We start from the raw sequence: 55,761 nt of genomic DNA on the forward strand, positions 1-55,761 counted from the left end.
TTGTGGTGTTGTTTATCTACAGAAAAATCAAAAGCTAAGAAAACATACTGACAATAAAGGCCACTGATATGTGGCCTTCTTCTCAGATTACCACCAACCCAGTTCTGTTCCCAGAACGACGATGACAGCCACGCCGATCATAATAAGCGTTGTTTTTTTCATCGTTATGCTCCTGGTGAGGCGTAGCCGCCAATAAAGAACCAGGACAGGAAAACGACAGCGGAAATGAAAATAATAACGGGGAAAATAATACCGAGTCGCATACGCTTATCTGCCAGAATAATTTAAAGATGATTAAGCATAACAGGGCTTAATGTACGACAAAAGCGGTTTTATCCTGGCGTTTCTTATCCTGATACATCGCACTGTCTGCAAGATGAAGCGCACAGTTGACGTCTGTCTCCAGCGGGTCTATTTCCACAATGCCCAGGCTGGCTCCCGGATAATACAGACAGATCTCACCCAGGTCATAGTCACCGCAAATTAGCTGCTGTAAGTGGTTTTTCACGCTTTGCAAGCGAACATACGGCGGCATTTCGTTTTCCATTGACAGGCTGGCGACTAAAAATTCGTCACCGCCCAGACGACCAAGAATATCATTCTCACTGCATCCACGGCGTAAACGCTGGCCAATTTGGATCAAAAACTGGTCACCGACTTCGTGGCCAAAACGATCGTTGATCAGTTTGAAATCATCTAAATCAATATAGGCGACAATAATTTTGTGCCTCAGGTGGCGTGCCAGCGAGAAGAGGGTTTCGATGTTTTCAAAGATTGCCCGACGGTTAGGTAGCCCGGTCAGAACGTCAGTGTAGGAGTGGGCGATCAGCGCAGCATTCGCTTCACGTAATTGAGCAACCAGCGATTCTTTCTGAATAGACTGCGCTATCAGACCCGCGAACAGATGCAGTACCTGCTCACCTCGTTCGCTTAGCGGTTGTTGCTGACGACTGGTGGCGCAGAGGGTGCCATAGAACGTGCCATCTGGCAGGTGGACTGGAGTACTCAGAAAGGTTGTGATCTCCAGTGCGCGTGCGGCGGTACATTCTGGCCAACGCGCGGGAACGTTATCGCTATACAGACAGTTTGCGTCTATTGCGCGCTTGCAGAGTGTCTCATCCCACGGCACCGACAGCCCTTCGGGGAGCTGCATTTGCTTACTATTACGCGCATACAGAATATGCTGCAGGCGCGCATCTAAATCGACCTTAGTAAGATAGGTCGACTCCATCTCAGTGACTACCTCCAGCATCTCCAGAAGTTGCCGAACCAGACTCTCAACAGACTGCTCTGTGGCTAATGATTGTGAGACTCGGGCAAGGATCATGTCTGACATGAGAGGCAAATACTCCAGAATGCTGATAAGTCCTGTATTGCCCGCATAATAGAACATCGGAGGGAAAGATGAAACACGCTATCCGGGTCAAAATGTAGACATGGGATTGAAACTCGTCAGTAAAACATGGAGATAGGTGGGGAGTCGGGGTACTCTTCCTGCGTAACGTTTTTAACAGGAGTGAATATGAAACTTGCCTCTATTGTTGTGCCCGGCATTTTGGTGCTGGCGGGGTGTTCCACATCACCTGAAGCACCAGTCCCACCGAAAATTGGCATGGCGAACCCGGCATCCGTATATTGTGAGCAAAAGGGCGGTGTGCTGGTTGCGGTGCAGACACCGCAAGGCGTAAGGTCGGATTGCAAACTACCCGGCGGCGAAGTTATTGATGAATGGGCGCTTTGGCGCAGAGATCATCCGGCAACGGGCAAATAACCAGCTGTCACAATTGACGTAACCACTCAGCCAGAACCAGCGCATGGTTTTGCTGCGTATCCTTCGCTGCATACAGCAGCGTTAACGGCTGTTGCCGGGCAATGTCCGCGAGTCGCTTGCCTTCCTGCTGTTGCTGGGCAAGTTCTGCGCGGTATTGCTCGGCGAAATGGGCAAAATCGATGATATCTGCGTGGAATGCCTTACGTAAATCAGATGAGGGCGTCAGCGCTTTATCCCATTCATTGAAAACAAGATCGGTTTTTTTCACCCCGCGCGGCCACAGCCTGTCGACCAGAACACGATAGCCATCACTTTTTTCTGCCGGGTCATACACGCGTTTACACTGAATATTCATCTCTTAATCCGCTCCGCTAAGCCACTGAACTCGTCTTCATTACGGTTAAATAAGATCGTAAAACGTGACTATTATAGCATTTTGGCCACATAGACTCTCAATTTAAGGGATTGTGGTAACAACAAAAAATCGGTAGGCTGAGGCTCCTTATGTTGTCCCTCATTGTCTGGACATAAGGAAAGTTAATGGAAATTTCCCCAGTTAAAGATACGCTTCGCATTGCGCTGGTGGGCGATTACAGCCCCGATATTGTGGCGCACCAGGCTATTCCCCTTGCCATCGATGATGCTGCTGCCGTTCTGGAATTAGTGGCTGATTATGACTGGCTCACCACATCTGATATTAGTAGTGGCGAAGATTTAGTCGGCTATGATGCCATCTGGGTGGTCCCTGGCAGTCCTTACCAGCACCCGGAAGGCGCGCTGACGGCAATACGTTACGCACGCGAAAACAGCATTCCATTTTTGGGCACTTGTGGCGGTTTTCAGCATGCTATTCTCGAGTATGCTCGCAATGTGCTGGGCTGGCGTGGTGCTGCGCATGCGGAAACAGAGACCACGGGTCGTATGGTGATTGCACCGCTGACCTGCTCGTTGGTCGAAAAGACGGATGATATTGAACTGCGCGCGAATACGCTGATCGCCAGAGCCTACGGACAGGATGTCATTACAGAGGGGTATCACTGTAACTATGGCGTGTCGGAAGCTTTTGCCGCTGAGCTTGAAAGCGGCGATCTGCGAGTAACGGGTTGGGATGACGCTGGTGATGTTCGCGCTATTGAACTGGTGACACATCCGTTTTATGTCGGGACGCTTTTTCAGCACGAACGAGGGGCACTGGCAGGAAAGCCTGTACCGCTCGTCCAGGCACTGCTGCGCGCGGCCAGAGGATAACAACTGGGCAGGTTGCTTATTCGCCTGCCCGGTGTATTACCTGCTGGCGATCTCTTTCTCGCGTCCTGAACAGACGCCAAACACGGCCATGATGAGGGCTAGCAGCGCGACGCCAACCAGAGGGATCTGCCAGCTATCGTTAAGATCGTGAATTTTCCCCATCATCGGCGGCCCACATGCGGCCAGTAAATATCCGACAGATTGCGCCATGCCTGATAGCGCGGCAGCCTGGTGTGCTGAGCTTGCACGTAGCCCGATGAAGGTGAGGCCGAGGATCATCGTGGCACCGGAGCCAAAGCCAAACAGCACGGTCCACAGTGCCGCCTGCTCGGGCATAACTGCAAACCCTGCAGCGCCAACAGCGCACATTAACGAGACCAGTGCGGCGATAGTACGCTGATCTTTAAACCGATACAGAACGAGGGGGATCAGTAGCCCGGGCGCTGCGGTCGCCAGTTGCAGTAAACCATGCAGCGACCCCGCCTGTGCCTCACTGTAGCCGTGACTGATCATAATGGCGGGTAACCAGCCGATAATGACATAATAGATGAGTGAGTTGATGCCCAAAAACAGCGTGACCTGCCAGGCGAGACTGGAGCGCCAGATTGCGCGGGAGTGCAACGCTCGCGAATTACTGAGGCTGGCATTGGCCGTCTGGCGCCACTGAGGTAACCAGATCAATAACGCCAGCAGTGGAAAGATCATTAACATCATTAGCGCGCCGCGCCAGCCAAAGCCATTTAACGCCAGCGGCACGACCATTGCCGAACCCAGCGCTGCTGCAGCGCCCATCGTTAACGAATACGCCCCGGTGAGCTTTGCCACATGCTGTGAAAAATCACGCTTAATGAGTCCCGGCAAAAGGACATTTCCCAGCGCGATGCCACAGCCAATGACTGCTGTCCCACCAAACAAGGCTCCGGATGAGGGGAGTGAACGTATAGCAATACCCACACAGATCAGCAGCATGGCGGCTAACAGGCTGCGCTCAATGCCCCAACGGCGAGCGACGGTTGCCGCCAAAGGCGACACCAGCGCAAAAGCAAGCAGTGGTAATGTGGTCAGGAGTCCCGTCTGGGCGGTGGTCAGACCGTAGTCAGTGCGAATCGCGTCCAGCAGCGGGGCTGCGCCGGTAAACGTAACGCGTAGTGTGGTCGCGATCATCAGGATACCCGCAATTAACAGCGCACTGTTTTTACCACGGGAAGAAGGGGAGTTAGTCATTTTTTTCTCATATCGTCAGGCGAGGCGTTACCTTAGCGTTTTTACTCTGTGGATGAATCAAGCTAAAATGACAGTTTATCGCTAAAATCGGACATTCTTATGTTTGGGCTGAGGCTGGACGGGTATCAACCCGATCTTTACCACGATGCCGCCGTGGCTTTTTGTATTCAGGCTCAGGAAGATGAGCTTTTCAGCCCACTGCATCAACACCGCAAAGGTCAGTTAATCCTGGCGTTGCATGGTGCAATTACCTGTGAAGTGGAGAACGCCATGTGGATGGTGCCGCCGCAATATGCGGTGTGGATACCTGGTGAAATTCCGCACAGTAACCACGTTACCGTTGGCGCGCAGTTGTGCTTTTTATTCATTGAACCTCACGTAGTGGTGATGCCGGATCGGTGTTGTACGCTGAAAATAGCGCCATTATGCCGGGAACTTATTCTTGCGTTGGCGAGCAAAACGGATGCCCAGCTCTGTGAACCAGCCACCCAGAGGTTAACGCAGGTATTGTTTGACGAACTCCCACAGCAGCCACAGGAGCAAATGCAGTTACCGGTATCCGATCACCCGAAAATTCGCAAGATGGTGGCGACGATGGCGCGGGAACCTGCACAATGGCAAACACTGGGGCAGTGGGCCAACGTGTTTGCGATGAGTGAGCGTAACCTTGCCCGCCTGGTCGTCAAAGAGACGGGGCTAAGTTTTCGCCGCTGGCGCCATCAGCTACAGCTGATCCTGGCGCTGCAGGCACTGATCGACGGGCACAATGTACAACAGGTCGCTCAAATGCTCGGTTACGATTCTACGACCGCGTTTATCACCATGTTCAAAAAAGGTCTGGGTCAAACACCAGGTCGCTATCTGGCGGGGTTGACTACTGCTTCCCAACAATCAGCGACACCAGACCTGCCGCAATAAGCGGACCCACCGGCACGCCGCGAAAGAGGGCAACGCCCAATACTGTGCCCACCAGTAAACCAGCGACGAGTTGAGGTTGGCTGCCCATCAGCGTGACGCCGCGCCCGCCAAGCCAGGAGACAACAACGCCGACGACGATAGCGACCAGCGACTTCCAGTTTACAAAGGAGTGAATAAGCGTAGAGGGGGGCAGCGTGCCGCTGGCGATGGGAGCCATGACGCCGATCGTCAGAATAATAATCCCAACGGTAAGCCCCTGCTTTTCAATCCACGGGAAGAATGTATTCAGCGGAGTAACACGGACGATTATCAGCACCAGAATTGAAACGGCGACAGTGGTGTTGTGGCTGACAAAGCCCAGAGCTGCCAGTCCAAGCAGGATCAGCAGTGTGACATCAAACATCGTAGTTTCCTTGCCAAAAGAAAAAATAAGCCTGCTTACTGTACGCGTAAACGCGTGACGGAACAGGCTTTTTTTAATGATTATGATCTTTTTTGGGCGAACGCATAATATCGCGTTTTGATACTGATATTACCGGCCTGCTATTGTGCGCGATGGAATGGGACTAATTCAGGTTGCGCAATGCGCAAATAATCTTGAGTGTCCATGATCACGGACTTTTCCAGCAGTCCGGCATTGAACGCAATTTCATTAAAGCGCTCAAACAACAGCGGATCGGCAACCAGCCTGAGTTTTGGATGGAAACTAAACGGTGGGATAGCACCAAATACGCAGCCGGTCAGTTCATCCACTTCAGCCGGGCTGGCAAGTGATGCGCGTAAACCGCCGATATGTCCTGCAAGCTGGTTCAGGTCAGCCTGTTGGTCAGCCGGGAGAATGGCCAACACATGCTGATTAACGCCGTTGCCTTTGACCTTACAGACCAGGGCTTTTGCTCCCTGGCCGAGCGCGGTACCACGAATTGCAGAAACAGCCTCACATTTGCCAACGGCTTCATGGCTTACCACGCGGTACGTTGCGCCTTGCTCTGACAACAACGAAATTAAACGCTGATGCGTTGCGTTACCTTTGTTCACTTCCGTCATGACTTACTTTACTCCTGGTACAACAATGAAAATCCTGCAGAAAAATAATCACGCACCGGCGCGTTTTTTCTGTTTGTTCAGATAGAGCTGTGCATCAGATGCTTTGTAAGCATCATCAATAGTGTCGTTCGGCTGCATATTATAAACCCCGGCGGAGAAGCTGATGGATATATCATGCGCAATAATTTGTAAGTTATAGCGAATTCTCTCCAGCAGGCGGGGCGTTAAATCACTGGGATGGTCGATGAGGATGATACAAAACTCATCGCCGCCGAGGCGGATTGCGTAATCGCTTTTGCGAATGGAGCTTTGAATGGCTTTGGCCAGATGGGTGATAATCCGGTCGCCTTCTTTATGCCCTAACGTATCATTGATGACTTTCAACTTATCGCAGTCGATGGCGATAAAGGTGACGAGAGTGCCCGTATTGACCAACTGATGCAAACGTTTTTCGAGCGTCGGGGTTAAAACTTTCCGATTGTAGAGTCCGGTCATGGCGTCACTGATATTTTCGCGCGTGACGTTGTGATACAAGCGAAAATGCGTTCTGACCAAATTCAACAGCAGAATTGTTGCCAGCAGATAGAAAGCGAAGATTTTCCAGGACGAGACAATAAAATACATTAAATCAAGCGATAAAGTGATGCGTATACCGCCTGGAATGTCCTTCTCGTAGTGAACATAGTGAAACAGGTTAGTCTCACTTTGGTGAACGAGAATCTCTTTACCGGAGCTGGTATCTGAGAGCGTAACGTTAAGATAGCGCCATACCAGAGGCCGGTCGCTGGTATAAAAGATATTCTTTAAATTCTCTTTGTTGATATCCACCATTACTACACCTTTTAACTTACCGGTATAGTAGACCGGTGTTAAAAAGCTCATCACCTTTTTCCCGGTCAGGTTATCCTGATAAATACTGGAGATCACCGTGCGCCCCGTGAAAATAGCGTCAATATCATTCTGGTCAATGCCGAGGGTACCTTTTTGCAAAAACGTCCAGTTATGTATCGCAAATTGGCGCGAGTCGATCCGGTCATAGAAATAGACGTAGTTATTTTTGAGGTCGACGTAATATCGTAATTTATACTCCAGCGTACCTAATCCCTGACCGTAGTCTTTCTGCTCACGATTAGCGCTTACCGCCTTATCAAAAGAGGGCAGCAGGAATATGTCTTCAAGTTGTTCGCTACATTTCGTTGAGGTGGTTTGCAGCGTCCCGTGCAATGGCGGGTAGTTATGCTCTGTGAGATTGAGTCCATGAGTGCCGTTAACGCTGTCGAAAGCGTTGCAAAGCGCTTTTTGTTGTTCGACAGACGCGGGTTCCTGAGGGGATGAAAATGTGCGCATCAGATGGGCGGCAATACTTTGATTAGTATACTTATCATAAAGAAACGATGAGTCGGCTTTCTCATTGATATAGCGCATGTACGCATTCATCGCTTTATCGCTGGCAATGAGCTCATAAACCAAAAAAGAAGACGTCAAAACAATTACGCTAACGGAGATAAAGAGCCTGAGCGCTTTATGATGCAATTTCATAATGATTTACAGCCCTGTAAGTCTGATACTTCAGTCTATCACACGGTATACCTCCTCTCTAACGCTACGGGGAAGGACATTTTGTAATAAAAAACATTCGTACTCTTCACCTTTAACGCTTAATGTTGTATTTATAATGCAACTTATAGAAAAGGAGACAGGCAGATGAGCACGACTGAAAAAGCGGGCCATACGTTCTTAGCCAGCCTGGGCAAAACCCGTCTGCGTCCGGGGGGCGTTGAAGCAACAGAGTGGTTGTTCAGCCAGTCACAGCTGACGCCCGACAGCCAGGTGCTGGAAGTGGCCTGTAATATGGCCACCACGGCAATAGAGATAGCGCAACGCTTTGGTTGTACGGTCTACGCTATCGATATGGATAAAACCGCGCTGTCAAATGCCAGAAATAATGTGGCAGCAAATGGACTGGAAAATCACATTCATGTGATGGCGGCGAATGCCAGTACCCTACCTTTTGCGGATAACAGCTTCGATGTGGTGATTAACGAGGCCATGCTGACAATGTATGCCGATAAAGCGAAGGCGAAATTAATTGCCGAATATTATCGCGTGTTGAAACCCGGCGGTCGTCTGTTAACCCACGACATTATGTTCACCACACAAAAACTGGATGCGAGCGAGCAGGGCAAGCTTGTGGAGGTGGTGAAATCAAACGTGAGTCCGATGACCAGACAAGGCTGGCGTGAGTTATTTCTCAACTGCGGTTTTGAACAGGTCATGCAGCATAATGGCGCTATGTCGCTGATGTCGCCACGAGGATTAATTCGTGATGAGGGGGTTACAGGGGCGATTAAAATTATGTTTAACGGTTTACGCACTTACGAAAATCGCCGTCGATTCCTGAAAATGTTTCGCTTCTTCCGTTCGCAACGCCATCAGCTAAACTACATTGCCTGCTGCTCTGTTAAGGGAAAATAAAAACAGGATGGGGCACTATTTATAAAATCAGTCAGCACATCTACGCGCTGACTGATTTGTTTAGGTTAATTATTACTGGTCGTACTTTGCTTATGAAACAGTTCGCGAAATACCGGGTAAATATCATCCTGGTCGCGGATATGCTGCATCGCAAAATTATCAAAGGTAGATTGCAGATGCTCATACTCACGCCACAGGGTCTGGTGTGCGCGCCGGGTGATTTCAATATAGCTATAATATCGCACCACCGGCAGCAGCTTTTTCGCCAGGATTTCATGACACAGTGGTGAATCATCTGCCCAGTTATCGCCATCCGATGCCTGAGCGGCATAGATATTCCACTGGGCAGGGTTGTAGCGATCTTTTACCACTTCATCCATTAACTTCAGGGCGCTGGAAACTATGGTTCCCCCCGTTTCCTGAGAGTAGAAGAACTCGTGTTCATCAACCTCTTTTGCCTGAGTATGATGGCGAATATAGACAACCTCCACGTTCTTGTAAGTGCGGCTTAAGAACAGATACAGCAGGATATAAAAACGTTTTGCCATATCTTTAGTCGACTGATCCATTGAACCGGAGACGTCCATCAGACAGAACATCACCGCCTGGCTGGAAGGATCGGGTCGTTTTTCATAATTCTTGTAGCGCAAATCAAAAGTATCTATAAACGGTACGCGTTCGATTTTTGCCCGTAATTCAGCAATTTCTTTGCGTAATCGCTCTTCTTCCAGCAACTGCGCAGGTTCACTTTTGGCGATGGTTTCCAGATCGGCCTCAAGCGCATGCAGTTCACGACGTTTACCCGCCGTCATTGCTGTGCGACGCGCCAGTGAGTTTTGCAAGGAGCGCACCACGCTGATGTTGGCTGGCACACCGTTGGAGGTAAATCCTGCACGGTGCGTTTTAAACTCCGTTAGCTGACGCTGCTGATTCTGCTTCAGGTTAGGCAGCGCTAAATCTTCGAACAGCAGATCAAGATATTCATCTTTAGATATCTGAAAGACGAACTCATCCTGACCCTCTCCATCCTGACTGGCCTGGCCTTGTCCGCTTCCTGAACCGCCGCCGCCCCCCTGCGGACGTTCGATACGGTCATTCTGGACAAAATGATCGTTACCCGGATGGACGCGATGACGCAGGCCACCGCGCCCCTGATGAAACATCGGTTCGCTAATATCATCGGTCGGAATAGAGACAGATTCGCCGCTATCTACATCGGTCACCGAACGCTTGTTAATGGCCTCGGAGATCGACTGTTTAATTTGCGATTTATAACGGCGCAAGAAGCGTTGGCGGTTTACCGTGCTCTTGTTCTTGCCGTTAAGACGCCGGTCAATAAACCAGGTCATATGCCCCCCGTACTGCCAACTGTTCGCCATGTCTGTAAGTGCCGGATGGCGCTGGCGCTATCCGGTCTACGGAACATTATTTTGCAAGCCCGGTAAGCGCATGCGCCACCGGGCACTTATGTTAAGACGATTTACGTACGCGCAAATACCATTCGCACAGTAAACGCACCTGTTTACGCGTATAGCCTTTTTCCATCATACGGTCGACAAAATCGTCGTGCTTTTTCTGCTCGTCAGTCGAGGTTTTAGCGTTAAACGAAATGACCGGCAGCAACTCTTCGGTATTCGAGAACATTTTCTTCTCAATAACCGTGCGCAGTTTTTCGTAACTGGTCCAGTTTGGATTACGACCGCTGTTGTTTGCTCTGGCGCGCAGAACAAAGTTGACGATCTCATTACGGAAATCTTTCGGGTTACTGATACCCGCCGGTTTCTCAATTTTCTCCAGTTCTGAGTTCAGCGACTCACGGTCAAACAGCTGACCGGTATCCGGGTCGCGATACTCCTGATCCTGAATCCAGAAATCCGCATAGGTGACATAACGGTCGAAAATGTTCTGTCCGTATTCAGAGTAGGACTCGAGGTAAGCCGTCTGGATCTCTTTGCCAATAAACTCGGCGTATTTCGGGATCAAATAGCCTTTCAGGAACTCGAGATAACGTTCGGCCTGCTCCTGCGGGAATTGCTCGCGTTCGATTTGCTGCTCAAGCACATAGAACAGATGCACGGGGTTGGCCGCGACTTCGGCATGGTCAAAGTTGAACACGCGGGAGAGGATCTTGAACGCGAAACGTGTGGACAGACCGTTCATCCCCTCATCAACTCCGGCGTAATCCCGGTACTCCTGATACGATTTTGCTTTAGGATCGGTATCTTTCAAGCTTTCGCCGTCATAAACGCGCATCTTCGAATATATACTCGAGTTTTCAGGTTCTTTCAGGCGTGAAAGAATAGTGAAGCGAGAGAGCGTTTCCAGTGTGCCCGGTGCGCAAGGCGCATGGGTCAACTCACTGTGGTTAAGCAGTTTTTCGTAGATCTTGATCTCTTCAGATATACGTAAGCAATACGGAACCTTCACGATGTATACACGGTCGAGGAAGGCTTCGTTATTTTTGTTGTTGCGGAACGTCACCCATTCAGATTCGTTCGAGTGGGCGAGAATAATTCCGTTAAACGGCAGGGCAGAGATACCTTCTGTCCCGTTGTAGTTTCCTTCCTGGGTTGCAGTCAGCAGAGGATGCAGCACTTTAATCGGTGCTTTAAACATCTCTACAAATTCCATAATCCCCTGGTTGGAGCGGCACAGCGCACCTGAGTAGCCATAGGCGTCAGGATCGTTCTGTGCATGGTGTTCGAGTTTACGAATATCTACTTTCCCGACCAGAGCGGAAATGTCCTGGTTGTTTTCATCACCAGGCTCCGTTTTAGCGATGGCGATTTGCTCCAGAATAGACGGCCAGACTTTGACGACGCGGAATTTAGTAATGTCCCCGCCGAAATCATGCAAACGCTTCGCAGCCCACGGCGACATGATTGTGCCGAGATAGCGACGCGGAACCCCATACTCTTTTTCCAGGATCTGTGCATCTTCCTGCGGATTAAACAGGCATAACGGATGATCGTTAACCGGGCTACGTTCACCATTGGCGCTGAGGACATAAATGGGCACTCTTTGCATCAGCGATTTCAGTCGCTCTGCAAGCGATGATTTTCCCCCTCCCACCGGCCCCAGCAGATAGAGGATCTGCTTCTTCTCTTCCAGCCCCTGAGCCGCATGTTTCAGATAAGAAACAATCTGTTCAATCGCGTCTTCCATGCCGTAAAACTCTTCAAAAGCGGGATAACGTGCAATCACCCGATTCGAAAAGAGTCGAGAAAGTCGAGGTTCGTGGGCAGTGTCAACCATGACAGGCTCACCAATAGCCATTAATAGCCGCTCTGCCGCGTTGGCATAAGCACTGCGATCTTGCCGACAAGTGGTAAGAAACTCCTGCAGCGTGAACTCTTCGTCCTTGGCAGCTTCATAACGCTGGCGATAGTGATCGAATATATTCATGGTATGCCGTCCTTTCGTTTTTTAGCACATGTTAAGAGCCGTTCATATGAATAGTAGAGGCCCCTGAAGAGGTAAACTGAACGACGTCGCTGCTGAAGAAATAAGCAACTCTCATGCCATTTCGATGGTCAGGAGATCAACGTATTCGGTGATACACCTTCTAAATTTAAGCGTAGATGGCATTTGCAAAATTTGCCTGTACGCGCAAATGAATTTCAATGGCATATCAATAACTCATCAGCAAAAAAAGCACATGTTATGTAAAGAAATGGGGCTGAATTCATGTGCTGTTCACCGCACTGCAAACAAAATGCCATCACTCATTGAGAAATTAGGGGGTTACATTGGGCAGGTAATACGTAAAATAGTTGGGCTGAAGCGTATTGGCGGTTACACTTTCGTCGCTAAACATTTGAATAAGGAATTATGGATTGTGACCAAACTCAAACTTCTGGCACTTGGCGTGCTTATTGCCACGTCCGCGAGCGTCGCGCAAGCAGAAAGCAACCTGACGCTGGGCGCAGGCGTTGGTGTGGTTGAACACCCTTACAAAAACTACGATAGTGACGTTTACCCGGTCCCTGTTGTGACCTATGAAAGCGACAACTTCTGGTTCCGTGGTCTGGGCGGCGGTTACTACCTGTGGAATGACAATGCAGATAAATTATCTGTGATGGCGTACTGGTCGCCACTGTACTTCAAGCCTGGCGACAGCGACGATAGCCGTCTGCGCAATCTCGATAAGCGTAAGAGCACCATGATGGCCGGGCTTTCTTACGTGCATAACACACAATATGGTTTCCTGCGTACCAGCCTCGCGGGAGACGCACTGGATAACAGTAATGGTATCGTATGGGATCTGGCATGGCTGTACCGTTATACCAACGGGGGCCTGACGCTGACACCGGGGATTGGTGTTGAGTGGAACAGTGAAAACCAGAACCAGTACTACTATGGTGTATCGCACCACGAATCGTCCCGCAGTGGTTTACGCAGCTACGATCCTGAAAGCAGCTGGAACCCGTACCTTGAACTCAGCGCCAACTATAATTTCTTAGGCGACTGGAGCGTGTACGGTACTGCGCGTTACACCCGTTTGTCTGATGAAGTGACAGACAGCCCGATGGTAGACAAATCCTGGACGGCTCTGATCTCAACGGGTATCACCTATAAGTTCTGATGCATTTCCAATGCTGAACATGAGCCCGTGTTATGGACTGAACCCATTATGCGGGCTTTTTTGCCTGACGGGAATGAATGTTGATCTTAAGCATGAGAATTCACGATTTTTGCTGATTCTGCCTTATGCGATGCTGCAACGAATAATTAACGTGTTTTACCTGGTGTAGTTACCAAAAAGGAACGGATGATTTAATTAATCAGATATCGATTTGCTTACAGAATAAGAAATACAGGTATCCCATCACCAATCATCGTTAGCGGCTAACAAAAGTCACTACGGCAATATACTGAAAATGCACTGTTTTGTTATGACTCCTGGACCTCAATCAACCTTGCAAGGCGTATTGCAAATATCTGACAACTATTTTCATCGTCTAATTTAACCATGAAAGTCATCTTTCATGTGAAAAGTAAAAAACAAAACGGTTAATTTTTATTTTGCATTCTTTAGGTAATTATCTGAAAAAATTTAAATTGACATTAAATATTCTATTGCAGATATTACTCAAACTTAAAAAGTAGTGAGAGTAATTCTTCCTTGCAGAAATATCATCTGCGATGAAGGTTTTTGAGTATAAACCTGGTATAGATAATGAAAAAGTTAATCATGATAGTTGTGATGGGCGGGGTTCTGGCGGGTTGTTCTATCGAGGCTTCTCGCATGAATGACTGTGAGAACAAGGGCGTAAGTCGGGACGCATGCTACGTTGCTGAGCAGAATCGTCAGGCTACAATCAATGCTGCAGCGGAAAAACAGGCTATGGAAAATGCACAGAGCCTGTACAGCACAAATGACGCTAATTCCAGCCATCATCATAGTCATAATAAATATTAAGGTTTTCCTCATGAAAAAATTAATTATTATCGCTGCGCTGGTGGCATCAACTATTGCACCTGCTCATGCTATTAGCGAGGCTTACCGCCGTCAGTTACAGCATGATCATAAAACCATGGTTAGTGAAGTGAATGCTCCGGTTAACGGCAGTACGGTAAAACCCATACATGTGAAGAAACTGGGGGTCGATTTTAAACGTGGTGCCGATGGCATTGCCTACATAAATGGTAGCCCGGCAGCAAATGATGAAAATAATGCAGAGGCGCAAACCTATAGTGCAGGCTTGATTTCGGTTATTGTATATAAGAACGGAAAAATAAATGCCATGAAAGAAGGTAAATATTTAGGCCGTTTAAAATAATCTCTGCACAGCTAAAACGTTATCTGTCTAAGTCCGGGAATAAATACTGTGCCCGGGCTTTTTATTGCATCTGATTAACGACGAACCCTCCAAACGAGGATGGTGCAATTTGTGCACCATCACAGGACACATCACCCGTGTTTTGCTTTACTGTGGTGCATGTACTCAGGGGGGAACTATGACAGTAAAACAGGTGATGTTTACGGAGCAGGTTTCGCTTCCTGCTATAGGGCAGGGAACATGGGGCATGGGGGAGAATCCCTGCCGTCGTCGTGATGAAGTCTCGGCGTTGCAGGTTGGCCTGGATCTGGGACTGCGTCTGATTGATACGGCTGAAATGTATGCTGATGGTGCAGCAGAAGAGATTGTTGGCGAAGCATTAGCGGGACAGCGCGATGGTGCATTTTTGGTTTCAAAAGTTTATCCGTGGAATGCCGGAGGCCAGAAAGCGATTGCTGCCTGTGAAGGCAGTCTGCGCCGGCTGAAAACCGACTATCTGGATCTCTATTTGCTGCACTGGACGGGGGACTTTACTTATGAAGAAACCGTCAGCGCCATGGAAAAACTCATCGCTCAGGGGAAAATTCGTCGGTGGGGTGTTTCGAATCTCGATTATGACGAGATGCAGGCGCTATGGCAGGTTGCAGGTGGACAACAATGCGCCACTAACCAGGTGCTATATCATTTAGCGTCGCGCGGCATTGAATATGACTTGCTGCCATGGTGTCAGCAACAGCAGATGCCGGTTATGGCCTATAGCCCGTTGGCACAGGCAGGACGGCTGCGCCGTGGTCTGCTCACTCATTCGGTGATTAGCGATATTGCACGTGCACACGATGCCAGTACCGCCCAGATCTTGCTGGCGTGGGTTATTCGTCAACCGGGCGTGATCGCGATTCCAAAAGCGGCAAGCGTAGCGCATGTCGAACAAAATGCCGCCGCGCTGAATATCACGCTCTCGGTTGATGAACTGAAGTTGTTAAATGAGGCATATCCGGCGCCAAAAGGTAAAACGGCGCTGGATATGGCCTGATTTGCCTGATGGCGCTGCGCTTATCAGGCCTACGGCTACGAGCGGTTTGTAGGCCGGATAAGGCGTTAGCCGCATCCGGCATGATGCGCAGAGTTGTCTTAGCGTTTAGCCACACGAATAGTCTGCGCGAGGCGAGATGGTTTTTCTTCGGTGGTTTTCTGCGGAGCGGTCGCGTAAGCCGTTTCTACACAAACAAACGTTTTGTAACCGTCATCCGGCATGTCGCCCATACTGACGGACAGCGCCGGGCCCGGGTTCCAGCCGACAACGTTCAGATGGTGGTGGTGCACGACATCGATATTACGCTTGAGTGAATCATCATGGATGACGCTACATGCTTCCGGGTTCAGATAAACACGGTCAGTACGATCCGGGAAGGTCTGGATACCATCGGCCAGCACATCTTCTTTGGCATCGTTCACTTTATCGATCAGACGGTCGCCAAGACCACTGACTTTCACTGCGGCAATATCACCCACGTTGAAGTAGGTATGCAGTGCGGAGGTGGTTTCAAACTCACCGTGGGCTTCCAGCTCGATTTCACAGGTAGCACCGACTTTAAAGCGGGCAAGCAGGGTAAAGTCGTGCGGCCATAGCTGACGCGTTTCAGCGTTGCTTTGCAGCTCAAACGTCAGAACCACGCCGTTGTCATCTTCGTTGTGTGCCTTCAGCGTCCAGGGCAGGTTACGGGCAAAACCATGCGAAGGCAGGCCCTGCTGGGCAGCTGGACCAAACCAAGGCCAGCAAATTGGTACTCCGCCCCGCAGCGCTACGCCGGTTTTAAACGGGGTATTGTTGCTTAACCACAGGACTTCCTCTTCACCATTTGGTTTCCAGGAAAGAAGATGTGCGCCCTGCAGTGCGAAAGAAGCTTTAACCTGTGGGTGATCGACAACAAGAACCTCAAGTTCATCAAGCTGACGGCGGGAGAGGACAGGGGTAAGCTGTTCAATGACCGGGAGAGCGAAAATTTTGTTAATCATGATGCAATCCTTGGTATGTAAATATTTTGGTCATAAAAAAAGGCGACCGAAGTCGCCTTTTTGGATCAGATACTCATCTCAACTTATTTGGAGATGTGAGCAATCAGGTCCAGAACTTTGTTGGAGTAGCCGGTTTCGTTGTCGTACCAGGAAACCAGTTTCACGAAGTTGTCGTTCAGTGCGATACCTGCTTTAGCATCGAACACGGAAGTGCAAACTTCACCGTTGAAATCGGTAGATACGACGTCGTCTTCGGTGTAACCCAGAACACCTTTCATCGGACCTTCGGAAGCAGCTTTGATTGCTTTCTTAATTTCTTCATAAGAAGCAGCTTTTTCCAGACGAACGGTCAGGTCAACAACGGATACGTTCGGGGTCGGAACGCGGAACGCCATACCAGTCAGTTTGCCATTCAGTTCTGGCAGTACTTTACCTACAGCTTTAGCAGCACCGGTAGAGGACGGGATGATGTTCTGGGATGCACCGCGGCCGCCGCGCCAGTCTTTGTGAGACGGGCCATCAACGGTTTTCTGAGTAGCGGTGGTCGCGTGAACAGTCGTCATCAGACCTTCGATGATGCCGAAGTTGTCGTTGATAACTTTAGCCAGCGGAGCCAAGCAGTTAGTGGTGCAGGAAGCGTTAGAAACGATGTCCTGACCTTCGTATTTGTCAAAGTTAGCGCCTTTAACAAACATCGGCGTGTTGTCTTTGGAAGGACCAGTCAGAACAACTTTTTTCGCGCCAGCAGTGATGTGCTTACGAGCGGTTTCATCTGTCAGGAACAGGCCAGTAGCTTCAGCTACTACGTCAACACCAACTTCGTCCCATTTCAGGTTAGCCGGATCACGTTCAGCGGTAACACGGATTTTTTTACCGTTTACGATCAGATGACCGTCTTTCACTTCAACGGTACCGTTGAAACGGCCGTGAGTGGAGTCATATTTCAGCATGTAAGCCATGTAGTCAGCGTCTAACAGGTCGTTGATTGCAACGATCTCGATGTCAGAACGTTCTTGAGCAGCACGGAAAACAATGCGACCGATACGGCCAAAACCGTTGATACCTACTTTGATAGTCATATATTCCACCAGCTATTTGTTAGTGAATAAAAGGTTGCCTGTAAAATTACAAAAACCTTACGCAGCGTCAAGCGGAATCGTGTCAATCATTGCGACAAATCAAACTGCTGCTTAAGCTTTGCGCAACTGACTCGCCTCACTCTTCCTTTGGGCTTGAAACCACATGGGGGCGGCGGCTCGAATTTTAAAGGGCAATCAAGATAAAAACGTGATATCGATCACGATTACTGGGCTGCCATTTCGCACGGATCAAGTTTAGAACAAAAGTTCGCACTACGGTGTTAATGTTTTGTTAGAATCTGTCTCGCGATGTGAGTTTAGATAAAGCGAGATGTGAGCAAATGGCTAAGCAACCTTCCCCAGAAGAACTGAAAAAAAATTTGTCCGAAATGCAGTTTTATGTGACACAAAATCATGGGACAGAACCGCCATTTACCGGGCGTTTGCTGCACAATAAGCGTGATGGCATCTACCATTGTCTGATCTGCGATAATCCCTTGTTTCGTTCAGAGACAAAATACGATTCTGGCTGCGGCTGGCCCAGCTTTTACGAGCCGGTGAGCGAAGAGGCTATCCGTTACATAAAAGATACGTCTCACGGCATGCAGCGCATTGAAATCCGCTGTGGAAACTGTGATGCGCATCTGGGACATGTCTTTCCGGATGGGCCTCAGCCCACAGGCGAGCGTTACTGCGTTAATTCAGCGTCATTGAACTTTACAGACGGCGAAAACGGTGAGCAAACGAAAGGCTGAAGAAACGATTCAGCTAATTATTCTACGGAGAGTGGATTTAACATGAATCTTGATGAGATGATCAACAGCATGACGCCGGAAGTTTATCAGCGCTTATCGACTGCCGTTGAACTGGGAAAATGGCCGGATGGCGTCGCGCTGACCGCAGAACAAAAAGAGAACAGTTTGCAACTGGTGATGTTATGGCAGGCACGTAACAACACGAATGCACAACACATGACTATTGATACCAACGGTGAGATGGTGATGAAGAGTAAGCAGCAACTAAAAGTGGAGTTTGGCATTACGCCCGAACCGATTGCGACGTTTAAATCCTGATTAACCTGGCCCGGCAAACATTGGTGTCGGGCCCGCAGTTGCTGTTATTTCTTGTTCATCATCGCTTTAAGGTCGGCAAACGGATTGTATTTCGCCTCGCCAACGTATTTCTGCGCATCTTCCCCCGCCACTACGGTAGAACCATACTGATCCACCTCAGTGTATTTCGAATGCTCATGATCGTGGCAGTACAGGCACAACATCTCCCAGTTGCTACCATCTTCCGGGTTATTGGAATGGTCGTGATCAATATGGTGTACGGTTAATTCGCGCAGATTTGAGTACACAAACTCGCGGGAACAACGTCCACAGACCCAGGGAAAGAGCTTAAGCGCCTTTTCCCGATAACCGACTTCCAGACGGGCGTAATTTTTAGGGATGAAAGCCATACCAGCTCATGCCTCCAGTAGAAGATGAAAAGCTGCGCCAGAGAATGGCGCAGCGCAATGGGCTAATCATAACCTATTGTGGCAAGCGTTGGGATCAGTGTTTGATACCTAACGAATCGGCCAACTGCTTCGCCAACTGGTTTTTATCATCCGCACCATACTCCCAGAACATAGCGCCTCCCAGCCCCTTGCTCTTGATGTAGTCAGCCTTAATCGCTACCGAGCGCGGGTTTTCATAGGAGAGGGCAAAGAGTGCTTTTCCATCTGCAGACTGCACCGATAGCCACGGCACTTTTGCTTCATCATCCCAGTGCTGGCTAAAGCGCTTCTGCGGATCGTTGATCAACTTCGCCACAATATCGTTGTACTTCACATAGGTATCTTTGCTCAGATCGACGCCCAATGATTTGAACAATTCAATTTGCGCAGGCTCGAAATAGGGCTGAGTGGCTGGATTTTTCTGCGCGTCAGGTTTGCTCCAGTCAATGCCAGGTTCAACGGCGCGCTTCGGAACGCGTCCATAAAAACCGATGCCCAGGTTCATCTGACTCGCTTTTAGCCCAGCGGCGAGATAGTTGTTGACGACAAAATCGGCGCTGTACTTATCCGCCGCGGCGACCGTTGGCCATTGCGTCGAACCGTACAGATTCGAGTTGAAATACTGAGTACCGTAGGCCATGTCATAGGTCATCAGATTGATGTAATCGAGCGATGGCGCAATGGCTTTCACATCCACCCAACTTTTCGGACTTTCCGCATTCGCACCCACGGCGATGGTTAGCAGTTTTTTATGACCCAACGCGGCACGCAGTTCCGTTAACAGCGCGGTGAAGTTCGCGCGGTCGGCTGGTTGGCTTTCAACCAGTCCCCATGCGCCGTTGACCGGATATTCCCAGTCGAGGTCGATGCCATCCAGGCCATATTTCGCAATTATCTCCTGAGCAGACTGAATAAACACCGCGCGCGATTCTTTCGTTGCTGCAGCGCCGGAGAATCCGCGTGCGCCCCAGCCGCCGACGGAAAGCAGAACTTTGAGGTTCGGATTCTGTTTACGTAGCTGTGGAATTTTCAGCAAATCATCCTGTACTTTCTGTGAAAGCCAAATTTGATGGAGCTTGCTGACATCTTTTAAGGCGTCATTGGCCTCGTCTTTTTCATTGTTATAGACAAGGCCAAATGAGTAGTTGAGATGGGTTATCTGACGAACATCCAGTTTATTGATATCGCCGCCAGGACCGGCAGTGACGTCGCCACCGCCATTGAAGTAGCCAACAGACATCAGCGCACTGGCGGAAACAACGCTCGCGCAGAGCAGGGGTAATGCTGCCAACAAAGGCAAAAGTTTCATCGGTGTTCCTCTTTGACATTTAAACAAGCAGACACGCCACGGAAATGGCGTGGCGAAAAAACAGCACTTGCAGGTTAACAGTTTCATAACAGGAAAAATGCGAAGGGGTTCACGCCATGCTGGCGAAGCGGCAAAGCAGTTTGGGTCGGTGTTATCGGTTGGGGCATACACCACCAAATGGGGATGCGAGTCCCTTTTTTGGCCTACAGATTTGCATGAATGCGCGAATCTGTAGGCCGGATGAGGCGTTTTAAAGTTAGCGCTGGGTTTCCAGCCAGTCATCAAGTGTATACAGCGTTGCGCCTGCCGCTGCCATGTCCATAAAGGCGTTTGCACTGTCCTGGGGTTGAATATTGACGCCACGGCAGCCGTCGGTAATAACGCTGACGGTATAACCCAAATCGAGCGCATCCAGAACGGTAAATTTGACGCAATAATCAGTTGCCAGCCCCATGATGAGGAGGTCAGTAATATGATGTTGCTGAAGCCACGCATTCAGCGTAGTAGCCTGACGGCGACCGTTATCAAAAAACGCACTGTAACTGTCGACCAGCGGATTTTCGCCCTTGGTAAAGGTTTGAGTTATCGCTCGCTGGTTCAGCAGAGGATGCAGGGCGGCCCCATCACTGTGTTGTACGCAATGATCGGGCCAGAAGGTTTGCGCCAGGCCATCGAGGTGTCCCTGGCTGTAGGTCGCGACCTGATGCTGGCTGGCAAAGCTGCCGTGATGAGCCGGGTGCCAGTCCATGCTGGCAACGACGGTGTCACCGCGTAGGACACACCAGTCAATCAGACGGTTGGCAATATCGATTGTGCTGTCGCCTTGCGGAACGGCAAGCGCGCCACCGGCACAAAAGTCATTTTGTAAATCGACCAATAGTAAGGCTCGGGCCATGGGCATAAACTCCTTTATTCGTCCGGGGTGAGCTCGCCGCGCAGATTTTGCGTCATTGCTTCACGAATGGTTTGCGTATCCAGTCCCTGACTCAGTAAATAGTGCAATTTGGTGAGTGTGGCTTCGACCGTCATATCCGCGCCGCCAATCACGCCAGCATGCGCCAGGGCATTCCCTGTCGCATAGCCACCCATGTTTACCTTGCCGGACATGCACTGGGTCAGGTTCACCACCACGATGCCACGCGAGCTCGCATCTTTAAGTTCTTGCAGAAACTCTTTATTTTGCGGCGCATTACCCACGCCGTAGGAACGCAAAATTAGCGCTTTTACCGGCTGGCGCAGGAAGTTACGCACCACGTCAGCGGAGATGCCGGGGTAAATGGTGACCACGCCGATCGGTTGCGGGGTAATGGGGTGAACAATCAGAGCGCCGGCGCCATGTGGCGCTGGCGGTGTCCCCAGGCGACGAATGTGGATCCCCGCTTCCAGCAGCGGCGCAAGGTTTGGTGAGGCAAAGGCGTCAAAACCATCGGCGTGCGCTTTAGTGGTACGATTGCCGCGAAACAGTCGATTGTTGAAAAACAGCGTCACTTCATTAATCGGGTAATTTGCCGCCACGTACAGCGCATTGAGCAGGTTGATTTGCCCGTCTGAGCGTAACTCGGCTAGCGGTATTTGTGACCCTGTCACAATTACGGGTTTGCCCAGATTTTCCAGCATAAAAGAGAGCGCCGAAGCCGTAAATGCCATGGTGTCGGTGCCGTGCAGAATAACAAAACCATCGTAATCGTCGTAGTGCGCTTTAATGTCTTCCGCAATATGCTGCCAGTCTTCCGGCGTCATATCGGAGGAATCCATCAGCGGGGCGTATTCATGGATGGTGAAGTCTGGCATCTCCGGACGGTGGAATTCAGGCATCAATGCCAGCTGGCGCTGCAGGTGACCGGAAACGGGAATATAACCCTGTTCTGAGCGCTGCATACCAATGGTACCGCCGGTATAGGCAACGTAAATTGATTTTTTCTGCATGACTTTTCTTCTGTCTCAAAGAAAACCCCTCTTCATCCCGAAGAGGGGTCAATAGTTAGCGAACGTTGGCGCAGGTCAGGCAAAACGCATAGCGGTTTTGCGGATCGTTGAATGCGGCCAGCTTATCGCTTTCGGCTTTTACTGCACTGGCCGCAGAGGCCAGCGGTGGTGGGAGCATGGCCTGAATGGCTTCTGGCAACATGGCGCGAACGGAGCCTGACATGCTGTCCATGACCATATCTACGAAGGTGGGTTCGTCCTGATAATACTCAATGTGCCATTGTTTCAGTTTTGCCAGTTCTGCAGCTTTCGCGACGGCATCATCGAAATCACCGAGGCTGTCTACCAGACCGTTGGCCTTCGCATCCTGCCCGGTCCAGACGTGGCCCTGCGCGATTTTGTCAATCTGCTCCGGTGTCGTCTTACGTGCATCCGCAACCAGCGTGATAAAGCGCTTGTAGCCGTTCTCAATGCTCAGTTGCATCATCTGCTGCACTTCCGGCGGTAACGCTTTGGTGATCGAGATATCCGCCAGTGGGGAGGTTGCTACGCCGTCAGTATGTACGCCGATAGAGTCCAGGCTGTTTTCAACGGTATTGATCACACCAAAGATGCCGATTGAACCGGTCAACGTGCTGGGGTTTGCCACAATGTAGCTGGCAGGCGTAGAGATCCAGTAACCCCCGGACGCCGCCATGCCGCCCATGGAGACAACAACCGGTTTACCCGCCGCTTTTGCCGCAGCCAGCTCAGAACGGATCACTTCCGAGGCGCTGACGCTGCCGCCTGGGCTATTCACGCGCAGGACAATGGCTTTCACTTTCGGATCAAGACGCGCTTCGCGGATTTGTGCGGCAGTGGTGTCGCCGCCCACATTCCCAGGGGTTTCTTCACCGTCCATAATCGCGCCATTGGCGAAGATAACGCCAATGCTGTCGCCGGTGTCAGCCGGGGTTTTCAGCGTGTAATCGTAGTAGCTGACAGAGCGGTAGTTTTTATCCGCTTTGCTCCAGCCAAACTGTTTGGTCAGCATTTTTTCAACTTCAGCGCTGGAGGCGAGTGCATCCACCAGTTTGTTGTCGAGGGCATATTTCGCGGTATCACCATCGACTTTCGTCAAACCGTCCAGCATGGCCTGCGCGCCTGGGAACACCTGTTGCGCAGGAATTTGGCGGTTGGCGGCGACCGTGTCGAGATAGTTCTGCCACAGTTCGCCGATCCAGCGGCTGTCGGCTTCACGCGCGGCAGGAGACATATCATCGCGGATAAATGGCTCTACGGCAGACTTATAGGTACCGACGCGGAACACGTGCGTGGAAACTTTCAGCTTGTCGAGCAGGGATTTGTAGTACAGGCCGTTGGTGGCAAAGCCGTGCAGATCAACGGAACCTTGCGGAGAGAGGTAAATTTTGTTGGCAAAACTGGCGAGATAATACTGCCCCTGGCTGAAGTTATCGCCCACGGCAAAGACCGGTTTACCGCTGTCGCGGAACTCGCGTAGCGCTTTGCCGATATACTGCATGGACGGCTGATCGGCTCCGGCAAAGTTTTTCAGATCCATCACGATGCCCGTGATGTTGCGGTCATCTTTCGCCTGGCGAATGGTATTCACGATATCAAACAGGGAGTTTTCCTGCAGACGATCGGAACTGGCGCCAAACAGCTGACGACCAATCACGCTTAAGCGACTGGTGCTCGAGGGCTTATCAACAATCACGCCTGAGATATCCAGCAGCAGTGCGCCTCGCTCAGCATGTTCACTGGTGTTGCTGCTACTGACCTGCATCCAGATGCCCACGCCAACCAGTACCAAAAAGATGAAGAACAGGTTAAGCACAAATTCACGGACAAAATTGAGTAATCGCCATGTCCATTTAAAAAATCCGGCAATAAATCGCCACAGGGTTCGCATGTATTCTCCCTACCGATTAACAACACGCCACCCGAAATTCCGGAGAAAGGCGTTAAGATGAGGCTATCGTAATGACCCGACAGGCACTTGTCAGCAGGAATCGCCGCCTGTGCTGTAACAAAATCCGCTCACGTGTTAATTTTGTGAACAAATTTCATTGTTGGAGTTAAGCAAATGGATGCACTCGAATTACTTATCACCCGTCGCAGCGCCTCTCGTCTTGTCGAGCCGGCCCCGGCCGGAGAGCAACTGCAAAATATTCTGCGCGCCGGTATGCGTGCGCCAGACCACAAATCGCTACAACCGTGGCAATTTTTTGTGATTGAAGGTGAAGGGCGCGAACGTTTTAGCGCCGTACTTGAGAAAGGCGCGATTGCCGCAGGTAGCGATGAAAAAGCTCAGGAAAAAGCGCGCAGCGCACCGTTTCGCGCGCCGTTGATTATTACCGTGGTGGCGAAATGTGAAGAAAGCGACAAGGTCCCGATGTGGGAACAAGAAATGTCTGCCGGTTGTGCCGTAATGGCCATGCAGATGGCGGCAGTTGCCCAGGGCTTTGGCGGTATCTGGCGCAGCGGCGCATTAACCGAAAGTACGGTCGTACGCGACGCGTTTGACTGTCGCCCACAGGATAAAATCGTCGGATTTCTCTATCTGGGCACACCGCAGCTCAAAGCCTCCACGACGATTAACCTTGCCGATCCGAGCGCATTCGTCCGTTATTTCTGATAACGACGGCAAAACTGTCTGGATTATGAGCAAAGAGACCCGAATTCAGACAGTCACTCTTACCACATCATGGAATGAGCGCTACCATATCCGCATTGCAATGACAGGAGATGTCCATGAGCGAGCAAGCTATTCGTTTAACGCAATACAGCCACGGAGCCGGTTGCGGTTGTAAAATTTCCCCCAAAGTACTGGAAACCATCCTGCACAGTGAGCAGGCGAAGTTTGTTGATCCGAACTTACTGGTGGGTAATGAAACCCGCGATGACGCGGCGGTATACGATCTGGGGAACGGCACCAGCGTAATCAGCACCACCGATTTCTTTATGCCGATTGTCGATAATCCGTTTGATTTTGGGCGTATTGCCGCCACTAACGCCATCAGCGATATTTTCGCCATGGGCGGCAAACCGATTATGGCAATTGCTATTCTTGGCTGGCCGCTTGATAAGCTGGCGCCGGAAATCGCCCGCGAAGTCACCGAAGGTGGGCGCTTTGCCTGTCGTCAGGCGGGTATCGCGCTGGCGGGTGGTCACTCTATTGATGCCCCTGAGCCTATCTTTGGTCTTGCGGTAACCGGCGTCGTGCCGACCGAACGTGTGAAGAAAAACAGTACCGCCGAGGCGGGATGCAAACTGTTCCTGACCAAGCCGCTGGGGATTGGCGTTCTGACGACAGCAGAGAAAAAATCGCTGCTGAAGGACGAACACAAAGGACTGGCGACGGAAGTGATGTGCCAGATGAACATTGCCGGCGCGGCATTCGCCGATATCGACGGCGTGAAAGCCATGACCGACGTTACCGGTTTTGGTCTGCTGGGGCATCTGAGTGAGATGTGTCAGGGTGCCGGCATTCAGGCGCAGATCGTCTACCAGGATATTCCTAAGCTTCCCGGTGTTGAAGAGTACATTGCACAGGGCGCAGTGCCGGGTGGCACCCAGCGTAACTTTGCCAGCTACGGACACCTGATGGGTGAAATGCCGCAGTCGGTACGCGATCTGCTCTGCGATCCGCAAACCTCCGGCGGTCTGCTGCTGGCGGTAACGCCGGAAGCTGAGGCTGAAGTGAAAGCGGCTGCGGCGCAGTTTGGCATCGAGCTCACCGCGATTGGTGAGTTAGTGGAAGCTCGTGGCGGTCGCGCCATGGTTGAGATCCGTTAACTCGATGCGGTTGTTTATTGCCGAAAAACCGAGTCTGGCGCGCGCTATTGCCGATGTGCTGCCGAAGCCGCATCGCAAAGGTGACGGCTTTATTGAATGCGGAAACGGACAAGTGGTGACCTGGTGTATTGGTCACTTGCTTGAGCAGGCGCAGCCAGACGCCTACGACAGTCGTTATGCTCGCTGGAGTCTGGTCGATCTGCCGATTGTCCCGGAAAAGTGGCAACTGCAGCCGCGTCCCTCGGTGACCAAACAGCTCAACGTCATTAAGCGCTTTTTGCATGAGGCCAGTGAAGTCATTCACGCCGGTGACCCCGATCGTGAGGGGCAACTGCTGGTGGATGAAGTGCTGGATTACCTACAACTGGCGCCTGAAAAGCGTCAGCAGGTGCAACGCTGCCTGATTAACGACCTCAACCCGCAGGCCGTGGAGCGGGCTATTGAGCGTCTGCGCGCCAACAGTGAATTTATTCCGCTGTGCGTCTCGGCGTTGGCGCGGGCGCGTGCCGACTGGCTGTACGGCATCAATATGACGCGCGCTTACACCATTCTTGGGCGTAATGCGGGCTATCAGGGCGTACTTTCGGTCGGGCGTGTACAGACGCCAGTGCTCGGCCTGGTGGTGCGTCGCGATGAAGAGATTGAAAACTTTGTCGCCAAAGACTTCTTTGAGGTAAAGGCGCATATCGTGACGCCAACTGATGAGCGTTTTACCGCTATCTGGCAGCCGAGCGAAGCGTGTGAGCCGTACCAGGATGAAGAAGGGCGCTTGCTGAATCGTACGCTGGCTGAACACGTGGTAAACCGCATTAACGGTCAGCCGGCGATAGTCACCAGCTATAACGATAAACGGGAATCAGAATCCGCGCCGCTGCCGTTTTCGCTATCGGCGTTGCAGATTGAAGCGGCGAAACGCTTTGGCTTAAGCGCACAAAACGTTCTGGATATCTGCCAGAAGCTGTATGAAACCCACAAATTGATTACCTATCCGCGTTCGGATAGCCGTTATCTCCCGGAAGAACACTTTGCCGGACGTCACGCGGTGTTGAACGCGATTAGCGTCCATGCGCCGGATCTGCTCCCGCAACCGGCGGTCAATCCCGATACGCGAAACCGCTGTTGGGACGATAAAAAAGTGGATGCGCACCATGCCATCATTCCTACCGCGCGCAGTTCATCCATCAACCTGAATGATAACGAAGCGAAAATCTACAACCTGATTGCCCGTCAGTATCTGATGCAATTTTGCGCGGATGCGGTATTCAGGAAGTGCGTTATTGAGCTGGACATCGCCAAAGGCAAGTTTGTCGCCAAAGCGCGTTTTCTGGCGGAAGCCGGATGGCGCACGCTGCTTGGCAACAAAGAGCGTGACGAAGATAACGACGGGACGCCGTTGCCGGTGGTGGCAAAAGATGACGAGCTGCTGTGCGAAAAAGGCGAAGTGGTTGAACGTCAGACCCAACCGCCACGACACTTTACCGATGCCACGCTGCTGTCAGCAATGACCGGGATTGCGCGTTTTGTGCAAGATAAAGATCTGAAAAAGATCCTGCGCGCAACGGATGGCCTGGGAACGGAAGCGACGCGCGCCGGGATTATCGAGCTGCTGTTTAAACGCGGATTTCTGGTGAAAAAAGGGCGTTATATCCATTCCACCGATGCCGGAAAAGCGCTGTTTCACTCACTGCCTGAAATGGCGACGCGTCCGGATATGACCGCGCACTGGGAATCTATCCTGACCCAAATCAGTGAAAAGCAGTGTCGTTATCAGGATTTCATGCAGCCGCTGGTGGGAACGCTATATCAGCTTATCGATCAGGCGCGCAGCACGCCGGTACGACGCTTCCGTGGCATTGCCGCTCCGGGCGGTAGTAGTGGTGAGAAGAAAAAGGGCGCGCCGCGTAAACGTACGGCGAAAAAAAGCCCGCCATCCGAAGAGGCAGGCGTGTAGTTTGTAGGCCTGATAAGCGTAGCGCCATCAGGCTTTGCCGGATAAGGCATGTGTGCCGCATCCGGCGTACGGGATGAATTAAATTACACCCTGGCCCAGCATCGCGTCGGCAACTTTCACAAAGCCCGCGATGTTGGCGCCGCGCACATAGTTGGTTTGTTTGCTTTCACCGCCGTACTCGACGCAGGCATGGTGAATATCCAGCATGATGTGGTGCAGACGCGCATCCACTTTCTCCGCTTTCCAGCCCAGACGCGCGGCATTCTGCGCCATTTCCAGACCTGATGTGGCGACACCACCCGCGTTAGCGGCTTTGCCTGGCGCAAAAAGTACGCCCGCTTCGAGGAACAGGTCGGTGGCTTCGATGGTCGTTGGCATGTTCGCGCCTTCAGCCACGGCCTTGACGCCGTTGGCGATAAGCATTTGCGCGGCTTCCACATCGAGTTCGTTCTGCGTGGCACACGGCAGGGCGATATCAACCGGAACAGACCAGGGTTGTTTACCTTCCAGATAAGTCAGACCAAACTCACGGGCGTAATCCGCCACGCGACCGTCGCGGCTGTCTTTAATCGCGCACAGACGCGCCAGTTTTTCTTTGGTAAATCCACTTTCATCAACCACGGTACCGCTGGAATCGGAGGCGGTAACCACCCGCGCACCAAACTCCATTGCCTTCTCAATCGCGAATTGTGCAACGTTACCGGAGCCAGAAACCGCTACGCGCATCCCTTCAAAGCCCAGACCATGGCGTTTGAGCATCGCTTCGGTGAAATACACCAGACCGTAGCCGGTTGCTTCCGGGCGAATCAGGCTGCCACCGAAAGAAAGGCCTTTTCCGGTGAAGACGCAGGCGCTGTTATTGGAGAGTTTTTTCATCATCCCGGCCATAAAGCCGACCTCACGACCGCCCACGCCGATATCACCCGCAGGAACGTCGGTATCGGGCCCTAAATGGCGGAACAGTTCCGTCATCAGCGCCTGACAAAAACGCATGATTTCGCCTTCGCTTTTCCCTTTCGGATCAAAGTCGCTGCCGCCTTTACCACCGCCCATAGGCAGCGTGGTGAGTGCGTTTTTAAAGGTCTGCTCGAAGCCGAGGAACTTCAGGATCGACAGGTTCACGGAAGGGTGGAAACGCATGCCGCCTTTGTACGGGCCAATCGCGGAGCTGAACTGTACGCGCCACGCACGGTTAACCTGTACCTGATTGCGATCGTCGAGCCAGACCACGCGGAACTGGATCACGCGCTCGGGTTCAACCAGACGCTCCAGCAAGGACATTTGACGATAGCGCGGGTTTTGCTCAAGAAACGGCCACAGTGTCGTCATTACCTCACGAACGGCTTGCGCGAACTCGGTCTGATTCGGGTCGCGCTTTTGTACATGGTTGAGAAACGACTCCAGAGAACATGTCTGATCCATAGATATAAGAACCTCTTATGTATTGATATGGTTATATTTTTGATATTTGTGTTAAGTGTTTTGCAGTTTTTGACTATACCATCAGCAGTGTGACGAGACGCAAGAAAAAATTAATCCCGCTAAGTAAATTAATATCGCGGCGTTGCTCATAACCAAAAACGATGATGGAGGAACTAAAGTTTCTGCCGGTTTATACCGTTATACTGAGCATAGATGTCAGTTAAAAAGGAAAGAATATGCGCCGTTTAATCATGGCAGGTGCGTTGGTGATGTTATCCAACGGGGTACTGGCAAATCAGCTTTATCGTCCGGATGTGCAAGTGAATGTGCCGCCGGAAGTGTTCAGCTCCAGCGGTCAGCGGGCGCAACCCTGTAGTCAGTGCTGCATTTATCAGGATCAAAACTATTCAGAAGGAGCGGTGGTGAAAGCCGATGGCGTGCTGCTACAGTGCCAGCGCGATGAGAAAACGATCAGCACAAATCCGCTGGTCTGGCGTCGCGTAAAAGAATAAATGCTTCCAGTAGTGGGATATCGGCAGGCGCCAGCGGATAACGCAGCGCCTCTTCGGGTGAGCACCAGACCAAATCCTGATGCTCATGGGCGTAAAGACAGCCCTGATAAGCCGGCACGTGCCAGGCATGCAGATGTATCAATCGGCCTGACACTTCACGTTGATGACTGGCGATATAATTCCCAACGATAGCCTCGATACCCAATTCCTCACGTAATTCACGGACCAGCGCCTGTGGTTGGTTCTCTCCAGGTTCAACCTTACCACCAGCAAATTCCCACATGCCTGATTGATCCGCATGCTGCGGACGTTGAGCCAGCAAAATTTTGCCATCACGTTCAATAATAGCGGCGACCACGTCGAGGGTTTTCATTATATTCATCAAGATCTAACGACAGAAAATGACATACTATCGTTATCTTTGTTTTATCTAAAGTATTCAGGAGCAACCGTTGAACGATCCTCAGTCGTGGGTAAAACCGTTAACGCGTATCCCTTCCAGTTTAAAACCGCTTGTTGCTACGCAGAAAAAGCATTATGGCGATGTGCTGCATCCCACGCGCTGGTGGGGTCGGATGCCATTTCTGTTCTGGCTGGTAGCGCTGTTTGTTGGCTTCCTGGAGCGTAAAAGGGCGCGTTTAACGCCGGTGATGCGTGCTCTGTTGATGACCCGCGTTTCTCAGGTGTGCCATTGCGCCTTTTGCGTGGATGCCAATAGCTTACGTCTGGCTGAACGCTGTGGCGCACTGGATAAAGTATTGCAGGTTGCCGCCTGGCAAGAATCGACGCTGTTCAGTGAGGAAGAACGTGTGGCACTGGCTTATGCGGATGCCGTTACCGCCACGCCGCCTCGGGTTGATGAGGCATTAAAGGCGCAAATGAAGCTGCATTTTACCGAGGACGCCATTACTGAAATGACCGCGTTGATTGCGTTTCAAAATCTCTCGGCGCGTTTTAATGCCGCTCTCGATATTCCTTCCCAGGGGTTGTGCGACAGCTTTAAAGGACGCCCGCATGCTTGACCGTCATCTTCATCCGCGATTGAAACCACTTTTGCATCGCTGCGTGGGCATTATTGATAAGCCTGCGATTACCCCGGACGGGCTTACGCTGGTCGGTTTTGCCATTGGCGTGTTGGCCTTGCCATTTCTGGCGTTAGGCTGGTATCTGGCGGCGCTGGCGGCCATTGTGATTAATCGACTGTTTGATGGACTGGACGGTGCGCTGGCGCGGCGCAGGGGGCTTACTGATGCCGGCGGGTTTCTCGATATCTCGCTCGACTTCCTTTTTTACGCCTTAGTACCGTTTGGTTTTATTCTGGCCGCACCGGAGCTGAATGCGCTGGCCGGGAGCTGGCTGTTGTTTGCCTTTATCGGAACGGGGAGCAGTTTTCTCGCCTTTGCCGCGCTGGCGGCGAAACATCAAATTGATAACCCGGGCTACGCGCATAAATCGTTTTATTATCTGGGGGGGCTGACCGAAGGTACCGAGACGATTTTGTTGTTTGTGTTGGGGTGTCTGTTTCCGGAATATTTTGTCGTGATGGCGTGGGTCTTTGGCGCGCTGTGCTGGATGACGACATTTACCCGGATCTGGAGCGGATACCTGACACTGAAAGTGGTTCAGCGTCAGGCGTAGCGTATTGCGTTGCCGGATTGCGCTTATCCGGCAATAATGACAGCCTTACTTACTGGATTCTGGACCCCGTTCACCGCTGGCGACCGGGTTTTTTGGATTGCTGCTCCACTCATACCAGCCGCCGTCGTAGACGGAGACGTTTTCCCAGCCCATTGCGCGGGCGTACATAAAGGTTTCTGAGGCGCGCCAGCCGGTACCGCAATAGAAAGAGACCTGCTGATTCGGCAGAATGTTCCATTGCTTCCACATGGCGGCGATGTCATCCGCGCTGCGCATCGTGCCATCCGGATTATGGAAATCTTCCATGTGGGTGGAGTCACTTCCTGCATGGCCCCAACGAGCGCCAGCGATTTCACCTTTTGGCTTAATGTAGCTATAGCCGCTGGTGGTACCGACAAATTCCGGCCATGAACGAATGCTCACTAAAGACGCATCCTGGCGATGCAGCAGGCCGCGAGCCTGTTCCATATCCAGCATCAGTTGCGGCTGGGCAGGAATGGTCACGCCGAAATCAGGTTCTGGTTTCACCGATGGCGCAGTGCCGCGTTCAACCGGTAAACCTGCGTCGGACCAGGTTTGCCAGCCACCGTCGAGCAGGCGAACATCTTTTACGCCTGCATACAACATAATTTGCGCCACGCGCGCGGCGGCATAGACATCGCGGCCATATAAAATCACCGTGGTGTCATGGCGGATGCCATGTTTCGCCAGCATCGCTTTGAGCTGCGCATCGGACACTTTGTTCCACAGCGGTTCGCTTTCCACTTCGTTGGTATCAATGTAGCCCGCACCAGGGATGTGGCTCAGCAGATACAACTTCGGCGCGCCCCAGGCGGCCTCAATCACTTTCCAGTCACCCGCCGGCTTAGCGGTTACGTTTTTACCCTGCTGCAGGTCGTGTAGCCACTGCGGGTACACCACCTGTTCGAAGTGCGGCAGACGTTGCAGGCGGGCAGGGTTCTGTAGCGCATCGCTAAGGGTCGAAATATGGTTAAAACCCACTTTTTGCAGGCGGGCTTTGACGGCTTTCACATCGCTGTCGTTGCCATACAGTGCCACTGGCGCATCGGTTTTTAACTGATGTGCCTGAACCCAGGCGGTAAGTTGTTCATCGTTCATCTTGTCGAGCCAGGCGGCAGACAGATTTAGTGCGGAGGGCTCGTGCCCGGAAGGGCCATTGAGCGACTGAGGCCAGCCGTTATAAAAAGCGCTCTGACGGGTATCGATTGCCGCACCTTGCTTTTGCTGTAACTGGTCGAGGGTGAGCGTCTGTGCTGTTTCAGCAGCCCAGGAAGAAGCGCAAGCGAGCCCTAAAGCCAGTGCCAGCGCGGTCATTTGAGAAACACGTTTCATCGAATAGCCCGACGTTGAAAAAAAGAGGACGACATTTTGTGCCGCCAGTTAAGTAAAATCCTTGCGTTAACGCAGCATAACGCCACATTCACGCCCAGGAATTCATTTGAACTACCCGGCCTGCCGGGGGGACGTCTTGCGTATCGTGGGTGACTTGCACCACAGGGATCCCCAACTTCCGCACTTCGGTGAAAACCCACTGGCGGAAGGTATCCCGCAGTGACGCATCCAGGCGACTGAAGGGTTCATCCAGCAGCAAAGCCTGCGGTTGTGCCAGCAAGGCGCGAAGCAGGGCGATGCGTGAGCGTTGCCCCCCGGACAGCGATGCCGGGTCGCGATGATAAAAGCCTGACAGGTCCGCGCGCTCAAGGGCATGTTCCACTTCATCGCGTCTCGCCGTGCCTTTCAGGTCAGCGGGAAGCGCCAGCGATAAATTTTGCCCAACACTGAAATGATCAAACAGCAGGGCATCCTGGAACAGAATACCAATCTGGCGCTGCGCGGTAGGTAATGTGTCAATGCGCCGTTCGTTGAGCCATAGTTGACCGGATGCACGAAATTGAGCGGAGAGCGCACCAATCATCCACGAAAAGAGTGAAGACTTGCCGCTTCCCGAAGGCCCCATAATAGTGACAATGTCACCTTTATTGACCTGAAGGTTGACGCCCGTCAGCAGGGGAGTTGAACCCTGGTACAGGGAAACATCTTGCACTATGAGCATTAGCGGAGTCCTTGTCGAAAGCGGCCAATCCAGGCGGAAAGCGAGGCTGCGAGTGCGAAAACAACCAACGGTAACAGCAATTGCCATAGCGCCTGTGCCGCCAGAATAGCGGTGCTGCCACCGCTGCTTAATGCTACGGCTTCGGTCGTGAGTGTGGGATAACGACCTGCGCCTAACCATAATGTTGGCATGTACTGGGCAATACTGACCGAAAATCCTACCGCGAAGGCAATCAGTGCCGGGCGCAGAATCAATGGGCATTTTATCTGCCAGAAGATACGGGGTTGTGTCCAACCCAGCGTTTGCGCAATCACAATAAGGCGCGAGTCAATACGCTGCCAGGCAGGTTTAAGCACAAACAGCATCCACGGTGTTACCCACAATAAATGCCCCCAGACCACCGTGATGAACAGGCCATCCTGTTCAGCCTTTAGCGCTAGTGTATATTGCCCGGTGACCAGCGGTAACGCAGGTAAAATAATGGGCAACCAGACCCAACGATGTCCGGTTTGCGGCCCCCATTCCAGCCATATCAATAGTGTGACCAGTGCAAGTGTACTGGCCAGAACCCCCATTTGCAGGCTGTTGAACAGCGCATCTCTGTTCAGCGATGAGTATTCCGCCATCAGGAGCAGAACAACTGCGCACACAACGCCGCTGATGGGCAGAAGTTGTATCAGCGATCGTCCGGCTGTACAGGATGAGAGCTGCAGGCGTACACCACTGATTGTCGGAATTGTGCGTCGCCAGCCGCGCCAGAGCAGATAGCCCACCAGCGCAAAAATGACCAGTAACAGCACCAGCAGCAAACTGGCGAGCGCGCCTTTTGTCTGCTGGTCGGCGTCGCCCTGGCTTAACCATTGCCAGCTCAACACAGCAAGTGTTGGCGGGTTGCCGGGGCCAAGGACGATCGCGACATCCACGACGGAGAGCGACCACGCGACAATCGCCAGCATAACTTTCCCTAGCGCTGGCGCGATAGAGGGCAGTACCAACCAGTTCAGACACTGTAACCGGCTGTAACCCAGAGAGTCCAGCACGATGACCTGTTGCGACAACTGCTTTTCACTCAATAAAGCGGAAAGGATCCAGAGCAAAAAAGCGCTTTCTTTCACCGCCAATGTGATGCCCAGACCCACACCGTAGTGGTCCAACAGTGGGCTGAGAAACGGCAATATACGGTAGAGCATGCCGCCCTCGGCGAAAAGTAACAGTGTGCTGGTGGCAAAAGCAACGTGCGGAACCGCCAGTAGCCAGGGGAGGCGAGTACAAAGCCGTGCCCATCTGGCGCCGGGCCAGAATGCAAGGACGGTCAGCAGGGCGATACTGAGCGCGCCAGTGGCTGCCAGCGTGACAGAAACCAACGTCGCCAGTAACGCTTGCAGAAGTTGGGGATCGGCAAACAGCGCCAGCCAGTGTGCAATGGAAAGCGCGGGTACAATTAGCGTAAAAGCCGCAGGGGCCAGCGGCAAATAGATTGCCGCCATGAAGGCCCAGAGCAGCAGAATTAATGCGTACCGTAACGGCGTAGCCATTCTTGTTCCAGTGCATTTACCCAGGCTGCGTGTGGCTCAGGCAGTACAGCGGGGAGTCCCTTCGGGATACGAGCCAGTAGCGCTTCCCGCTGTTCGACAGGTAATTTTTGTGGATCAAGCACCGAAGGATCTCCCCAGACGCTCGGGTCAGCTTTGCGCAGTTGCGCTTCAGGTGAGAGCAGGAAGTTTGCCACGACTTTCGCCCCGGCACTGGCACGCGCATTAGCGGGAAGGGTGACAAAATGCACATTGCCCAGCATGCCCTGAGAGAAGCCAAAACTATAGCTATTTTTTGGTAACTCGCCGCGGGCGATTTTTTGCTGTGCATGCGCGGGGTTAAAGGTTAACGATATCCGCAGCGTGCCGCTATTCAGCAGGGCGTCCATCCGGGCAGGCGTAGGGGGAAAGTCTTTCCCTTCGCGCCACAGTACGGGATGTAATGCATCAAGATACTGCCACAATGGGGCAGTCACCTCGGCGAACGTGGCTGTATCGGGAGCGTTTTTCAGTGCTTGTGGTTTAGCGGTGAGCGTAATCAGCAACTGTTCGAGAAAAGCGGTACCGGTAAAGTCGGGTGGGCGTGGATAGGTTACCGTGCCGGGATGCGCTCGCGCAAATTCCAGCAGTGCCTGCGCAGAGCGAGGGGGGTGTTCAGTGATATCCCGATTGGCGATAAAGGTTAACTGCGCGCCACCCCACGGAGATTCGGCGCCCTCTGTTGGAATGGCGAAGTCTTCAGTCACCGGTTGTTGGGTATCCACGTAGCGCCAGTTGGGCAAGATTTGCGCCCACTGCGTTTGCAGCAGGCCAGCGTCTTTCAGCGTGCGAAAATTCTCGCCATTGACCCACAGGAGATCAACCGAACCGCCAGCTTTACGCCCTGATGCCGCTTCGGTCTGGATGCGTTTTACCGCGTCGGCGGCATCCGCCAGACGGACAATTTTCAGGTTAATGGCGTAGTGTGTTTTCATCTCGGCGCTAACCCAGTCGAGATACTGATTAACGGCGTTATCGCCTCCCCAGGCGTTAAACCACACCGTCTGACCCCGGGCATCGTTTTTGATTTGCTGCCAGTTATCGCTCTGCGCAAAGGCCGCCAGCGGAGAGAGCAGCAAACCCAGGCACAATAAACAGTAACGCATAGTATCTCCAGTCGTTTATGGAGGCTTCAGGAATGCTTCCTGTGCCGCTCAAGATAAAGGCCTCTTGCCACTGAAATCACTACACTCAGGGCAAACAGAATAAACAACCCGGTCACGAACCAATATGTGCCGCCGGTCAGCAGGCTACCCGCCCATGAGTAAACGATAGTGGCAGGCAACTGGCCAATACCGGTGGCGATGAAAAAATGACGAAAGCGGATGGACGTCAGGCCGGCGGCGTAACTGACCGGATCGAATGGAACGAAAGGTAACAGGCGGCAGACCAGAATGGTGTGCTTGCCATAGCGCTCGAAAAAAGCGTCCATATTTTTCAGCACCGTTTTACCGGTTAATCTTTCCACCGCGCCGCGACCCAAAACGCGGGCAATAAAAAAGCAGAGTGCTGCACCCGCCATCGCACTGGTCCAGGAGAGAACTCCTCCCCAGAATGCGCCGAACAATGAGGCATTCGCAAAGGTGATCAGGAAGGCGGGAAGCGGGGCGATGATCGCCTGTAAGATCATCAGGAAGAATGATACGACCGCGGCCTGAGGCCCCCAGGAACGAATGAAATTTTCAAGAGCATGCTGATCAAGCGTGGTAAACGCAGCCAGGCTCTGCGTGAGAAAGTCTCTCACATCGGGCAGCCATGCCCATGCCATCAACGCGACTACCAACAGGGCAATGAACCCAGCCCGGCAACACTTTCTGAACTGCGTTTTATTCAGCGTTCTCATTTACCGGCAAGCTCTCGATCTGCAGAGGGGTCGACATGTTTATATCGGGCCCAGGCTTTTGCCGCCTGCACGAGGGCAAACAAGGCAATGCCTGCAATACTGAGTTTAACGATAAACGTCCAGGTGATGCCTTCGCTGGCGAGTTCGTGTGACATCAGCGTATAGATAAAGATACCTGGTAACGTGGTAATAGCTGAAATCAGAGTAAATGACCAGAACGGAATGGCAGTCAGTCCGTAAGCATAGTTTTGAATATTATAAGGAAACAGTGGAACGAGGCGGGTCAGGATCAGAAAGTCGATACCGCTATGGGCAATCCCTTTTTCGATCGCCTGAAATGTCGCCGTATGCCCGACGTGTTTCAGTAGTAATTCCCGCCCAAGCCAACGTGCCAGTAAAAATGACAATGCCGAGGAAACGGTTGCTGCCAGTAAAGAGATGAGCGTGCCAACCAGTGGGCCGAAAAGGATACCGCCGACAATCACCAGAATGCTGCCGGGTATCAGGCACAGCGCCGCAACGATAAATAGCAGAATATAAAGCGCGTAGCCGAACAGCCCGCTTTGGCGGATGACATCTTGCAAATGATGGAGATTGGTTATCAGGTCAGACAGACCAAAATAGTGGAAAACCCCAGCCAGGACGCAGAATAGCACTGCCACAATCAGCAGTCGGTATTCTGCCTTATGCGAACTTCTTTTGCATGGGGGCCTCCTGTAAATCCGTGGGCAATGATGCGTTTTCACCAGCGAAAAGTGCGCGCGAAGATATATTAAAATCCCGGTCGCAACAATGTATTACCGTCGCTTTATTGATTTTGCACAGAATATACTGACTCTCCAGGCGAGGCCCGGAGAGCGAAAAAAAGCAGATGATTAGACGCGGAATTTTGCCCACACTGGCGCGTGGTCGGACGGTTTTTCCATGCTACGGATCTCATAGTCGATACCCGTTTCTTCGCAGCGTTCCGCCAGCGGATTGGTTGCCAGCAGCAGATCAATACGCAGACCACGGTTATCGTCGAAGCCTTTCGAGCGGTAATCAAACCACGAGAACTGGTCGTTTTTATCAGGATGCGCGTGACGATAGGTGTCCACCAGCCCCCAACCTAACAGACGTTCCATCCACTCGCGCTCTTCTGGCAGGAAGGAGCATTTCCCGGTGCGCAGCCAGCGTTTGCGATTCTCTTCACCGATGCCGATATCCAGGTCGGTTGGGCTGATATTCATATCACCCATGATCAGCACCGGATTATCGCGTTTCAGCTCCGTCTCAAGATAGTTTTGTAAATTCTGATAGAACGCCGCTTTCGCCGGGAATTTGGTTTCATGGTCACGGCTTTCGCCCTGCGGGAAATAGCCGTTGATGACGGTGACGCTGCCCAACGGGGACGGAATTTCCGCCATGATGATACGACGCTGCGCCTCTTCGCCATCGTCAGGGAAGCCACGACGCACCGCAATCGGCGTTTCTTTCGTTAACAACGCGACGCCGTAATGACCTTTCTGGCCGTGATAAAAGACGTTATAACCGAGTTTAGCCACCTCTTCGAGAGGGAACATATCGTCGTGGACTTTTGTCTCCTGTAAGCCAATCACATCCGGTTGGTGTTTTTCGACAATGGCTGCCAGTTGATGAGGACGGGCACGCAGGCCGTTGATATTAAAAGAGACAAATTTCATAGTCGCTGCCACTTTGTAAGGTGAATAGTGCAAGGATGGTAGCAGAATTTCCACGAGCTGACTGCTTCTTGTCACCTGATTCCAACAATGATTGCTAATGGTGTTAACGATGGAGCAAAAACTGCACCGTTTTGGCGCGAAGCGCGTCGCTATGGGGCAATAATTTCCGATAAATTTCGTATACGATCACAATTCCAGAATTATATTTGGCGACTGAATAAAATTGCGGTTTTTCCTCTATTTAGTCATCTGATACGCAAACATATTCACTTTATATGCGCATATAGTGAATATTGCTGTGTTGTAACTTGTTGATATTCCGTTCTCTGACCCCGTTTATGCACTTTTTTCGCTGGCTGGCACGAACCCTGCAATCTACATTTACACCGCAAACACTATATTTATTAACATATAAATAACCTTTTATTTACCGTTGAGGTCGCTATGTCTCTGTCAGTTACGCGTGATAATTTTGATGAATGGATGATGCCTGTCTATGCCCCGGCGCCTTTTATTCCGGTGCGTGGTGAAGGTTCACGTCTGTGGGATCAACAGGGTAAAGAGTATATCGATTTCGCGGGAGGCATTGCGGTAAACGCACTGGGGCATGCACATCCGGCATTGCGTGAGGCATTAAACGATCAGGCCAGCAAATTCTGGCATACCGGTAACGGTTACACCAACGAACCGGTATTGCGTCTGGCGAAGAAGCTTATCGACGCGACGTTTGCCGAGCGGGTCTTCTTCTGCAACTCCGGCGCAGAGGCCAACGAAGCCGCGCTAAAGCTGGCGCGTAAATTTGCCCACGATCGGTTTGGCAGCCAGAAAAGTGGCATTGTGGCATTTAAAAATGCTTTCCACGGTCGCACGCTGTTTACCGTCAGTGCCGGGGGGCAGCCCGCCTATTCACAGGATTTTGCACCACTACCGCCGGATATTCGCCACGCGGTGTATAACGATCTCGATTCTGCCAGTCAACTGATTGATGACACCACCTGTGCGGTCATCGTCGAGCCTGTACAGGGCGAAGGCGGCGTGGTGCCTGCAACCACCGCGTTTTTACAGGGGCTGCGTGAATTATGCGATCGTCATAATGCACTTCTGATTTTTGATGAGGTTCAGACCGGAGTTGGCCGTACTGGCGAGCTGTATGCCTATATGCATTACGGCGTTACGCCGGACCTGCTGACTACCGCAAAGGCGCTGGGCGGCGGTTTCCCTATCGGCGCACTGCTGGCGACAGAGCATTGCGCCAGTGTGATGACGGTGGGTACGCACGGCACAACGTACGGCGGAAATCCATTAGCCACTGCTGTGGCGGGAAAGCTGCTGGAAATTGTTAACACGCCGGAAGTGCTTAACGGAGTGAAGCAGCGACACGACTGGTTTGTGGAACGTATTAACGCCATTAACGAACGTTTTGGCCTGTTTAGCGAGATTCGAGGGCTGGGACTGCTGATCGGCTGCGTGCTGAATGCGGAATTTGCCGGGAAAGCGAAACTCATCTCGCAAGAAGCGGCCATCGCCGGGGTGATGGTACTGATTGCCGGTGCGAATGTGGTGCGTTTCGCGCCAGCGCTAAACGTCAGCCAGGAAGAGGTGGCAACCGGGCTGGATCGTTTTGCGCTGGCCTGCGAACGCATTAAAGCAGGAGGTTCATCATGATGGTGATCCGTCCCATTGAACACGCGGATATCACCGCGTTAATGCAGCTTGCCGGTAAGACTGGCGGTGGGTTGACGTCATTACCCGTAAATGAAGCCACGTTGGCGGCGCGTATTGATCGTTCGTTGAAAACCTGGCGAGGCGAGTTGCCTAAAAGCGAGCAGGGCTACGTTTTTGTCTTGGAAGACAGCGCCACCGGAACCGTGGCGGGGATTTGTGCTATTGAAGTGGCGGTAGGGCTTAACGATCCCTGGTATAACTACCGTGTTGGTACGCTGGTTCATGCTTCGAAAGAGTTGAATGTCTATAACGCATTGCCAACGCTGTTTCTCAGTAACGATCACACTGGAAGCAGTGAGCTTTGCACTCTGTTTCTCGATCCGGACTGGCGTAAAGAAGGTAACGGTTACTTGCTGTCGAAGTCGCGTTTTATGTTTATGGCGGCGTTTCGTGACCGTTTTAACGAAAAAGTCGTTGCAGAGATGCGGGGTGTCATTGATGAACACGGTTATTCACCATTCTGGCAAAGCCTTGGCAAGCGCTTTTTCTCAATGGAATTCAGCCGCGCAGATTTTCTCTGTGGCACCGGACAAAAAGCCTTTATTGCTGAGCTGATGCCTAAACACCCTATTTACACTCACTTCCTGTCGGAAGAGGCACAAAGCGTGATTGGCGAAGTGCATCCGCAAACAGCGCCAGCCCGAGCGGTGCTGGAGAAAGAAGGATTTCGCTACCGCAACTATATCGATATTTTCGACGGCGGGCCGACGCTGGAATGCGATATCGACCGGGTACGTGCTATCCGCAAAAGTCGACTGGTGGAAGTGGCTGAAGGTCAGCCTGCGTCGGGCGAATATCCTGCCTGCCTGGTTGCTAATGAAAATTACCAAAACTTCCGCGTCATGTTAGTGCGTGCCGACCCGAATACCCAACGACTGGTGCTGACGGCAGCGCAACTGGACGCCCTGAAATGCCACGCGGGTGACCATGTACGTTTTGTGCGTCTTTGTGCAGAGGAGAAAGCAGCATGACATTATGGATAAACGGTGACTGGGTGACCGGGCTGGGCGCACGTCGGGTGAAAACGAACCCGGTGAGCGGGGACGTGCTGTGGCAAGGCAATGATGCCGATGCGACTCAGGTCGCACTGGCATGCAAGGCGGCGCGGACAGCCTTTCCGGGCTGGGCGAAACAGGCTTTTGCCGCCCGCCTGGACATTGTCGAGAAATTCGCGACGCTGCTGGAGAGTAATAAAGCAGAACTGACGGCGATCATTGCACGGGAAACCGGCAAGCCGCGCTGGGAAGCTGCAACCGAGCTGACGGCGATGATCAATAAAATTGCCATCTCAGTGAAGGCGTATCACATCCGTACCGGGGAACAGCATAACGCGCTGCCAGATGGCGCTGCGACGTTACGTCATCGCCCACACGGTGTTCTGGCCGTGTTTGGCCCGTATAACTTCCCCGGTCATTTACCTAATGGTCATATCGTTCCGGCGCTGTTGGCTGGCAATACGCTGATTTTCAAGCCCAGCGAGCTGACGCCGTGGACCGGTGAGGCGGTTACCAAACTGTGGGAACAGGCGGGATTACCGCCGGGCGTATTGAACCTGGTACAGGGTGGGCGCGAAACAGGACAGGCATTGAGTGCGCTGGAGGATCTTGATGGCCTGCTGTTTACCGGTAGCGCAAATACGGGTTATCAGTTACATCGTCAGCTATCTGGCCAGCCGGAAAAGATCCTCGCGCTGGAGATGGGAGGGAACAACCCGCTGATTATCGAGAACCCCGAAGATATTGATGCGGCGGTACATCTGACTATTCAGTCAGCGTTTGTTACAGCCGGGCAACGGTGTACCTGTGCCCGTCGTCTGCTGGTTAAAAAAGGGGCGCAGGGCGATGCGTTTCTGGCGCGGCTGGTGGATGTCAGCCAGCGTTTAATGCCCGGCAACTGGGATGCACAACCGCAGCCGTTTATTGGCGGGCTTATTTCTGAACAGGCCGCGCAACATGTTTGTGACGCCTGGCAACGCCTTGAAGCGCAGGGAGGACGAACCCTGCTGGCACCACGCCAGGTACAAGCGGGGACTTCACTGTTGACCCCTGGCATTATTGAGCTAACCGGCGTGGCGAATGTCGCGGATGAAGAGGTCTTCGGCCCGCTGCTCGGTGTCTGGCGTTATGACAGCTTTGATGATGCGATTCGCATGGCCAACAATACCCGCTTTGGTTTGTCGTGCGGACTGGTTTCACCGGATCGCAATCAGTTTGACCAATTGCTACTGGAAGCTCGTGCGGGCATCGTCAACTGGAATAAGCCGCTAACCGGCGCGGCAAGCACTGCGCCGTTTGGTGGGATTGGTGCCTCAGGCAACCATCGCGCCAGTGCGTGGTATGCCGCAGATTATTGCGCCTGGCCGATGGCGAGCCTGGAATCTCCGACCCTGACGCTGCCGACAGCGCTTAGCCCAGGACTCGATTTTTCATGCGAGGATAAGCCATGAAAGCGCGCGAAGTAAATTTCGACGGTCTGGTGGGACTGACACACCATTATGCGGGGTTGTCATTTGGCAATGAGGCCTCAACCCGACACCGTTTTCAGGTCTCGAATCCCCGTCTGGCGGCGAAACAGGGCTTATTGAAGATGAAGGCGTTGGCCGATGCCGGATTCCCGCAGGCGGTGATCCCACCTCACGAGCGCCCCTATATTCCCGTGCTGCGCCAGTTGGGATTTAGCGGCAGTGACGAACAGGTACTGGAAAAGGTGGCACGTCAGGCACCTCACTGGCTTTCCAGTGCCAGTTCCGCTTCGCCGATGTGGGTGGCGAATGCGGCAACGGTCTGTCCTTCGGCAGATTCGCTGGACGGGAAAGTGCATCTGGCGGTAGCGAATCTGAATAACAAGTTTCACCGTTCGCTGGAGGCTCCGACCACAGAAGCGTTGCTAAGCGCGATTTTCCGTGATGAGAGCCGCTTTACGGTTCATAGTGCATTGCCACAGGTTGCGTTACTGGGTGATGAAGGCGCGGCAAACCATAACCGTCTCGGTGGTGATTATGGTGATCCCGGCGTACAGGTGTTTGTCTATGGTCGTGAAGAGGGCAACGGCGCGCATCCGAAGCGTTATCCGGCGAGGCAATCACGTGAGGCCAGCGAGGCTGTTGCGCGCCTGAATCAGGTGAACCCTCATCAGATTATCTTTGCTCAACAAAACCCGGATGTTATCGATCTTGGTGTGTTTCATAACGATGTTATTGCGGTATCAAATCGTCAGGTGCTGTTTTGTCATGAATTGGCGTTTGCCAACCAGCAGGCTTTGTTACAGCAGTTGCATAGCCAGGTGGCGGGATTTACGGCGCTGGAAGTTCCCCTGGCGGAAGTATCAGTGCAGGATGCCGTGGCAACATATCTGTTTAACAGCCAGCTACTCAGTCGTGATGACGGTTCAATGATGTTGGTCTTGCCGCAGGAATGCCGGGAGCATGCAGGGGTATGGCATTATTTAAACCGTCTGCTTGAAGATGACAACCCGATTGACGATCTACGGGTATTCGATCTGCGCGAAAGCATGTCCAACGGTGGTGGCCCGGCGTGTCTGCGCCTTCGGGTCGTGTTAACCCCACAGGAGCAACAGGCGGTGAACCCGGCGGTTCTCATGAACGATGCGCTGTTTAACACGCTGAATAACTGGGTTGATCGTTACTATCGCGATCGCCTTACCGCCGCCGATCTTGCCGACCCGCAGTTGCTGCGCGAAGGGCGTGAAGCATTGGATACGTTGACACAATTACTCAACCTCGGTTCGGTGTATCCCTTCCAGCAGGAGCGTGCACGCCATGGATAATTTCCTTGCGCTGACGCTTGCGGGGGATTCGCCAGATGCCACCCGGGGGAAAGCTCATGGTTTTGACTGGCAATGGATTGGGCATGGCATGCTGGAGCTGACGCCGGTTGTTCCGGTTGAGCGTTCGCTGGTTTTGTCTGCAGGCATTCATGGTAATGAAACCGCACCAGTAGAAATACTGGATACATTGTTGTCCGGATTGTTTAGCGGCACGCTGCCGCTGACATGGCGGCTATTGCTGATCCTGGGCAATCCGCAGGCGTTAGCTGCGGGCAAACGCTATTGTCATAGCGATCTGAACCGTATGTTTGGTGGTCGCTGGCAGCTCTTCGATGAGAGCGGTGAAACACGGCGTGCCCGCGAGCTTGAGCTGAGTCTGGAAGATTTTTACGCGCGGGCAAAGGCACCTGTTCGCTGGCATCTCGATCTCCACACGGCTATTCGCGGGTCACGTCATTTGCGTTTTGGCGTGCTACCGCAGCGTGATGTGGCATGGGATGAGGCGTTTCTTCACTGGTTGGGGGATGCGGGGCTGGAGGCTCTGGTTTTCCACCAGGCGCCAGGCGGAACGTTTACCCATTTTAGTGGGGAGCATTTTGGTGCGTTGGCCTGCACGCTGGAGCTGGGCAAGGCGCTGCCGTTTGGGCAAAACAACCTGTCACAGTTTGCTCACACTGCGCAGGCGCTGGCAATGTTGTTGACAGGCAGACCCGTAGCGGCAGTTGAAACACCGCCGCTACGCTATCGCGTGGTGGCGCAAATTACACGGCGCAGCGACGATTTCATTCTCTACATGGACAACCAGACGCTGAACTTTACCGCATTTAAAGAGGGAACCGTGCTGGCTCAGGATGGTGATGAACGTTTTATCGTCACCCATAACGTTGAATATGTTCTCTTTCCTAATCCAAATGTGGCCTGTGGTTTACGCGCGGGACTGATGCTGGAAAGGTTGTAAAAGATATATCCGCCCTTGGGTTAATCTCTAAGGGCTTATTTTTGCGTGCTGTTTGTATTTATTACGGATTATTCCTGGTAAGCTGCTTTCTTAATAACCAGAGTTCAGGTATAGTTCTTCATAATCCTTTCAAAATCATTATGTTGTAATTTTTTATTTCAACTCTCCGCAATTTATTCTTTTTTTCTTCATAATTGATGAAAGTTTGTTTTTTACACTTTCATTGTTTTACCGTTGCTCTGATTAATTGACGCTTAAGCCGGTAAAGTTAATCTCGTCAACACGACATCACACTGCATAAGCATCGCATGAATGTCGTAAGAATAACTGAAAGGAAGGATAGAAATTATGCGTAAATTGACTGCTCTGTTTGTTGCCTCTACCCTGGCGCTGGGCGCTGCAAACCTGGCTCATGCCGCTGATGCTACCACAGCAGCTCCGGCAGATGCCAAACCGATGATGCACCACAACGGTAAGTTTGCCCCGCATCATGACATGATGTTTAAAGACCTGAACCTGACCGATGCACAGAAGCAGCAGATCCGCGACATCATGAAAGGTCAGCGCGATCAGATGAAACGTCCTCCGCTGGAAGAACGCCGTGCAATGCACGATATCATCGCCAGCGATAGCTTCGATAAAGCGAAAGCTGAAGCGCAGATTGCGAAAATGGAAGAGCAGCGCAAAGCTAACATGCTGGCGCATATGGAAACGCAGAACAAAATTTACAACATTCTGACCCCGGAACAGAAAAAACAGTTTAATGCCAATTTTGAGAAGCGTCTGACAGAACGAGCTGAACAGAAAGGTAAAATGCCACAGGCTGCCGAATAATCGGTAGGCGTCTATACTCAATCATTCACGCTGTGTCGGAGCAGATTGCCCCGGACAGCGTGAAAAAAAACTCAAGACCGCCGGCCTTGTCCACAACACGTTTAACGATGTGGGCAGGATCGGCGGTTTTTTCTTTCCTACCTATTGCACAGCGCTTCGGACACGTTATGCTCCTGAGGCCCGCGAAAATACCACCTGGATCAGCGCGTTAAACTTTTTAGCAAAACGCCATGGTCATCGCTAAGGCAAATCAACTCTGCTGCCGATAACAACGAGCAGGGTGAATGATAACAATGATGATTTGGCTGCCTGATGACGGCATGTCGGCGCACAGTGCCTTTCTGGAGGGATGATGGAGTACTTTGATATCCGCAAAATGCCGGTTAATCTCTGGCGTAATGGTGCGGGAGAAACGCGTGAAATATGTTGTTTTCCGCCAGCAACGCGCGACTTTCACTGGCGGGCGAGTATTGCCTCCATTGCTGCGAACGGCGAATTTTCACTCTTCCCCGGAGTTGAGCGCGTTATTACGCTGCTCGAAGGGGGAGAAGTCACGCTGGAAGGCGCTAACACGCTACCGCATATCCTAAAACAGCATCAGCCTTTTACTTTCGCCGGCGACCGCGTGGTAAAAGCGAAGCTGACGGCAGGGCAGATCTCGATGGATTTTAATATCATGACCCGTCGGGATGTTTGCCAGGCTAAAGTTCGTGTGGCTGACCGGACGTTTACGACCTTTGGTTCGCGTGGCGGCGTGGTATTTGTTATTAGCGGAGCCTGGCAACTGGGGGATAAGTTGCTGACGGCTGACCAGGGGGCGTGCTGGCATGACGGTAAGCATACGTTGCGACTGTTGGAGCGCGAGGGGAAGTTGTTGTTTAGTGAGATTAACTGGAAGCCAGGTTTTTCGCCTGATTCGGTGCAATGACGTCGTTTGGGCCGGATAAACCATTTTGTGGTTATCCGGCACGGGTAAATCAGCGAATTACGATTTTTTCCAGAAGTCGTCAAACACCGTAATCGGTGGGCGACGTTTGTGTTCCGTCTTCACGTACCAGCCTTCAATTTTCTTCGCAACGTCGGCATCCAACGTTTTTCCTTCCAGATAATCGTCAATGTTGTCGTAGGTAACGCCTAATGCGGCTTCATCTGGCAGAGAGGGACGATCGTCTTCGAGGTCGGCGGTTGGCGCTTTCTTGTATAAATGCTCAGGGCAACCCAATGCTGCAAGAAGCTGCTTACCCTGACGCTTGTTGAGGCGGAATATTGGGTTAATGTCAGTACCGCCATCGCCATATTTGGTAAAGAATCCGGTAATGGCCTCTGCGGCGTGATCGGTACCCACGACAACACCGCTGGTCATTCCGGCGATACTGTATTGTGCCTTCATACGCTCGCGGGCTTTTTCATTGCCGCGCACAAAATCGCTCAGTTCAATACCTGCTTCACGCAATGCCTGCTCGCTGGCTAATACCGCGCCTTTGATGTTGACGGTGAGTACACGGTCAGGTTGTATGAACGCTATCGCGTCCTGACAGTCCTGTTCATCGGCCTGCACACCATAAGGCAGGCGCACGGCAATAAACTGCAAAGCATCGTTACCCGTTTCCACACGTAACTCGGAAATCGCCATTTGGCATAACTTTCCGGCCAGGGTTGAGTCCTGCCCGCCGCTAATCCCTAACACCAGTGATTTAAGAAAAGGGTAGGTTTTGAGGTACGATTTCAGAAAATCCACGCTGCGGCGAATTTCCTCTTCTGCATTAATATGTGGCTTGGCGCCAAGTGCCCGGATTATCTCTTGCTGCAGAGTCATTTAACCCCCTGTGAAAAATGAAATGATCAAAAATAACGATGTGTTAAAGCTAACGCGTTGACGTCCAAACGACAAGGGATGCAGCCGGATATAACATCATTTTGTTTTGATAGAATTTTCTGAAATGACCCGAGTAGCAACTGACAGCTTGAAAAATGCGTTGTTGTGCTCCAGGCTTATATAACACGCTGAAAAACAAGAGGACGGAATATGAACAAGAATCTAACAGGAATTCTGAGTGCAGCGGCGGTATTGACTATGCTGGCAGGCTGTACGGCTTACGATCGTACCAAAGACCAATTTGTGCAGCCCGTGGTGAAAGATGTGAAGAAAGGGATGAGCCGGGCGCAAGTGGCGCAGATTGCCGGCAAGCCCTCATCTGAAGTCAGCATGATCCATGCGCGTGGTACATGTCAGACCTACATCCTGGGTCAACGAGATGGTAAAGCAGAGACCTATTTTGTTGCATTAGATGATACTGGGCACGTGATTAATTCCGGCTACCAGACCTGTGCGGAGTACGACACCGACCCGCAGGCAGCGAAGAAGTAACAACTGTTTATTGCCTGAGCACTCTGACGAACCGGCCGCTGTGCCGGTTTTTTTGTGCCATGCGATCTTATTTATTGTCGCGAATTATTTGCCCGAAGTGTGAGGGGTGTCATAACCACAGGTCAAGGAGAGACAATTTAGTTAGTCAAGGAAATACCATCCACCGGTGCAATCCCGTATACTCATTTCAGCCACCTAAAAAAGTAATTTAGCTGACGCAAGTTACCCAGAGCATGGATGCAGGTTATGGCTTGCGGAGTGTCTGGTACACAGATAATCGCACATGAGGATCGTTTTAATGGAAAAGAAACACATTTATCTGTTTTGTTCTGCGGGCATGTCGACTTCTTTGTTGGTCTCGAAGATGCGTGCTCAGGCTGAAAAATACGAAGTGCCAGTTATCATTGAAGCGTTTCCCGAAACGCTGGCCGGAGAAAAAGGCCCAGTAGCCGATGTTGTGTTATTAGGTCCACAGATTGCTTATATGTTGCCCGAAATTCAGCGTTTGTTACCCAACAAACCTGTAGAAGTGATTGACTCGCTGTTGTATGGCAAAGTCGATGGTTTAGGCGTGCTTAAGGCTGCAGTTGCAGCAATTAAAAAAGCCGCAGCAAATTAATTATTTTAAATTTTCCCGTCAAAGAGTTATTTCATTAACATTCACCGCAATCGTTAATTGCGGTATTTAAGGGTATTTTTCTATGAGTAACGCTATTGCTTCACTTGAAAAGGTACTCCTTCCTTTTGCTGTAAAAATTGGAAAGCAGCCACACGTTAATGCAATCAAAAACGGTTTTATTCGTTTAATGCCGTTAACCCTCGCAGGGGCTATGTTTGTATTAATCAATAACGTTTTCCTGAGCTTTGGGGAGGGGTCGTTTTTTTATTCCATGGGCATTCGACTTGATGCTTCAACTATTGAAACACTAAATAGTTTAAAAGGCATTGGTGGGAACGTCTATAACGGTACGCTGGGTATTATGTCATTGATGGCGCCATTCTTTATCGGTATGGCGTTGGCGGAAGAACGCAAAGTCGATGCGCTGGCTGCTGGTTTATTATCTGTCGCCGCATTTATGACAGTCACACCATACAGCGTGGGAGAAGCCTATGCCGTGGGTGCTAACTGGCTGGGCGGTGCGAACATTATTTCCGGTATTATTATCGGCCTGGTGGTCGCGGAAATGTTCACCTTCGTCGTGCATCGTAATTGGGTTATTAAATTACCTGATAGCGTTCCGGCCTCTGTTTCTCGCTCCTTCTCTGCACTGATTCCTGGCTTCATTATCCTCTCTATTATGGGGATCATCGCCTGGGCGTTGAACACCTGGGGAACGAACTTCCACCAGATCATCATGGATTCCATTTCGACTCCGCTGGCGTCACTGGGTAGCGTGGTGGGTTGGGCGTACGTGATTTTTGTTCCGCTGTTGTGGTTCTTTGGTATTCACGGTTCTTTGGCACTGACTGCACTGGACAGCGGTATCATGACCCCCTGGGCGCTGGAAAACATCTCTATCTACCAACAGTTTGGTTCCGTAGACGCGGCACTGGAAGCCGGTAAGACGTTCCACGTCTGGGCGAAGCCGATGCTGGACTCCTATATTTTCCTGGGAGGGAGTGGGGCAACGCTGGGTCTGATTATTGCTATCTTCCTGGCTTCTCGACGCGCTGATTATCGTCAGGTAGCAAAACTGGCACTGCCATCAGGTCTGTTCCAGATTAACGAACCCATTCTGTTCGGTCTGCCGATTATCATGAACCCGGTTATGTTTATTCCATTCATCCTGGTTCAGCCGATTCTGGCAGCGATTACCTTGGCCGCTTATTACACAGGCATTATTCCACCGATTACCAACATTGCACCGTGGACTATGCCAACCGGGTTGGGCGCATTCTTTAACACCAACGGTAGCGTCGCTGCTCTGCTGGTCGCGTTGTTTAACCTTGGTATCGCAACGCTGGTGTACCTGCCATTCGTGGTCGTCGCCAACAAAGCTCAGAACGTAATTGATAAAGAAGAAAGCGAAGAAGATATCGCTAACGCATTGAAATTCTAAATTTAATCCGGCATGGCTATGCGGCCATGCCGGACTGAACCAGAGGAAAAGAGTATGTTAGATATCGAAAATATCGTCGACACGCAGTCAGAAGCAGAAGAGCTTGAAGAAGTGGTGATGGGGCTCATCATCAACTCGGGTCAGGCACGTAGTCTGGCGTACGGCGCGCTCAAATTGGCCAAACAGGGTGATTTTGAGTCAGCGAAGACCATGATGGAACAGTCTCGCATGGCGCTGAACGAAGCACACCTTGTCCAGACCAAACTGATTGAAGGCGATCAGGGTGAAGGTAAAATGAAAGTCAGCCTGGTGCTGGTCCATGCGCAGGACCACCTGATGACGTCGATGCTGGCACGTGAACTGGTGGCAGAACTGATTGAGCTTCACGAGAAGCTGAAATAGCGAGGAGTGTATAATGCAGCTACAGATTAACGCACCGGAAATCAAAACCGTCTATGAGCAGCAGCTTTTTAATGGCAAAAATTTTCATGTGTTCATCTATAACAAAACTGAGAGCATCAGTGGGCTGCATCAGCATGATTACTACGAATTTACCCTTGTATTAACTGGACGTTACTATCAGGAAATCAACGGTAAGCGTGTACTGCTTGAGCGCGGAGACTTTGTCTTTATCCCGTTGGGATCGCACCACCAAAGTTTCTATGATTTCGGCGCGACGCGAATTCTTAACGTTGGTATCAGTAAACGTTTTTTTGAACAACACTACCACCCGTTGCTGCCATTTTGTTTCGTTGCATCGCAGGTGTATCGGGCGAACAGCTCGTTCCTTACCTACATCGAAACGGTTATAGCATCACTGAATTTTCGTGAAAGCGGACTGGATGAATTTGTAGAAGTGGTCACCTTCTATATTATTAATCGGTTACGCCATCACCGGGAAGAGCAGGTGCTGGATGATATTCCACAGTGGCTTAAAACTACAGTGGAAAGCATGCATGACAAAAGGCAGTTCAGCGAAAATGCGCTGGAAAATATGGTACACCTGTCCGCGAAATCCCAGGAGTATCTGACCCGTGCAACTCAGCGTTATTACAGTAAAACGCCAATGCAGATTATTAATGAAATCCGCATTAATTTTGCTAAAAAACAACTGGAAATGACTAACTATTCTGTAACTGATATTGCCTATGAGTCTGGTTACAGTAGTCCGAGCCTGTTTATTAAAACGTTTAAAAAGCTGACGTCGTTTACACCTAATAGCTACCGTAAGAAATTAACTGAATTTAATCAGTAAATATTATTTGCCAATAAACCATTTTTTATCGCTTGCCCAAAATAGCGTCGGGACAGCCACGCTATACCTGACGAATGGGTTGAGCATAATACGTGTCAGTGTTTTTACACTGAAGGGAGAAATTATGAGCCAGAAATTAAAAGTCGTCACTATCGGTGGCGGGAGCAGCTACACCCCTGAATTACTTGAAGGCTTTATTAAGCGTTATCATGAATTACCGGTCTCTGAATTGTGGCTGGTGGATGTCGACGGCGGTAAAGAGAAGCTGGACATTATTTTTGACCTCTGCCAGCGCATGATTGATAAAGCTGGCGTCCCGATGAAAGTGTATAAAACGCTGGATCGCCGCGAAGCGCTGAAAGATGCTGATTTCGTTACTACCCAGTTGCGGGTTGGGCAACTGCAAGCCCGTGAAAAGGATGAACGCATTCCGCTGAGCCACGGGTATCTGGGGCAGGAAACCAACGGCGCTGGTGGGCTGTTCAAAGGCCTGCGTACTATTCCGGTTATCTTTGATATTGTGAAAGATGTGGAAGAACTGTGCCCGAATGCGTGGGTGATCAACTTCACTAACCCAGCCGGGATGGTGACTGAGGCGGTTTATCGCCATACGAATTTCAAGAAATTCATCGGCGTATGTAATATTCCGATCGGTATGAAAATGTTCATCAGCGACGTGCTGGCGCTGAAAGAGAGTGATGACTTATCCATCGACCTGTTTGGTCTGAACCATATGGTCTTCATTAAGGATGTTCTGGTCAACGGTGTGTCACGCTTTGATGAACTGCTGGACGGCGTTGCGTCGGGTCAGTTGAAAGCCTCTGGGGTGAAGAACATCTTCGATCTGCCGTTCAGTGAAGGGCTGATTCGTTCACTGAGACTGCTGCCGTGCTCGTATTTGTTGTACTACTTCAAGCCAAAAGAGATGCTGGCGATTGAAATGGGCGAATACTATAAGGGCGGCGCGCGCGCTCAGGTGGTACAAAAAGTTGAGAAGCAACTGTTTGATCTGTATAAAAATCCTGAGTTGAATATTAAGCCGAAAGAGCTGGAACAACGTGGCGGGGCTTATTACTCTGATGCCGCGTGTGAAGTCATCAATGCTATCTACAACGACAAACAGACCGAACATTACGTCAACATTCCTCATCATGGCCATGTTGATAATATTCCTGCGGACTGGGCCGTTGAGATGACCTGCACGCTGGGGCGCAATGGTGCAACTCCGCACCCACGTATCACCCATTTCGATGAAAAGGTCCTGGGCCTTATCTATACCATTAAAGGTTTTGAAGTGGCGGCGAGCAATGCGGCGCTGAGCGGCGAGTTGAATGATGTACTGTTGGCGTTAAACCTGAGTCCACTGGTGCATTCAGACACTGATGCTGAAATTCTGGCGCGTGAGCTGATCCTGGCGCATGAAAAATGGTTGCCAAATTTCGCCGGGTGCATCGAGAAGCTCAAAAGCGAACAACACTAACTGAGGTCGGTTATGGAACGCGTACTGATTGTGAATGCGGATGATTTTGGCCTGAGCAAAGGACAAAACTACGGCATTGTTGAAGCCTGTCGTAATGGTGTTGTCACCTCGACAACGGCGCTGGTTAACGGCGCGGCAATTGACCATGCGGTACAGCTGAGTCGCGACATACCTGAACTTGCCGTCGGAATGCACTTTGTTCTGACGCTGGGCAGGCCGTTGACGGCAATGCCAGGCCTTACTCGTGAAGGGGTGCTCGGGAAATGGATCTGGCAGATGGCTGAGGAAGACTCTCTGCCGCTGGATGAAATTTCACAGGAACTGGCCGCGCAGTATCAGCGTTTTATTGACCTGTTCGGGCGGGAGCCAACGCATCTGGATAGCCATCACCATGTGCATATGTTCCCGCAGCTCTTCCCTATAGTGGCCGGGTTTGCTGCCCAAAAGGGGATTGCGTTACGGATCGATCGTCAGACGGTATTTCAGGCGTCTGACTTTCCACAAACGTTACGGACTTCCCAGGGATTCAGCAGCGAGTTTTATGGCGAAGCGATTTCCGAAGCGTTGTTCTTGCAGATGCTTGACGCGTCAGCAGACCGGGGAGAGTCCTCGCTGGAAGTGATGTGTCATCCGGCGTTTATCGATGACATCATTCGACAAAGTGCCTACTGTTACCCCCGTTTAACTGAGCTTGACGTACTGACGTCTTCGTCACTGAAATATGCTATTGCGGAGCGCGGTTATCGTCTTGGCAGTTTTCTGAACGTTTAATTCCTGAGTTGGCGGCGCGTCGGTGCGCCGCATTTTTTTGTCTGCGTCATTGATGTTTGCTGCAACCTCTCTGTCCCCCCCATTATCGCCACCCACTTCACGAATTCACTGTTTTTGCACCGTCCAGGGGTAAAATCAGCTAAGATAGCGTTTTTCAGATTTTTAGAATTTGTCTTTAGTGAAGCAACTGATTATGAAACCTCTTCGCCAACAAAATCGTCCGGTTATCAGCTATGTTCCTCGCGTGGAGCCCGCTCCGCCAGAGCATGCGGTGAAAATGGATGCGTTTCGTGACGTATGGATACTGCGCGGAAAATATGTCGCTTTTGTCTTAATGGGGGAGGCGTTTCAGCGTTCGCCTGCATTTACGGTTCCGGAGTCCGCCCAGCGCTGGGCTAACCAGATTCGCCAGGAAAACGAACTGATCGATTAGTCGGATAAAAAAAACCGCCGGAGCATAACTCACCGGCGGTTTTTTGTTTTGCGCAGACAGGCTGTTAGCGATGCGCCAGTTCGGCGTGATCGTCGCTGTCCAGAATCGTTTTATCGGTCTGTTTCAGCCATTGGCTGGTAAGCGTACCAGCGGTCATGGAACCGCTAACGTTCAATGCGGTACGGCCCATATCAATCAGCGGTTCAACAGAGATCAACAGAGCAACCAGTGTGACCGGCAGACCCATGGCAGGCAGTACGATCAGTGCCGCGAAAGTCGCGCCGCCGCCCACACCCGCAACCCCTGCGGAACTGACGGTCACGATACCCACCAGCGTGGCAATCCACATTGGGTCCAGCGGGTTAATGCCGACAGTTGGTGCCACCATCACGGCCAGCATCGCCGGGTACAAACCCGCACAACCGTTTTGACCAATCGTTGCACCAAAAGAGGCGGCAAAGCTGGCGATGGACTCAGGGACGCCCAGACGGCGGGTTTGCGCTTCAACGTTCAGTGGAATAGAGGCGGCACTGGAACGGCTGGTGAAGGCGAAAGTCAGTACCGGCCAGACTTTGCGGAAGTATTTCAGTGGGCTAACGCCGTTAATACCCAGCAGGATACCGTGTACGACGAACATAATGCCCAGGCCGAGATATGAGGCAACGACGAAGCTACCCAGCTTAATGATGTCCTGCAGGTTGGAACCGGCAACAACTTTGGTCATCAGCGCCAGAACACCATACGGCGTCAACTGCATCACCAGACGAACCAGCTTCATCACCCAGCTCTGCAGGGTATCGATAGCCGTTAATACGCGCTCGCCTTTCGGCGCATCATCTTTCAGCAGTTTAAGTGCCGCAACGCCGAGGAATGCAGCAAAGATGACCACGCTGATAATCGACGTCGGGTTAGCACCGGTCAGATCGGCAAACGGGTTTTTCGGGATAAACGACAGCACCAGCTGCGGCACGCTGAGGTCAGCCACTTTGCCAACATAGTTGGTTTCAATAGCGTTCAGACGTGCAGTCTCGGCACCACCTTGCACCAGGCCTTCGGCGGTCAGACCGAACAGGTTGGTTACCAGAACCCCGACCAGTGCGGCAATCAACGTGGTAAACAGCAGCGTGCCGATGGTCAGGAAGCTGATTTTACCTAACTGAGAGGCGTTGTGCAGACGCGCAACGGCGCTGAGAATAGACGCAAATACCAGCGGCATGACAATCATCTGCAGCAACTGGACATAACCGTTGCCGACAATGTTGAACCACTGTACGGAATCTTTAAGAACCTGGCTGTCGGAGCC

At 51.6% G+C, this 55,761-nt stretch carries 59 protein-coding genes and 1 pseudogene (2 of these 60 only partly in view); 32 read left to right on the plus strand and 28 right to left on the minus strand.

Translation table 11 applies throughout. The features are described 5' to 3' along the window. Positions 1–38, plus strand: the 3' portion of a protein-coding gene (locus tag OGX91_RS02790) for a GlsB/YeaQ/YmgE family stress response membrane protein (protein ID WP_005120370.1). Its footprint begins 211 nt before the window's first position; the window shows 38 of its 249 coding nt (coding positions 212–249); its start codon lies off the left edge, out of view; its stop codon occupies positions 36–38. A 49-nt stretch (positions 39–87) separates the two neighbouring features. Here the strand turns inward: OGX91_RS02790 and OGX91_RS02795 are convergent, their stop codons facing one another. The 3 genes from OGX91_RS02795 to OGX91_RS02805 are packed head-to-tail and all read right to left on the minus strand — an operon-like array spanning position 88 to position 1,336. Then, positions 88–162, minus strand: coding sequence for a hypothetical protein (locus OGX91_RS02795; RefSeq protein WP_137378469.1), 75 nt, complete (start codon positions 160–162; stop codon positions 88–90). 2 nt (positions 163–164) lie between these two features. Then, the gene (locus tag OGX91_RS02800) at positions 165–263 is read right to left on the minus strand and encodes a YoaK family small membrane protein (RefSeq protein WP_086523648.1); all 99 of its coding nucleotides are present in this window, start codon (positions 261–263) and stop codon (positions 165–167) included. 47 nt (positions 264–310) lie between these two features. Then, a complete protein-coding gene (locus OGX91_RS02805) occupies positions 311–1,336 on the minus strand; it encodes a sensor domain-containing diguanylate cyclase (RefSeq protein ID WP_199947573.1) in 1,026 nt (341 codons plus the stop codon). A gap of 186 nt (positions 1,337–1,522) precedes the next feature. Between OGX91_RS02805 and OGX91_RS02810 the strand changes: the two genes are divergently transcribed. Beyond that, complete coding sequence (locus tag OGX91_RS02810) at positions 1,523–1,771, plus strand: putative hemolysin (protein WP_005120367.1); 249 nt, start codon at positions 1,523–1,525, stop codon at positions 1,769–1,771. Between the two features lie 7 nt (positions 1,772–1,778). Here OGX91_RS02810 and OGX91_RS02815 read toward each other — a convergent pair whose 3' ends face one another. Further along, positions 1,779–2,126: a DUF488 domain-containing protein gene (locus OGX91_RS02815; RefSeq protein WP_005120366.1), complete on the minus strand. Its 348-nt coding sequence runs from the start codon at positions 2,124–2,126 to the stop codon at positions 1,779–1,781. A gap of 185 nt (positions 2,127–2,311) precedes the next feature. On the opposite strand from OGX91_RS02815, the gene OGX91_RS02820 reads away from it, so the two are divergent. Then, entirely contained in the window at positions 2,312–3,019 is a 708-nt protein-coding gene (locus OGX91_RS02820) for a CTP synthase C-terminal region-related (seleno)protein (RefSeq protein ID WP_286625388.1), read from the plus strand. Positions 3,020–3,055: 36 nt separating this feature from the next. Here the strand turns inward: OGX91_RS02820 and OGX91_RS02825 are convergent, their stop codons facing one another. Continuing rightward, a complete protein-coding gene (locus tag OGX91_RS02825; protein WP_040233634.1) occupies positions 3,056–4,243 on the minus strand; it encodes a CynX/NimT family MFS transporter in 1,188 nt (395 codons plus the stop codon). Between the two features lie 99 nt (positions 4,244–4,342). On the opposite strand from OGX91_RS02825, the pseudogene OGX91_RS02830 reads away from it, so the two are divergent. After that, positions 4,343–5,135, plus strand: a pseudogene (locus OGX91_RS02830) (AraC family transcriptional regulator); the annotation flags it as partial. Here the strand turns inward: OGX91_RS02830 and OGX91_RS02835 are convergent. The 3 genes from OGX91_RS02835 to dgcJ form a co-directional block, all read right to left on the minus strand. Then, positions 5,118–5,564 (minus strand): DUF441 domain-containing protein, encoded by a 447-nt coding sequence (locus tag OGX91_RS02835; RefSeq protein ID WP_005120361.1) that lies wholly within the window; start codon positions 5,562–5,564, stop codon positions 5,118–5,120. The pseudogene OGX91_RS02830 and the gene OGX91_RS02835 overlap by 18 nt on opposite strands. Positions 5,565–5,704: 140 nt before the next feature. After that, complete coding sequence (locus OGX91_RS02840) at positions 5,705–6,208, minus strand: YbaK/prolyl-tRNA synthetase associated domain-containing protein (protein WP_040233638.1); 504 nt, start codon at positions 6,206–6,208, stop codon at positions 5,705–5,707. A 48-nt stretch (positions 6,209–6,256) separates the two neighbouring features. Further along, positions 6,257–7,747, minus strand: a complete 1,491-nt coding sequence (gene dgcJ, locus OGX91_RS02845; RefSeq protein WP_286625390.1) for a diguanylate cyclase DgcJ — start codon at positions 7,745–7,747, stop codon at positions 6,257–6,259. 165 nt (positions 7,748–7,912) lie between these two features. On the opposite strand from dgcJ, the gene OGX91_RS02850 reads away from it, so the two are divergent. After that, complete coding sequence (locus OGX91_RS02850) at positions 7,913–8,683, plus strand: class I SAM-dependent methyltransferase (RefSeq protein WP_005120358.1); 771 nt, start codon at positions 7,913–7,915, stop codon at positions 8,681–8,683. 65 nt (positions 8,684–8,748) lie between these two features. On the opposite strand, the gene OGX91_RS02855 is transcribed toward OGX91_RS02850, so the two are convergent. Beyond that, positions 8,749–10,032 carry a YeaH/YhbH family protein gene (locus OGX91_RS02855; RefSeq protein ID WP_048211926.1) on the minus strand — a complete coding sequence of 428 codons (1,284 nt, stop codon included), beginning with the start codon at positions 10,030–10,032 and terminating at the stop codon, positions 8,749–8,751. Positions 10,033–10,153: 121 nt separating this feature from the next. Continuing rightward, positions 10,154–12,088, minus strand: a complete 1,935-nt coding sequence (gene yeaG, locus OGX91_RS02860) for a protein kinase YeaG (RefSeq protein ID WP_005120355.1) — start codon at positions 12,086–12,088, stop codon at positions 10,154–10,156. A 433-nt stretch (positions 12,089–12,521) separates the two neighbouring features. Between yeaG and OGX91_RS02865 the strand changes: the two genes are divergently transcribed. From OGX91_RS02865 to OGX91_RS02880, 4 genes are all read left to right on the plus strand, one after another. Continuing rightward, complete coding sequence (locus OGX91_RS02865; protein WP_005120354.1) at positions 12,522–13,268, plus strand: MipA/OmpV family protein; 747 nt, start codon at positions 12,522–12,524, stop codon at positions 13,266–13,268. 594 nt (positions 13,269–13,862) lie between these two features. Then, positions 13,863–14,105 carry a hypothetical protein gene (locus OGX91_RS02870; protein ID WP_199947611.1) on the plus strand — a complete coding sequence of 81 codons (243 nt, stop codon included), beginning with the start codon at positions 13,863–13,865 and terminating at the stop codon, positions 14,103–14,105. Positions 14,106–14,115: 10 nt separating this feature from the next. Beyond that, positions 14,116–14,466 (plus strand): hypothetical protein, encoded by a 351-nt coding sequence (locus OGX91_RS02875; RefSeq protein ID WP_040233645.1) that lies wholly within the window; start codon positions 14,116–14,118, stop codon positions 14,464–14,466. Positions 14,467–14,644: 178 nt separating this feature from the next. Beyond that, the gene (locus OGX91_RS02880) at positions 14,645–15,499 is read left to right on the plus strand and encodes an aldo/keto reductase (RefSeq protein ID WP_286625392.1); all 855 of its coding nucleotides are present in this window, start codon (positions 14,645–14,647) and stop codon (positions 15,497–15,499) included. 98 nt (positions 15,500–15,597) lie between these two features. Here OGX91_RS02880 and OGX91_RS02885 read toward each other — a convergent pair whose 3' ends face one another. Together OGX91_RS02885 and gapA are read right to left on the minus strand one after the other, a co-directional pair. After that, positions 15,598–16,482: a D-hexose-6-phosphate mutarotase gene (locus OGX91_RS02885; RefSeq protein WP_286625393.1), complete on the minus strand. Its 885-nt coding sequence runs from the start codon at positions 16,480–16,482 to the stop codon at positions 15,598–15,600. 83 nt (positions 16,483–16,565) lie between these two features. After that, positions 16,566–17,561, minus strand: coding sequence for a glyceraldehyde-3-phosphate dehydrogenase (gene gapA, locus OGX91_RS02890; protein WP_003030697.1), 996 nt, complete (start codon positions 17,559–17,561; stop codon positions 16,566–16,568). A 341-nt stretch (positions 17,562–17,902) separates the two neighbouring features. Between gapA and msrB the strand changes: the two genes are divergently transcribed. Together msrB and OGX91_RS02900 are read left to right on the plus strand one after the other, a co-directional pair. Then, the gene (msrB, locus tag OGX91_RS02895) at positions 17,903–18,316 is read left to right on the plus strand and encodes a peptide-methionine (R)-S-oxide reductase MsrB (RefSeq protein WP_040233651.1); all 414 of its coding nucleotides are present in this window, start codon (positions 17,903–17,905) and stop codon (positions 18,314–18,316) included. Between the two features lie 42 nt (positions 18,317–18,358). Next, positions 18,359–18,634 carry a YeaC family protein gene (locus OGX91_RS02900; protein ID WP_005121124.1) on the plus strand — a complete coding sequence of 92 codons (276 nt, stop codon included), beginning with the start codon at positions 18,359–18,361 and terminating at the stop codon, positions 18,632–18,634. A 44-nt stretch (positions 18,635–18,678) separates the two neighbouring features. Here the strand turns inward: OGX91_RS02900 and yajD are convergent, their stop codons facing one another. The 5 genes from yajD to sppA all read right to left on the minus strand — a co-directional run bounded on the left by yajD (position 18,679) and on the right by sppA (position 24,209). Then, a complete protein-coding gene (yajD, locus tag OGX91_RS02905) occupies positions 18,679–19,023 on the minus strand; it encodes an HNH nuclease YajD (RefSeq protein ID WP_286625394.1) in 345 nt (114 codons plus the stop codon). 94 nt (positions 19,024–19,117) lie between these two features. Continuing rightward, positions 19,118–20,371: a chitinase ChiD gene (chiD, locus tag OGX91_RS02910; RefSeq protein WP_155020965.1), complete on the minus strand. Its 1,254-nt coding sequence runs from the start codon at positions 20,369–20,371 to the stop codon at positions 19,118–19,120. 256 nt (positions 20,372–20,627) lie between these two features. Beyond that, entirely contained in the window at positions 20,628–21,266 is a 639-nt protein-coding gene (pncA, locus tag OGX91_RS02915) for a bifunctional nicotinamidase/pyrazinamidase (RefSeq protein WP_005121121.1), read from the minus strand. A gap of 14 nt (positions 21,267–21,280) precedes the next feature. Beyond that, complete coding sequence (gene ansA / locus OGX91_RS02920) at positions 21,281–22,297, minus strand: asparaginase (RefSeq protein WP_005121120.1); 1,017 nt, start codon at positions 22,295–22,297, stop codon at positions 21,281–21,283. Positions 22,298–22,352: 55 nt separating this feature from the next. After that, positions 22,353–24,209, minus strand: coding sequence for a signal peptide peptidase SppA (gene sppA / locus OGX91_RS02925; RefSeq protein ID WP_040233657.1), 1,857 nt, complete (start codon positions 24,207–24,209; stop codon positions 22,353–22,355). A gap of 174 nt (positions 24,210–24,383) precedes the next feature. Between sppA and OGX91_RS02930 the strand changes: the two genes are divergently transcribed. From OGX91_RS02930 to OGX91_RS02940, 3 genes are all read left to right on the plus strand, one after another. After that, positions 24,384–24,935: an NAD(P)H nitroreductase gene (locus tag OGX91_RS02930; protein WP_005121118.1), complete on the plus strand. Its 552-nt coding sequence runs from the start codon at positions 24,384–24,386 to the stop codon at positions 24,933–24,935. A 116-nt stretch (positions 24,936–25,051) separates the two neighbouring features. Then, positions 25,052–26,095, plus strand: coding sequence for a selenide, water dikinase SelD (selD, locus tag OGX91_RS02935; RefSeq protein ID WP_005121117.1), 1,044 nt, complete (start codon positions 25,052–25,054; stop codon positions 26,093–26,095). Between the two features lie 4 nt (positions 26,096–26,099). Beyond that, complete coding sequence (locus OGX91_RS02940) at positions 26,100–28,046, plus strand: DNA topoisomerase III (protein ID WP_149691728.1); 1,947 nt, start codon at positions 26,100–26,102, stop codon at positions 28,044–28,046. A gap of 78 nt (positions 28,047–28,124) precedes the next feature. Here the strand turns inward: OGX91_RS02940 and gdhA are convergent, their stop codons facing one another. Then, positions 28,125–29,468, minus strand: a complete 1,344-nt coding sequence (gene gdhA, locus OGX91_RS02945; RefSeq protein ID WP_040233659.1) for an NADP-specific glutamate dehydrogenase — start codon at positions 29,466–29,468, stop codon at positions 28,125–28,127. A 236-nt stretch (positions 29,469–29,704) separates the two neighbouring features. Here gdhA and OGX91_RS02950 point away from each other — a divergent pair, with 236 nt between their 5' ends. Next, the gene (locus tag OGX91_RS02950; protein WP_005120823.1) at positions 29,705–29,980 is read left to right on the plus strand and encodes a YnjH family protein; all 276 of its coding nucleotides are present in this window, start codon (positions 29,705–29,707) and stop codon (positions 29,978–29,980) included. On the opposite strand, the gene OGX91_RS02955 is transcribed toward OGX91_RS02950, so the two are convergent. Continuing rightward, on the minus strand, positions 29,940–30,353 hold the full coding sequence (locus tag OGX91_RS02955) for a pyrimidine (deoxy)nucleoside triphosphate diphosphatase (RefSeq protein WP_005120822.1): 414 nt from the start codon (positions 30,351–30,353) through the stop codon (positions 29,940–29,942). The two genes, OGX91_RS02950 and OGX91_RS02955, sit on opposite strands and share 41 nt — an antisense overlap. A 79-nt stretch (positions 30,354–30,432) precedes the next feature. On the opposite strand from OGX91_RS02955, the gene OGX91_RS02960 reads away from it, so the two are divergent. Together OGX91_RS02960 and OGX91_RS02965 are read left to right on the plus strand one after the other, a co-directional pair. Next, positions 30,433–31,002, plus strand: a complete 570-nt coding sequence (locus OGX91_RS02960; protein WP_005120821.1) for a carboxymuconolactone decarboxylase family protein — start codon at positions 30,433–30,435, stop codon at positions 31,000–31,002. Next, entirely contained in the window at positions 30,995–31,618 is a 624-nt protein-coding gene (locus OGX91_RS02965; RefSeq protein WP_286625397.1) for a CDP-alcohol phosphatidyltransferase family protein, read from the plus strand. The genes OGX91_RS02960 and OGX91_RS02965 overlap by 8 nt, the downstream gene beginning before the upstream one ends. A 45-nt stretch (positions 31,619–31,663) precedes the next feature. Here OGX91_RS02965 and OGX91_RS02970 read toward each other — a convergent pair whose 3' ends face one another. The 7 genes from OGX91_RS02970 to xthA form a co-directional block, all read right to left on the minus strand. Continuing rightward, entirely contained in the window at positions 31,664–32,971 is a 1,308-nt protein-coding gene (locus OGX91_RS02970; protein ID WP_199947578.1) for a sulfurtransferase, read from the minus strand. 88 nt (positions 32,972–33,059) lie between these two features. After that, complete coding sequence (locus OGX91_RS02975; RefSeq protein WP_040233668.1) at positions 33,060–33,692, minus strand: ATP-binding cassette domain-containing protein; 633 nt, start codon at positions 33,690–33,692, stop codon at positions 33,060–33,062. Next, positions 33,692–35,227 carry an ABC transporter permease family protein gene (locus tag OGX91_RS02980; RefSeq protein ID WP_199947579.1) on the minus strand — a complete coding sequence of 512 codons (1,536 nt, stop codon included), beginning with the start codon at positions 35,225–35,227 and terminating at the stop codon, positions 33,692–33,694. The genes OGX91_RS02975 and OGX91_RS02980 overlap by 1 nt, the downstream gene beginning before the upstream one ends. Further along, positions 35,200–36,369, minus strand: coding sequence for an ABC transporter substrate-binding protein (locus OGX91_RS02985; protein ID WP_149691630.1), 1,170 nt, complete (start codon positions 36,367–36,369; stop codon positions 35,200–35,202). The genes OGX91_RS02980 and OGX91_RS02985 overlap by 28 nt, the downstream gene beginning before the upstream one ends. Positions 36,370–36,395: 26 nt before the next feature. Further along, positions 36,396–37,106: a TVP38/TMEM64 family protein gene (locus OGX91_RS02990; protein ID WP_040233671.1), complete on the minus strand. Its 711-nt coding sequence runs from the start codon at positions 37,104–37,106 to the stop codon at positions 36,396–36,398. Then, a complete protein-coding gene (locus tag OGX91_RS02995; protein WP_005120812.1) occupies positions 37,103–37,762 on the minus strand; it encodes a TVP38/TMEM64 family protein in 660 nt (219 codons plus the stop codon). Before OGX91_RS02995 ends, OGX91_RS02990 begins: the two co-directional genes overlap by 4 nt. A 219-nt stretch (positions 37,763–37,981) precedes the next feature. Then, positions 37,982–38,788: an exodeoxyribonuclease III gene (gene xthA / locus OGX91_RS03000; RefSeq protein ID WP_005120811.1), complete on the minus strand. Its 807-nt coding sequence runs from the start codon at positions 38,786–38,788 to the stop codon at positions 37,982–37,984. A 444-nt stretch (positions 38,789–39,232) separates the two neighbouring features. Between xthA and astC the strand changes: the two genes are divergently transcribed. The 7 genes from astC to ves all read left to right on the plus strand — a co-directional run bounded on the left by astC (position 39,233) and on the right by ves (position 47,019). Further along, a complete protein-coding gene (gene astC / locus OGX91_RS03005) occupies positions 39,233–40,453 on the plus strand; it encodes a succinylornithine/acetylornithine transaminase (RefSeq protein WP_005120810.1) in 1,221 nt (406 codons plus the stop codon). After that, entirely contained in the window at positions 40,450–41,484 is a 1,035-nt protein-coding gene (astA, locus tag OGX91_RS03010) for an arginine N-succinyltransferase (RefSeq protein WP_286625401.1), read from the plus strand. Before astC ends, astA begins: the two co-directional genes overlap by 4 nt. Next, complete coding sequence (astD, locus tag OGX91_RS03015; protein WP_286625403.1) at positions 41,481–42,959, plus strand: succinylglutamate-semialdehyde dehydrogenase; 1,479 nt, start codon at positions 41,481–41,483, stop codon at positions 42,957–42,959. The genes astA and astD overlap by 4 nt, the downstream gene beginning before the upstream one ends. Then, positions 42,956–44,299: an N-succinylarginine dihydrolase gene (astB, locus tag OGX91_RS03020; protein ID WP_005120807.1), complete on the plus strand. Its 1,344-nt coding sequence runs from the start codon at positions 42,956–42,958 to the stop codon at positions 44,297–44,299. Before astD ends, astB begins: the two co-directional genes overlap by 4 nt. Beyond that, positions 44,292–45,257: a succinylglutamate desuccinylase gene (astE, locus tag OGX91_RS03025; protein WP_005120806.1), complete on the plus strand. Its 966-nt coding sequence runs from the start codon at positions 44,292–44,294 to the stop codon at positions 45,255–45,257. The genes astB and astE overlap by 8 nt, the downstream gene beginning before the upstream one ends. Before the next feature lie 348 nt (positions 45,258–45,605). Beyond that, positions 45,606–46,091, plus strand: coding sequence for an ATP-independent periplasmic protein-refolding chaperone Spy (gene spy, locus OGX91_RS03030; RefSeq protein WP_005120805.1), 486 nt, complete (start codon positions 45,606–45,608; stop codon positions 46,089–46,091). A gap of 352 nt (positions 46,092–46,443) precedes the next feature. Continuing rightward, entirely contained in the window at positions 46,444–47,019 is a 576-nt protein-coding gene (ves, locus tag OGX91_RS03035; RefSeq protein ID WP_286625443.1) for an environmental stress-induced protein Ves, read from the plus strand. Positions 47,020–47,076: 57 nt separating this feature from the next. On the opposite strand, the gene nadE is transcribed toward ves, so the two are convergent. Beyond that, positions 47,077–47,907, minus strand: coding sequence for an NAD(+) synthase (nadE, locus tag OGX91_RS03040; protein WP_005120803.1), 831 nt, complete (start codon positions 47,905–47,907; stop codon positions 47,077–47,079). A gap of 210 nt (positions 47,908–48,117) precedes the next feature. Here nadE and osmE point away from each other — a divergent pair, with 210 nt between their 5' ends. The 8 genes from osmE to cedA all read left to right on the plus strand — a co-directional run bounded on the left by osmE (position 48,118) and on the right by cedA (position 54,458). After that, complete coding sequence (gene osmE / locus OGX91_RS03045) at positions 48,118–48,459, plus strand: osmotically-inducible lipoprotein OsmE (protein WP_003030621.1); 342 nt, start codon at positions 48,118–48,120, stop codon at positions 48,457–48,459. A 298-nt stretch (positions 48,460–48,757) separates the two neighbouring features. Beyond that, positions 48,758–49,078, plus strand: a complete 321-nt coding sequence (gene chbB / locus OGX91_RS03050) for a PTS N,N'-diacetylchitobiose transporter subunit IIB (RefSeq protein ID WP_003832547.1) — start codon at positions 48,758–48,760, stop codon at positions 49,076–49,078. 82 nt (positions 49,079–49,160) lie between these two features. Further along, complete coding sequence (chbC, locus tag OGX91_RS03055; RefSeq protein WP_040233680.1) at positions 49,161–50,519, plus strand: PTS N,N'-diacetylchitobiose transporter subunit IIC; 1,359 nt, start codon at positions 49,161–49,163, stop codon at positions 50,517–50,519. A 54-nt stretch (positions 50,520–50,573) separates the two neighbouring features. After that, complete coding sequence (gene chbA, locus OGX91_RS03060) at positions 50,574–50,921, plus strand: PTS N,N'-diacetylchitobiose transporter subunit IIA (RefSeq protein ID WP_005120800.1); 348 nt, start codon at positions 50,574–50,576, stop codon at positions 50,919–50,921. A gap of 10 nt (positions 50,922–50,931) precedes the next feature. Beyond that, positions 50,932–51,774, plus strand: coding sequence for a transcriptional regulator ChbR (gene chbR / locus OGX91_RS03065; RefSeq protein ID WP_137378467.1), 843 nt, complete (start codon positions 50,932–50,934; stop codon positions 51,772–51,774). 124 nt (positions 51,775–51,898) lie between these two features. Then, a complete protein-coding gene (locus tag OGX91_RS03070; RefSeq protein WP_005120797.1) occupies positions 51,899–53,254 on the plus strand; it encodes a 6-phospho-beta-glucosidase in 1,356 nt (451 codons plus the stop codon). A 12-nt stretch (positions 53,255–53,266) separates the two neighbouring features. After that, the gene (gene chbG / locus OGX91_RS03075) at positions 53,267–54,025 is read left to right on the plus strand and encodes a chitin disaccharide deacetylase (protein WP_005120796.1); all 759 of its coding nucleotides are present in this window, start codon (positions 53,267–53,269) and stop codon (positions 54,023–54,025) included. 169 nt (positions 54,026–54,194) lie between these two features. Further along, complete coding sequence (gene cedA, locus OGX91_RS03080; protein ID WP_072041511.1) at positions 54,195–54,458, plus strand: cell division activator CedA; 264 nt, start codon at positions 54,195–54,197, stop codon at positions 54,456–54,458. A 64-nt stretch (positions 54,459–54,522) separates the two neighbouring features. Here cedA and tcyP read toward each other — a convergent pair whose 3' ends face one another. Next, positions 54,523–55,761, minus strand: partial view of a cystine/sulfocysteine:cation symporter gene (gene tcyP, locus OGX91_RS03085; protein WP_005120792.1) — the 3' portion only. 153 nt of this gene lie beyond the right edge of the window; the window shows 1,239 of its 1,392 coding nt (coding positions 154–1,392); the start codon falls outside the window, past its right edge — the gene reads right to left on this strand; the stop codon is at positions 54,523–54,525.

Origin of the sequence: Citrobacter sp. Cpa228, from assembly GCF_030333085.1 — a bacterium.
Classification (GTDB): Bacteria; Pseudomonadota; Gammaproteobacteria; order Enterobacterales; family Enterobacteriaceae; genus Citrobacter; species Citrobacter pasteurii.

What these genes read in the sequence shown, in the direction of transcription:
- OGX91_RS02810 (WP_005120367.1), top strand. Translation starts at nt 1,523, where the DNA reads ATGAAACTTGCCTCTATTGTTGTGCCCGGCATTTTGGTGCTGGCGGGG.
- msrB (WP_040233651.1), top strand. Translation starts at nt 17,903, where the DNA reads ATGGCTAAGCAACCTTCCCCAGAAGAACTGAAAAAAAATTTGTCCGAA.
- yajD (WP_286625394.1), bottom strand. Translation starts at nt 19,023, where the DNA reads ATGGCTTTCATCCCTAAAAATTACGCCCGTCTGGAAGTCGGTTATCGG.
- OGX91_RS02825 (WP_040233634.1), bottom strand. Translation starts at nt 4,243, where the DNA reads ATGACTAACTCCCCTTCTTCCCGTGGTAAAAACAGTGCGCTGTTAATT.
- chbG (WP_005120796.1), top strand. Translation starts at nt 53,267, where the DNA reads ATGGAACGCGTACTGATTGTGAATGCGGATGATTTTGGCCTGAGCAAA.
- astB (WP_005120807.1), top strand. Translation starts at nt 42,956, where the DNA reads ATGAAAGCGCGCGAAGTAAATTTCGACGGTCTGGTGGGACTGACACAC.
- OGX91_RS02850 (WP_005120358.1), top strand. Translation starts at nt 7,913, where the DNA reads ATGAGCACGACTGAAAAAGCGGGCCATACGTTCTTAGCCAGCCTGGGC.
- OGX91_RS02970 (WP_199947578.1), bottom strand. Translation starts at nt 32,971, where the DNA reads ATGAAACGTGTTTCTCAAATGACCGCGCTGGCACTGGCTTTAGGGCTC.
- spy (WP_005120805.1), top strand. Translation starts at nt 45,606, where the DNA reads ATGCGTAAATTGACTGCTCTGTTTGTTGCCTCTACCCTGGCGCTGGGC.
- sppA (WP_040233657.1), bottom strand. Translation starts at nt 24,209, where the DNA reads ATGCGAACCCTGTGGCGATTTATTGCCGGATTTTTTAAATGGACATGG.
- ves (WP_286625443.1), top strand. Translation starts at nt 46,444, where the DNA reads ATGGAGTACTTTGATATCCGCAAAATGCCGGTTAATCTCTGGCGTAAT.
- OGX91_RS02840 (WP_040233638.1), bottom strand. Translation starts at nt 6,208, where the DNA reads ATGACGGAAGTGAACAAAGGTAACGCAACGCATCAGCGTTTAATTTCG.
- dgcJ (WP_286625390.1), bottom strand. Translation starts at nt 7,747, where the DNA reads ATGAAATTGCATCATAAAGCGCTCAGGCTCTTTATCTCCGTTAGCGTA.
- astD (WP_286625403.1), top strand. Translation starts at nt 41,481, where the DNA reads ATGACATTATGGATAAACGGTGACTGGGTGACCGGGCTGGGCGCACGT.
- osmE (WP_003030621.1), top strand. Translation starts at nt 48,118, where the DNA reads ATGAACAAGAATCTAACAGGAATTCTGAGTGCAGCGGCGGTATTGACT.
- OGX91_RS02930 (WP_005121118.1), top strand. Translation starts at nt 24,384, where the DNA reads ATGGATGCACTCGAATTACTTATCACCCGTCGCAGCGCCTCTCGTCTT.
- OGX91_RS02835 (WP_005120361.1), bottom strand. Translation starts at nt 5,564, where the DNA reads ATGTTTGATGTCACACTGCTGATCCTGCTTGGACTGGCAGCTCTGGGC.
- OGX91_RS02980 (WP_199947579.1), bottom strand. Translation starts at nt 35,227, where the DNA reads ATGGCTACGCCGTTACGGTACGCATTAATTCTGCTGCTCTGGGCCTTC.
- pncA (WP_005121121.1), bottom strand. Translation starts at nt 21,266, where the DNA reads ATGGCCCGAGCCTTACTATTGGTCGATTTACAAAATGACTTTTGTGCC.
- OGX91_RS02885 (WP_286625393.1), bottom strand. Translation starts at nt 16,482, where the DNA reads ATGATTAACAAAATTTTCGCTCTCCCGGTCATTGAACAGCTTACCCCT.
- OGX91_RS02880 (WP_286625392.1), top strand. Translation starts at nt 14,645, where the DNA reads ATGACAGTAAAACAGGTGATGTTTACGGAGCAGGTTTCGCTTCCTGCT.
- OGX91_RS02985 (WP_149691630.1), bottom strand. Translation starts at nt 36,369, where the DNA reads ATGCGTTACTGTTTATTGTGCCTGGGTTTGCTGCTCTCTCCGCTGGCG.
- OGX91_RS02950 (WP_005120823.1), top strand. Translation starts at nt 29,705, where the DNA reads ATGCGCCGTTTAATCATGGCAGGTGCGTTGGTGATGTTATCCAACGGG.
- OGX91_RS02815 (WP_005120366.1), bottom strand. Translation starts at nt 2,126, where the DNA reads ATGAATATTCAGTGTAAACGCGTGTATGACCCGGCAGAAAAAAGTGAT.
- OGX91_RS02820 (WP_286625388.1), top strand. Translation starts at nt 2,312, where the DNA reads ATGGAAATTTCCCCAGTTAAAGATACGCTTCGCATTGCGCTGGTGGGC.
- chbC (WP_040233680.1), top strand. Translation starts at nt 49,161, where the DNA reads ATGAGTAACGCTATTGCTTCACTTGAAAAGGTACTCCTTCCTTTTGCT.
- OGX91_RS02965 (WP_286625397.1), top strand. Translation starts at nt 30,995, where the DNA reads ATGCTTGACCGTCATCTTCATCCGCGATTGAAACCACTTTTGCATCGC.
- gapA (WP_003030697.1), bottom strand. Translation starts at nt 17,561, where the DNA reads ATGACTATCAAAGTAGGTATCAACGGTTTTGGCCGTATCGGTCGCATT.
- astC (WP_005120810.1), top strand. Translation starts at nt 39,233, where the DNA reads ATGTCTCTGTCAGTTACGCGTGATAATTTTGATGAATGGATGATGCCT.
- OGX91_RS02855 (WP_048211926.1), bottom strand. Translation starts at nt 10,032, where the DNA reads ATGACCTGGTTTATTGACCGGCGTCTTAACGGCAAGAACAAGAGCACG.
- astE (WP_005120806.1), top strand. Translation starts at nt 44,292, where the DNA reads ATGGATAATTTCCTTGCGCTGACGCTTGCGGGGGATTCGCCAGATGCC.
- astA (WP_286625401.1), top strand. Translation starts at nt 40,450, where the DNA reads ATGATGGTGATCCGTCCCATTGAACACGCGGATATCACCGCGTTAATG.
- OGX91_RS02875 (WP_040233645.1), top strand. Translation starts at nt 14,116, where the DNA reads ATGAAAAAATTAATTATTATCGCTGCGCTGGTGGCATCAACTATTGCA.
- OGX91_RS02940 (WP_149691728.1), top strand. Translation starts at nt 26,100, where the DNA reads ATGCGGTTGTTTATTGCCGAAAAACCGAGTCTGGCGCGCGCTATTGCC.
- OGX91_RS03070 (WP_005120797.1), top strand. Translation starts at nt 51,899, where the DNA reads ATGAGCCAGAAATTAAAAGTCGTCACTATCGGTGGCGGGAGCAGCTAC.
- xthA (WP_005120811.1), bottom strand. Translation starts at nt 38,788, where the DNA reads ATGAAATTTGTCTCTTTTAATATCAACGGCCTGCGTGCCCGTCCTCAT.
- yeaG (WP_005120355.1), bottom strand. Translation starts at nt 12,088, where the DNA reads ATGAATATATTCGATCACTATCGCCAGCGTTATGAAGCTGCCAAGGAC.
- OGX91_RS02990 (WP_040233671.1), bottom strand. Translation starts at nt 37,106, where the DNA reads ATGAGAACGCTGAATAAAACGCAGTTCAGAAAGTGTTGCCGGGCTGGG.
- gdhA (WP_040233659.1), bottom strand. Translation starts at nt 29,468, where the DNA reads ATGGATCAGACATGTTCTCTGGAGTCGTTTCTCAACCATGTACAAAAG.
- OGX91_RS02800 (WP_086523648.1), bottom strand. Translation starts at nt 263, where the DNA reads ATGCGACTCGGTATTATTTTCCCCGTTATTATTTTCATTTCCGCTGTC.
- OGX91_RS02975 (WP_040233668.1), bottom strand. Translation starts at nt 33,692, where the DNA reads ATGCTCATAGTGCAAGATGTTTCCCTGTACCAGGGTTCAACTCCCCTG.
- nadE (WP_005120803.1), bottom strand. Translation starts at nt 47,907, where the DNA reads ATGACTCTGCAGCAAGAGATAATCCGGGCACTTGGCGCCAAGCCACAT.
- ansA (WP_005121120.1), bottom strand. Translation starts at nt 22,297, where the DNA reads ATGCAGAAAAAATCAATTTACGTTGCCTATACCGGCGGTACCATTGGT.
- OGX91_RS02805 (WP_199947573.1), bottom strand. Translation starts at nt 1,336, where the DNA reads ATGTCAGACATGATCCTTGCCCGAGTCTCACAATCATTAGCCACAGAG.
- chbA (WP_005120800.1), top strand. Translation starts at nt 50,574, where the DNA reads ATGTTAGATATCGAAAATATCGTCGACACGCAGTCAGAAGCAGAAGAG.
- chbB (WP_003832547.1), top strand. Translation starts at nt 48,758, where the DNA reads ATGGAAAAGAAACACATTTATCTGTTTTGTTCTGCGGGCATGTCGACT.
- selD (WP_005121117.1), top strand. Translation starts at nt 25,052, where the DNA reads ATGAGCGAGCAAGCTATTCGTTTAACGCAATACAGCCACGGAGCCGGT.
- chiD (WP_155020965.1), bottom strand. Translation starts at nt 20,371, where the DNA reads ATGAAACTTTTGCCTTTGTTGGCAGCATTACCCCTGCTCTGCGCGAGC.
- OGX91_RS02870 (WP_199947611.1), top strand. Translation starts at nt 13,863, where the DNA reads ATGAAAAAGTTAATCATGATAGTTGTGATGGGCGGGGTTCTGGCGGGT.
- OGX91_RS02955 (WP_005120822.1), bottom strand. Translation starts at nt 30,353, where the DNA reads ATGAAAACCCTCGACGTGGTCGCCGCTATTATTGAACGTGATGGCAAA.
- OGX91_RS02900 (WP_005121124.1), top strand. Translation starts at nt 18,359, where the DNA reads ATGAATCTTGATGAGATGATCAACAGCATGACGCCGGAAGTTTATCAG.